The organism is Balneola sp. EhC07 (assembly GCF_001650905.1).
GTDB lineage: Bacteria > Bacteroidota > Rhodothermia > Balneolales > Balneolaceae > Balneola.
Genome location: NZ_LXYG01000004.1, coordinates 1 through 57,671 on the forward strand (window position 1 = coordinate 1; position 57,671 = coordinate 57,671).

At 38.4% G+C, this 57,671-nt stretch carries 42 protein-coding genes; 27 read left to right on the forward strand and 15 right to left on the reverse strand.

Annotation, left to right across the window (positions count from 1 at the left end):
* Nucleotides 1–79: 79 nt before the first annotated feature.
* The 11 genes from A8B79_RS02675 to A8B79_RS02725 form a co-directional block, all read right to left on the reverse strand.
* Nucleotides 80–2,806 carry a helix-turn-helix and ligand-binding sensor domain-containing protein gene (locus tag A8B79_RS02675; protein WP_066217678.1) on the reverse strand — a complete coding sequence of 909 codons (2,727 nt, stop codon included), beginning with the start codon at nucleotides 2,804–2,806 and terminating at the stop codon, nucleotides 80–82.
* A 160-nt stretch (nucleotides 2,807–2,966) separates the two neighbouring features.
* Nucleotides 2,967–6,956 carry a carbohydrate binding domain-containing protein gene (locus A8B79_RS02680; protein WP_066217679.1) on the reverse strand — a complete coding sequence of 1,330 codons (3,990 nt, stop codon included), beginning with the start codon at nucleotides 6,954–6,956 and terminating at the stop codon, nucleotides 2,967–2,969.
* Nucleotides 6,957–7,004: 48 nt separating this feature from the next.
* Nucleotides 7,005–7,973 (reverse strand): glycoside hydrolase family 17 protein, encoded by a 969-nt coding sequence (locus A8B79_RS02685; protein WP_201118445.1) that lies wholly within the window; start codon nucleotides 7,971–7,973, stop codon nucleotides 7,005–7,007.
* Between the two features lie 2 nt (nucleotides 7,974–7,975).
* Nucleotides 7,976–8,884 (reverse strand): glycoside hydrolase family 17 protein, encoded by a 909-nt coding sequence (locus tag A8B79_RS02690; RefSeq protein WP_066217680.1) that lies wholly within the window; start codon nucleotides 8,882–8,884, stop codon nucleotides 7,976–7,978.
* 24 nt (nucleotides 8,885–8,908) lie between these two features.
* Entirely contained in the window at nucleotides 8,909–10,339 is a 1,431-nt protein-coding gene (locus A8B79_RS02695) for an MFS transporter (RefSeq protein ID WP_066217682.1), read from the reverse strand.
* Between the two features lie 17 nt (nucleotides 10,340–10,356).
* Nucleotides 10,357–11,769: a glycoside hydrolase family 30 protein gene (locus A8B79_RS02700; RefSeq protein WP_235603532.1), complete on the reverse strand. Its 1,413-nt coding sequence runs from the start codon at nucleotides 11,767–11,769 to the stop codon at nucleotides 10,357–10,359.
* A gap of 81 nt (nucleotides 11,770–11,850) precedes the next feature.
* Nucleotides 11,851–13,134 (reverse strand): glycosyl hydrolase family 17, encoded by a 1,284-nt coding sequence (locus tag A8B79_RS02705; protein ID WP_066217684.1) that lies wholly within the window; start codon nucleotides 13,132–13,134, stop codon nucleotides 11,851–11,853.
* A gap of 30 nt (nucleotides 13,135–13,164) precedes the next feature.
* On the reverse strand, nucleotides 13,165–16,575 hold the full coding sequence (locus A8B79_RS02710) for a hypothetical protein (protein ID WP_066217685.1): 3,411 nt from the start codon (nucleotides 16,573–16,575) through the stop codon (nucleotides 13,165–13,167).
* Between the two features lie 51 nt (nucleotides 16,576–16,626).
* Nucleotides 16,627–17,460, reverse strand: a complete 834-nt coding sequence (locus A8B79_RS02715) for a glycoside hydrolase family 16 protein (protein WP_066217772.1) — start codon at nucleotides 17,458–17,460, stop codon at nucleotides 16,627–16,629.
* Nucleotides 17,461–17,480: 20 nt separating this feature from the next.
* Entirely contained in the window at nucleotides 17,481–18,875 is a 1,395-nt protein-coding gene (locus A8B79_RS02720; protein ID WP_082894041.1) for a hypothetical protein, read from the reverse strand.
* A 38-nt stretch (nucleotides 18,876–18,913) separates the two neighbouring features.
* Nucleotides 18,914–22,054, reverse strand: coding sequence for a glycosidase (locus A8B79_RS02725; protein WP_066217774.1), 3,141 nt, complete (start codon nucleotides 22,052–22,054; stop codon nucleotides 18,914–18,916).
* A gap of 385 nt (nucleotides 22,055–22,439) precedes the next feature.
* Between A8B79_RS02725 and A8B79_RS02730 the strand changes: the two genes are divergently transcribed.
* Entirely contained in the window at nucleotides 22,440–25,019 is a 2,580-nt protein-coding gene (locus A8B79_RS02730; protein WP_082894036.1) for a glycosyl hydrolase, read from the forward strand.
* A 55-nt stretch (nucleotides 25,020–25,074) separates the two neighbouring features.
* On the forward strand, nucleotides 25,075–26,406 hold the full coding sequence (locus A8B79_RS02735) for a sugar MFS transporter (RefSeq protein WP_066217691.1): 1,332 nt from the start codon (nucleotides 25,075–25,077) through the stop codon (nucleotides 26,404–26,406).
* On the opposite strand, the gene A8B79_RS02740 is transcribed toward A8B79_RS02735, so the two are convergent.
* Nucleotides 26,384–27,334: a glycosyltransferase family 2 protein gene (locus tag A8B79_RS02740; protein ID WP_066217692.1), complete on the reverse strand. Its 951-nt coding sequence runs from the start codon at nucleotides 27,332–27,334 to the stop codon at nucleotides 26,384–26,386. The genes A8B79_RS02735 and A8B79_RS02740 overlap by 23 nt on opposite strands.
* Nucleotides 27,335–27,411: 77 nt before the next feature.
* Here A8B79_RS02740 and A8B79_RS02745 point away from each other — a divergent pair, with 77 nt between their 5' ends.
* Nucleotides 27,412–27,741: a MerR family transcriptional regulator gene (locus tag A8B79_RS02745; RefSeq protein WP_066217694.1), complete on the forward strand. Its 330-nt coding sequence runs from the start codon at nucleotides 27,412–27,414 to the stop codon at nucleotides 27,739–27,741.
* Here A8B79_RS02745 and A8B79_RS02750 read toward each other — a convergent pair.
* Entirely contained in the window at nucleotides 27,738–28,790 is a 1,053-nt protein-coding gene (locus A8B79_RS02750; protein WP_066217776.1) for a COX15/CtaA family protein, read from the reverse strand. The genes A8B79_RS02745 and A8B79_RS02750 overlap by 4 nt on opposite strands.
* 73 nt (nucleotides 28,791–28,863) lie before the next feature.
* On the opposite strand from A8B79_RS02750, the gene cyoE reads away from it, so the two are divergent.
* On the forward strand, nucleotides 28,864–29,766 hold the full coding sequence (gene cyoE / locus A8B79_RS02755; protein WP_066217778.1) for a heme o synthase: 903 nt from the start codon (nucleotides 28,864–28,866) through the stop codon (nucleotides 29,764–29,766).
* 98 nt (nucleotides 29,767–29,864) lie between these two features.
* Here cyoE and A8B79_RS02760 read toward each other — a convergent pair whose 3' ends face one another.
* Nucleotides 29,865–30,098, reverse strand: coding sequence for a hypothetical protein (locus tag A8B79_RS02760; RefSeq protein ID WP_066217696.1), 234 nt, complete (start codon nucleotides 30,096–30,098; stop codon nucleotides 29,865–29,867).
* Between the two features lie 30 nt (nucleotides 30,099–30,128).
* On the reverse strand, nucleotides 30,129–30,875 hold the full coding sequence (locus A8B79_RS02765; protein WP_066217698.1) for an RDD family protein: 747 nt from the start codon (nucleotides 30,873–30,875) through the stop codon (nucleotides 30,129–30,131).
* A gap of 96 nt (nucleotides 30,876–30,971) precedes the next feature.
* Between A8B79_RS02765 and A8B79_RS02770 the strand changes: the two genes are divergently transcribed.
* The 23 genes from A8B79_RS02770 (at nucleotide 30,972) to A8B79_RS02880 (ending at nucleotide 57,569) form a co-directional block, all read left to right on the forward strand.
* On the forward strand, nucleotides 30,972–31,949 hold the full coding sequence (locus A8B79_RS02770) for a stage II sporulation protein M (protein WP_066217700.1): 978 nt from the start codon (nucleotides 30,972–30,974) through the stop codon (nucleotides 31,947–31,949).
* Complete coding sequence (locus A8B79_RS02775) at nucleotides 31,936–32,826, forward strand: glycerophosphoryl diester phosphodiesterase membrane domain-containing protein (RefSeq protein WP_066217702.1); 891 nt, start codon at nucleotides 31,936–31,938, stop codon at nucleotides 32,824–32,826. Before A8B79_RS02770 ends, A8B79_RS02775 begins: the two co-directional genes overlap by 14 nt.
* On the forward strand, nucleotides 32,826–33,548 hold the full coding sequence (locus A8B79_RS02780) for a DUF4129 domain-containing protein (protein ID WP_066217704.1): 723 nt from the start codon (nucleotides 32,826–32,828) through the stop codon (nucleotides 33,546–33,548). Before A8B79_RS02775 ends, A8B79_RS02780 begins: the two co-directional genes overlap by 1 nt.
* Complete coding sequence (locus A8B79_RS02785) at nucleotides 33,545–34,768, forward strand: DUF4350 domain-containing protein (RefSeq protein WP_066217705.1); 1,224 nt, start codon at nucleotides 33,545–33,547, stop codon at nucleotides 34,766–34,768. The genes A8B79_RS02780 and A8B79_RS02785 overlap by 4 nt, the downstream gene beginning before the upstream one ends.
* Complete coding sequence (locus tag A8B79_RS02790) at nucleotides 34,765–35,799, forward strand: AAA family ATPase (protein WP_082894039.1); 1,035 nt, start codon at nucleotides 34,765–34,767, stop codon at nucleotides 35,797–35,799. Before A8B79_RS02785 ends, A8B79_RS02790 begins: the two co-directional genes overlap by 4 nt.
* 86 nt (nucleotides 35,800–35,885) lie before the next feature.
* Nucleotides 35,886–37,130, forward strand: coding sequence for a DUF58 domain-containing protein (locus A8B79_RS02795; protein ID WP_235603533.1), 1,245 nt, complete (start codon nucleotides 35,886–35,888; stop codon nucleotides 37,128–37,130).
* Between the two features lie 37 nt (nucleotides 37,131–37,167).
* Nucleotides 37,168–38,136 (forward strand): DUF5683 domain-containing protein, encoded by a 969-nt coding sequence (locus A8B79_RS02800; protein ID WP_066217709.1) that lies wholly within the window; start codon nucleotides 37,168–37,170, stop codon nucleotides 38,134–38,136.
* Between the two features lie 2 nt (nucleotides 38,137–38,138).
* Nucleotides 38,139–40,310 (forward strand): hypothetical protein, encoded by a 2,172-nt coding sequence (locus A8B79_RS02805; RefSeq protein ID WP_066217711.1) that lies wholly within the window; start codon nucleotides 38,139–38,141, stop codon nucleotides 40,308–40,310.
* 58 nt (nucleotides 40,311–40,368) lie between these two features.
* Nucleotides 40,369–42,624 (forward strand): hypothetical protein, encoded by a 2,256-nt coding sequence (locus A8B79_RS02810; protein WP_066217713.1) that lies wholly within the window; start codon nucleotides 40,369–40,371, stop codon nucleotides 42,622–42,624.
* A gap of 260 nt (nucleotides 42,625–42,884) precedes the next feature.
* On the forward strand, nucleotides 42,885–43,529 hold the full coding sequence (locus A8B79_RS02815) for a cytochrome c3 family protein (protein ID WP_066217717.1): 645 nt from the start codon (nucleotides 42,885–42,887) through the stop codon (nucleotides 43,527–43,529).
* Between the two features lie 31 nt (nucleotides 43,530–43,560).
* The gene (locus A8B79_RS02820) at nucleotides 43,561–46,563 is read left to right on the forward strand and encodes a TAT-variant-translocated molybdopterin oxidoreductase (protein WP_066217718.1); all 3,003 of its coding nucleotides are present in this window, start codon (nucleotides 43,561–43,563) and stop codon (nucleotides 46,561–46,563) included.
* A gap of 26 nt (nucleotides 46,564–46,589) precedes the next feature.
* The gene (nrfD, locus tag A8B79_RS02825; protein WP_066217719.1) at nucleotides 46,590–48,014 is read left to right on the forward strand and encodes an NrfD/PsrC family molybdoenzyme membrane anchor subunit; all 1,425 of its coding nucleotides are present in this window, start codon (nucleotides 46,590–46,592) and stop codon (nucleotides 48,012–48,014) included.
* A gap of 3 nt (nucleotides 48,015–48,017) precedes the next feature.
* A complete protein-coding gene (locus A8B79_RS02830) occupies nucleotides 48,018–48,581 on the forward strand; it encodes a DUF3341 domain-containing protein (protein ID WP_082894040.1) in 564 nt (187 codons plus the stop codon).
* A complete protein-coding gene (locus A8B79_RS02835; protein ID WP_235603534.1) occupies nucleotides 48,574–49,608 on the forward strand; it encodes a c-type cytochrome in 1,035 nt (344 codons plus the stop codon). The genes A8B79_RS02830 and A8B79_RS02835 overlap by 8 nt, the downstream gene beginning before the upstream one ends.
* Before the next feature lie 22 nt (nucleotides 49,609–49,630).
* Nucleotides 49,631–50,851 (forward strand): hypothetical protein, encoded by a 1,221-nt coding sequence (locus A8B79_RS02840; RefSeq protein ID WP_066217722.1) that lies wholly within the window; start codon nucleotides 49,631–49,633, stop codon nucleotides 50,849–50,851.
* A gap of 10 nt (nucleotides 50,852–50,861) precedes the next feature.
* Nucleotides 50,862–51,401: a hypothetical protein gene (locus tag A8B79_RS02845; RefSeq protein ID WP_066217723.1), complete on the forward strand. Its 540-nt coding sequence runs from the start codon at nucleotides 50,862–50,864 to the stop codon at nucleotides 51,399–51,401.
* A 4-nt stretch (nucleotides 51,402–51,405) separates the two neighbouring features.
* The gene (locus tag A8B79_RS02850; RefSeq protein WP_066217724.1) at nucleotides 51,406–52,242 is read left to right on the forward strand and encodes an SCO family protein; all 837 of its coding nucleotides are present in this window, start codon (nucleotides 51,406–51,408) and stop codon (nucleotides 52,240–52,242) included.
* Complete coding sequence (gene coxB / locus A8B79_RS02855; RefSeq protein WP_066217727.1) at nucleotides 52,242–53,180, forward strand: cytochrome c oxidase subunit II; 939 nt, start codon at nucleotides 52,242–52,244, stop codon at nucleotides 53,178–53,180. The genes A8B79_RS02850 and coxB overlap by 1 nt, the downstream gene beginning before the upstream one ends.
* A 1-nt stretch (nucleotide 53,181) precedes the next feature.
* The gene (gene ctaD / locus A8B79_RS02860) at nucleotides 53,182–54,936 is read left to right on the forward strand and encodes a cytochrome c oxidase subunit I (RefSeq protein WP_066217729.1); all 1,755 of its coding nucleotides are present in this window, start codon (nucleotides 53,182–53,184) and stop codon (nucleotides 54,934–54,936) included.
* A gap of 37 nt (nucleotides 54,937–54,973) precedes the next feature.
* The gene (locus A8B79_RS02865) at nucleotides 54,974–55,627 is read left to right on the forward strand and encodes a cytochrome c oxidase subunit 3 family protein (protein ID WP_066217731.1); all 654 of its coding nucleotides are present in this window, start codon (nucleotides 54,974–54,976) and stop codon (nucleotides 55,625–55,627) included.
* 20 nt (nucleotides 55,628–55,647) lie between these two features.
* On the forward strand, nucleotides 55,648–55,965 hold the full coding sequence (locus A8B79_RS02870) for a cytochrome C oxidase subunit IV family protein (RefSeq protein ID WP_066217783.1): 318 nt from the start codon (nucleotides 55,648–55,650) through the stop codon (nucleotides 55,963–55,965).
* 330 nt (nucleotides 55,966–56,295) lie between these two features.
* Entirely contained in the window at nucleotides 56,296–56,712 is a 417-nt protein-coding gene (locus A8B79_RS02875; RefSeq protein ID WP_153038330.1) for a hypothetical protein, read from the forward strand.
* Complete coding sequence (locus A8B79_RS02880; protein ID WP_066217736.1) at nucleotides 56,712–57,569, forward strand: esterase/lipase family protein; 858 nt, start codon at nucleotides 56,712–56,714, stop codon at nucleotides 57,567–57,569. Before A8B79_RS02875 ends, A8B79_RS02880 begins: the two co-directional genes overlap by 1 nt.
* Nucleotides 57,570–57,671 lie beyond the last annotated feature (102 nt).

The following is a 57,671-nucleotide window of genomic DNA, read 5'->3' on the forward strand; positions in this document are numbered from 1 at the left end:
TTCACGGCGGTAGCACGGGTTCAAATCCCGTACGCGGTACACAAAGCACTAATTCGAAAGAGTTAGTGCTTTTTTTATGCTAAATAGTGTTCAAAAAACTATTCAGATCTGCATCCGAGCTCAGATTCAATTTCTTCCTTAACCGGGATCTGCTTATGTATATACTGGATGGCATTATATTTAACATATTTGCAATTTCTTTAGAATTGAATCCAAGCTTTATATATGCGCACAAACGAAGATCGTAATTTGTTAATTCAGGATAACCATTTCTCAAATTCTCAAAAAATTGTTGATGAAGTTCGTCCATTTGAATTTCAAAGGTATTGTCCTCAATGCTAAGATGAGACTCAATTATATTTTGGATCTCTTTCATCCTGCTTTTCAAAGAATTGGGATTTTGCTCTAACTTTTCGAACTTTACTTTCAACTCTTGCAAAACCTTGTTTATTTCTTCGTTTTCTTTGGCTTTTGTAGCAAGCTCAATGGTTTTATTTTTTAGCTGTGCTTTAACCTGATCAAACTCTAGTCTCAGGTTTTCATCTTCAACGCGCTTAAGCCTTCTGTTATAACGTTCTGCTTGCTCACGCAAGTTTGCTTGCTGCTTTATCAGGAGGTCCTTTTTAAGTTTTTTTAAGGATGATTGACGCCACTTGTAAAACGCATAAATAAGGAAAAACAGTGCTACCAGATACAATAACAAAGCGTATATAGTAAGGTACCAGGGCGTAGCAACACTGAATATGAATTTTTTTGATGAGATAATTACGCCATTCAACTTAGCTCTGACATTTAGTTCATGACTTCCATGACTAAGATCTACTAACTCAAATTCATTGTCAGGAGTCCATTCACTCCAAATATCTGAACCATCCAATTTAAACTGATAAAGTACCAACTCCTGATTTGGCACAATACTCTCAATTATCAGGTTATTATGTGTGTATGGAATTTCTGATCCGTTGTGAACCGAAATATGATCTTCATTATTAAACGCCTTTATACTCCTGAATACCAGCTTATAAGATGATTTACTTTTCTTGCTCCCAATTCGTAAATCTTTCAGTGCAAACCCATTGTAAACGGGATAGAATTCAAAGTTATCATTTAATTGTACAGACTGTGCATTTCTGAGTAATATACTTTCACTTTCCGGCTTAAACTCTGTGCTTGAGTCTTCTATAAATTTGTCTTCATCAGAATCGTAAGAGTAGCTTTGTGTACCTGTTTGAACTTGGATTCCATTTTCATTTTGAACCAAAAAATAATCCTCTCCCTTAAACTCTTCAGAAAAAAATGTTTTTCTTTCTTCAGGATATAAATCTTCATTTAAAACAGCTTTTATTATTCCGTAATTTGGAATATTCACCCATAAAGTATTCTCACCCTCAATTATTACTTGATTACAGGACCCGATAAAAAGATCCATTTGTTTCATAAACTGCCAATCACCATCGCTTTTATTAAATATTGAAATTCCGTTATAAGTACCTGCCAGTAAGAATTCCTTATAAGGTTGAACATCCCAATAACCAGTCTTATTACTGATACTTTTTATGCCATCGTCACTTATAACAAATAAGCCTCTATCGTGTCCCATCCAGGTTTGGTCAAAGAGAGTTTTTAATGTCCATACCTGCCCTTCAGTTCCGGGAACTAATCCAAATTCGTTAAAATCTGATCTGTTATTTAAGTCTTCCCATTTTATTTTATAAAGTCCTTGATTGCTCCCTAAATAAAATGTGTTTTTCTTAATTACTGCAGTATACCCCGTTCCAAACTCCCCACTAAAATCATAAAAAAAAGTGAAAGCACTATTTAGGTCCAGAAAAGAAACTCCATAATCCATACCCAGCCATAATCTACCTGATTCACTATAATTCAGACTTAATATAGTATTGTTCTGTATTCCTTTGTTCTTATTGATATGATGTACAATATTCCCACTCATATCAGCGATAAATAATCCATCCAGAATAGTCCCAAATGCTATATATGAGCTGTCTATTTGTTCCAGACTAAATACATTAGCAACTTTTAAATTCTCAGATAATGGTGATTGGACCTGGGTAAGTGTGTTTGAAGCAAATCTATATAATCCATTTTGATTTGTTACAATTACCAGTCCTTTTTCATCATTATAGAGTCCCGCTATTTCAAGATTTATTTTTTCATTTAAATGGAAAAGGTGTTCAGGAGAAAGATTATTTAGTTTATATAAGCCTTCTTTTTCATCTATAAAGTAAATTTCATTATCAACTTTAAAGCTATTAACTATCTGGTTTGGAGCCGGTATCTTTGTAAGATTATTATCTTTATAGACATAAATATTATCTGATGAAATAAACAATATGCTTTCATTTACAGAATGAATGTCCCAAAACTCTTCATTGAGTGTATTTAAATCTTCTTTAAATGGATAAAGAGATCTGTATTCCAAACTTTGGTATTTATCTTTGGTCCAAATTCCAAAATCAAGATCTGAACCGGTGTAAATAACCGAATCACTTGCTACATAAACAGATCTCGTAATCCCATCACTTCCTGAAAAGCTTTTCCAAGTTCTACCATCATACTCCAGTAATCCCTTGTCAGAAGCGAAGTAGACAATTCCATTTGGAGCTGTATCAATAGACCAAACTTTTCCTTTATTTTTGTATTCCGAGGGTGTAAAATTTCTGAGTGCCGGAACTCCTTTTGTTGGGATATCCTGAGCATTAGTTATTGAAATGCTTACAAAAAGAAGCGAAATATATGTAAGAGCTCTTTTCAAATAGAAATAAGTTTTATAAGTCCTGATATTCATATGTTAATTCAGATACTAATATTAAATGTTTTTATCCACATATACATTCCTCATAGAGACACTTCAAAGAAATAAATATTGAACTACTTTATACATTATCTGAACAAAAAAAAGCCGATCCCAAAAATGAGATCGGCCTTATTAATACCATCAGATGTTTTTATTTAATTAGTAACATCTTTCTTACCTGTACAGAATTTTTAGATACCAACCTGTACATATATACCCCTGAAGCTAGATTTGAAGCGTCAAAAGTAACAGTGTATGATCCTGCACTTTTCTGCTCATTTACAAGAGTAGTCACTTTCTGTCCCTGAATATTATACACTTCAAGTGAAACCTTTCCATTTTCAGGAATACTATATGAAATATTCGTTGAAGGGTTAAATGGATTAGGGTAGTTTTGATCCAAAGCAAATGTTGCAGGCACTTCATTCGGGTCTTCAATGCTTACAGTCATACCTTTATATAAATACACATTGTCAACATAAACCACATCCAGATTAGATGTAATCAAGAATTGTGCAATATCATCTCTGGTTTGAGGTGCATTTGTCCAATCCGAAATTGGCACGTCTACAGAGATCCACTTTCCGGATTCAACTGCCGGCGAAGTACCTGTGTTTAGAGGTAATTCAAATGCTGATACTTCTCCGTCAGTCCCTCCCCATTGAGAGAACTTCAGGTTAAATACTTTACCAATCAGGTCTTCTTCCGCTGTCCAGAAATCCAAATGGAAATGGGTCATTTCAGAAGCATCCTGCTTGTTACCTGAAAAATCAACTCCTACAAAATTTGTGAAATCAATTTTCAGTGTATTGTCGCCTTCTATCATAATCTGCTCAACGAAAGAGTCATCAAAAGTAGCAGACAAGGTATCTAACTCAATATCAGTATAAGCATCACTATATAAAGAGATAACGTCTTCTGCGTTTCTTTGAGGTGGCGCCGGAGCAGCGACCATTGGTGCAGGGTCTGCTGTACTTCCATCATCAACAATAAGAGAAACATTGTCGATTACAACAATACCTGTTTCCGCTCCCATGTCAAACAACACACGACTATTTGCAGAACCAAACCCGGTAGCTGTAAGTTCAAGAACAAATGTTTGAGTTGTTTCTGTAAGGTTCACCGTCTCTATTGCGGCAGTAAAATCTCCTTCATTTAATCCAATACCGGCAATTATTGAACGAGTATTTCCAGGCGAGGTTGATGCATCGAAGGTAAGAATGTAAGATTCACCTTGGGTGATCGCTACTCCGTTGCTGAGGTTTACATCAAATGCATTTCCGGCTGTGGCTACATCAGCAAAGTTGAAGCTGTTTCCACCTTCCGTTTGGATGTTGAATGCATTCCCGAACCAAGAACCATCGTCTCCCAATTCAAAATCACCATTGGTGAGAAGCTCGCCGCCTGTATCCACTTTCACATCAAGTGTTACATTATCGATTACTACTATACCCGTTTCAGCTCCCATGTCAAATAACACACGGCTATTTGCAGAACCAAACCCTGTAGCTGTAAGCTCAAGAACGAACGTTTGAATTGTTTCTGTAAGATTCACTGTCTCAGTAGCTGAAGTAAAGTCTCCCTCGTTCAGTCCAATACCTGCAAGTATAGAACGTGTATTTCCTGTGGACGTGGATGCTTCGAAAGTTAAGACGTATGTTTGTCCCTGAATGATTGGTACACCTTGACTTAGGTTTACGTCGAACGCATTTCCTGCTGTGGCTACATCAGCAAAGTTGAAGCTGTTTCCGCCTTCCGTTTGAATATTAAGAGCATTTCCAAACCATGATCCATCATCTCCCAATTCGAAATCACCATTGGTTAAGAGCCCTTCGGTAGGATTTTCATCTTTCTTTACTGTTAGAGAAACATTGTCAATTACAACAATACCCGTCTCAGCTCCCATATCAAATAACACACGGCTATTAGCAGAGCCAAATCCGGTAGCAGTTAACTCGAACATAAAAGTTTGGGTTGTTTCTGTAAGATTCACTGTTTCTGTAGCTGAAGTAAAGTCTCCTTCGTTCAGTCCAATGCCTGCAAGTATAGAGCGTGTATTTCCTGTGGAAGTAGATGCATCAAAAGTTAAGATGTACGTTTCACCTTGAGTAACTTCTACTCCCTGGCTAAGATTTACATCAAAGGTATTTCCTGCAGTAGCAACATCTGCAAAGTTAAAACTGTTGTCGCCTTCCGTTTGAATGTTAAATGCATTTCCAAACCATGAACCGTCATCTCCTGATTCAAAATCACCGTTGGTTAACAGTTCACCACCAGGCTCAACTACAGCTTCTTCTTTATACAGATAAACGTTATCAACATATACTGTATCTAAATTTGATGTAATCAAAAACTGAGCAATATCATCTCTTGTTTGAGGTGCATTTGTCCAATCCGAAATCGGAACATCTATAGAAATCCATTTACCTGATTCTATTGCCGGTGATGTTCCGGTATTGATTGGTAGTTCAAAAGCAGAAACTTCTCCGGATGTTCCACCCCATTGCGAGAATTTGGAGTTGAATACTTTTCCTGTCAAATCAGAACTGGAGCTCCAGAAATCCATATGGAAATGTGTCATAGCAGATGCATCTTGCTTATTACTTGAAAAATCAATTCCAACAAAATTTGTGAAGTCTATCTCAAGTGTTGAGTTTCCTTCAATCATAACTTCAGCAACATCTGAGTCGTCAAAACCCGCAGATAAAGCATCCAGAGCAATGTTTGAGTATACATCACTATAAATGGAAATTACATCTTCTGAATCTCTATCCGGAGGTACCGGAGCAGCTACCATCGGCTGGTTTCCAACAGAACTTCCACCCTCTTTGTATAAATAGATATTGTCTACATAAACTACATCCAAATTTGAAGTAATCAAGAACTGAGCAATGTCATCTCTGGTTTGAGGCGCGTTGGTCCAATCTGAAATAGGAACATCAATAGATACCCAGGAACCGGAAACAATAGCCGGTGAAGTTCCGGTGTTGATTGGTAACTCAAAAGCAGAAACTTCTCCTCCTGTTCCTCCCCATTGCGAGAATTTAGAATTAAATACTTTTCCAGTTAAATCATCACTTGATGTCCAGAAATCCATATGGAAGTGAGTCATTGTTGATGCATCTTGTTTGTTACTTGAAAAGTCAATTCCAATGAAGTTTGTGAAGTCTATCTCGAGCGTAGCATTTCCATCAATCATTACTTCTGACACGTCAGAATCATCGAATCCGGCTGACAAAGCATCTAATGCAATATTCGAATAAACATCACTATAAATAGATATTACATCTGCAGCATCTCTAGCAGTTGGCGCCGGGGCGGCTGAACCAGGAGAAGTGATAGCATAAGAAACAATATAAGTAGTTGAATCAGTTTCATCTTCGGAAACTACTTTTACTGTAGCATCACCGGGAATACCTGAAGCTTGTGTAATTGTGACTATGGCGTTAGCGTTTGTTGAAGTCGCTGTAGTGATCTGTGGAACTGTAGTTGTACCTGCTACTAAACCATATCTATAACTTTCTACACCAGCACTAAAGTTTTCAATAGTTTCCCCATCAACTTTCAGATCGCTTAATGTAGCGTCACTTTGAGGATTTGTTGCATTTTTCCAGAAGTAAATATTATCAACATAAATAGAATCAGTACTTCCATTTCCGCCGTCAAATTTCAATTCTTTAACCTGAGTTGGGTCACCTGTAATTCCTGAAACGGGAATATCTACACTTATCCAAGTGCGTGCCCCCGTATTTGTAATGCTATGAGCTATTTCAGCGCCAGAGCTGATTGCAAATACATTTGGATCAAAAGTGCTGTTTACCCAAATATCAACATGCATAAACTCCATTGATGAGATATCCTGAACGCTTCCTAGCACGTTTCCTTGATAATTAAAGTTTGGGTAAGCCAATACAATATTTCCGGTTCCCGGGTCAAAACTGGTATTTGCCGTAGAAAAGCCGGATTGCCCCCAGTTAGGATTATAGTTGCTTCCCGATACATCAGTATATGCACCACTGAATATTGAGATCACATTCTCTGAATCTCGAGCCGGTGGGTCTGTTGCATTATCTGTTGGTGCTTGTCCGAAACTGCTTACAGCAGCAAACAGGAAAGCGATTAAAAATGTTAGATGTTTCATAATTTTATAATTGTTGTTGAGGATTGTATCGTTTTTATATTTCTATACTTATCGTTTGTTGTTTTTTGTTTTTGTAACCATATCTGATTGTAGGTTCTTGTTTTGCAAAGCGAGCTTAGAAGTTCTGTCTATTTTAAAAAGCCCCCAGTGTTTTTCAGGTTCCAGCGGATCAGGCGAACCCTTCCAAGACTCGTCGAAAGCCTCGAAATAAAACGTCAAAATATTTTCCTGAGTCGTCCATTCATTTAGCTTTTCGAAATACATTTTTTGGAACATCTCATTTACGTTCGAAGGATCTATCCCATTTCCATTCGACTGAGTTGTCCATCCTGCTTCGGTAATTACAACAGGTTTATTCGGATATTTTTTGGCTACGGAATAGTAGTTCTCTTTAGTAAATTCGAGCGCTTCATAAATATTCTTGTATTCCCAAACCGGATAGGTATGAATCGAAATGAAATCGACCGAATTACCCAACTCTTCTAGATTTGATAACCAGGGAGCATAGTTTTCACAAAAAGTTACTGGTTGAGATGTGCGTTCCTGAACTTGTTTTACATAGTTAAGAACTTTGTCTTCAGGGACGTAGTGATCGGTCCAATCTACACACGCTTCATTTCCTACTGATAGAGCACAAATTATTTCCGGGAATTGATTTCCTAATTCTATCAGCTTTTCAATTTTCTTTTGATTACTGATCTTATTTTTTTCTAACTGTGGCTTTGGATAAACACCGCCATCCCAAGGGCAGTTAAAATTGTTTTTCTCAGCCACTATATAAGCACCCAGCATTACCTGAAAATCAAAGCCTTCGTTTTTAATTACTTCTAAAACTGTTTTTGCATGTTGATCACAATCATACAATCGAAGGTATTTCCAGTGACCCTCTAGTAGAGTTAAGTCTTCTTTAATCTCTTCATAACTTGGGAATGCCTTTCCAGGTTGTTGTCCATCTCTGAATCCGGAATAACAAATAGCTTGTCCCGGCTTAATACCTATTCTATGAAATGTGTTCATATTCAAAATTTCAGCTCTCCGTTTTTATCCCAAACACCCCAATAAGCTCCAACTTCACCTTCGTCACTCACTTTCCATGATTCATCGAATGATGAGAAGTAAAAAATTTCGATATCTTCATCATGACACCATAGATTGGCATTAATGAAATACTTCATAGCATGTTCTTTTCCGGGTAACGCCCCACCTAAACCTTCACCTTGACTTGGCCAACCGGTTTCAGTGATAATGATTCTCTTATCATCTCCGGCTGCTTCTTTAGCCTGATAGTACATTTGCCTCATATGCTGGAAAGAGTCTTGAAAACTGGTTCCTTCCCAGTATGGATAGCAGTTGCATAATATCACATCGCACAGATCGGTAATAGCCGGCCTTTCCACGAACTCGTAATATGCGTCTACATAACCAACGGGTATGTCTTTCAGCTCACTTTTGACATATTGAATATATTCTATAAGCTCTTCTTCACTCAGATCGTCTCTGTAAAGCACTTCATTTCCTACTGCTGCTATATCTACATAGCCCTCTTTCGCAAGCTTGATCAGACCATCGATCTCTTCTTTATTCTTCTCCTTATCACTGCCCAGCCAAGCACCAACTAAAGTAGTCATCCCTAATTCTTTAGCCACAACAGGAACAAGCTCATTTCCTTCGGTACATGAAAAAGACCGAACTCCTTGTGTATGCGGTTCCAGCTTAAGCATTCTTCTGTGGATCTGATCTTTTGATATGATATCTCCCGGCTTTTGCCCCTCTTCATACATACTGAAGCAAAATCCATTTATTCCATCATTTAAAACTTCATGGAATAGGTGTACAGTCTCGTCACCGGTAAGCTCATCGATATAAGCCAGTTTAGCTACACTATCTGATTCTTTATATTTGAGATATTTTTCTTTTCTGAATGACATGTTTCTATTACTCTAAATTAATTTTTACAGCTCGCCGCGTCTTTCTACTAACCTGTTCTGAATTTCCCTTGCTCGTTCTTCTGTCAGGTCATAAGTATGCATAACCCAAATTGCTAAACCAGCAGTTATTGCAGGGATGGCTATATCAGCGATTCTTAAATTTGTTAATGTTGCAACTGTTTGAGTTGCAGAATTCTGATCGAAACCAACCAGTTCTAATACCAGACCGCCCAGAACCAATGCCAATGCCTGACCTAGCTTTACCATCCACCAATAAATGGCACCAAAAGTGCCTTCTTTTCTCGGCATTCCATTTTCAAGTTCATCTAAGTCACATACATCTGCAGTCATACTCATCATGAGTGTGAAAAGCCCACCAAGACCAAAAGCCATAAATGGAATAGGCATAAAAATTAACCATGGATTTTCGGGGCTGAATCCCCACCATTTCAAAATGTAACCTACAATAGATAATGCTGTAGAGATCGTGAAGGCTTTACGTTTTCCAATTTTATTTGAAATCCAGGAAACTATAGGAATAACCAGGAAGGCTGTAGTAACTGCGGTTATAGTAGAGAACCAAGCCGGCCAGTTCCCTGCCAACCCATAATCCCCATTAAACATGTAAAACACGATTATGAAATAACTGAATGAAGCTACTAGCTGAAACCCATTAAATACCAGAAATGTTGCTGCACAAAGCTTTACAAAAGGTTTGTTCTTCGATACTTCTACAATACTTACAAAAAGATCTTTAAGATTAGAAAGCGCCGACTTAAAGTTGATGTCCTTTCGATTCTCCATATTCGAGGCATCAATTCCCTTACAAAAAATTGCAGGTAATAACCCCATAAGAAGACAGATGACTCCTACAACTACCGATAATTGTCTGACTCCTACTGCCTGACTTTCAAATAAATCTGGATCAGCAATTAATACCCAAAACCATGGGACGATCATCCATGCTATTTGTCCAACCGTTTGAGAAAAAGCCATTAGTCGAGTTCGCTCGTTATAGTCAGATGTCATTTCATAACCTAGTCCAATCAATGGTGTTGCGAACATGGTATTCCCGACTAAAAATACCATCGACATGATGAGGAAGTACCAAAAATTGTAGGTTTGAGAATTGGTTTCATCCAACTGCCAGAGCAAGATGAAAAACAGACCACTAAGTATTGCACCAACAAAAATGTAGGGTCTTCTACGTCCCCAATTAGATTTAGTGTTATCAGAAATAAACCCCATTATCGGGTCTGTAAGAGCATCAAAAATTCTAGGAAGCCCACCTAACAAACCAGCCAAGAAAGGATTCATTCCAAATGCTGTCAGCAAGAAAAACATAAATACTCCCAATGCTCCGGGAAGTAAATTGAGAACCAAATGACCTGCACCAAATGCAGATTTTTGTAAAAGAGGTACTTTTCCTCTTGCTGATGCTTGTTGATTAGCCATTAACTTTTGCTCATTTTTTAATTGATCACTACCGTTTGTACAGCATTAGCACTTATTGCGAATTCTGCTTTCTTTCCTTTCAACTCTAATTGGAGGCTCTTTGCTTCATTGCTCTGGTTTAGAATTACTACTACAATTGATTTGTCCGGGTTTTGAACTGCTGTCAATAAAATCTCTTCATCGTCGTGAGAATGACCTATTCTCATCGCGCCGGGTCTTATGTATCTGCTGAAGTGAGACATGGTGTAATACAAAGGCGTGAAGTAAACCTCATCCTGTTCCGGATCGACAATAACCGGAGCTAAACACCAGTTCTTTGCCCAGTTTGGTCCACCTTGTCTGTCCAGAACCATATTCCAGTCAACCCAACCATCTACCCAATTATTCAAAGTGCCGATCATATCTCTTGCGTATCGGTAAACAGGCACATATTTCGGGTGTAAATATTTCTTGTCTTCAGGAGCCCAGTCCCAACCCCAATCTGTTGCTTCTTTGCTCCAGTACCATTTATCATCTTTCCATACCGGAACTTCAGCGTCAGCAGTTGCTTCGGTTTGGATCAGGTATTTATCCGGTGCGGCATTGTGTGCATATTGAAGAGCTTCCGGGAATACCTCATAAGTACTTCCATACCAATGCACGGCTGCTCCATCATAATATTTCTTCGCTTCTTCATCTCCGTACATAGCATCGATCCACTCGATCATTTCGGAATCACGGTTTTGATCGTATCCCAACAGAACAACGTCTTGCGCATCTTTTTCTAACTGTGGCCCCAAATGGTTGATAACAAACTCATTCATTTCCTCTGGAGAAAAATGCATGCTTTCCCAGTTGCTGTCGTTGCCAAGCGGTTCATTTTCCACGGTAATTCCCCAGATGTCAATACCTTCTTGTTTGTAAGCATCTAAGTATTTTGAGAAGAATAGCGCCCATGTATCATAATATTCAGGAAGAAGTTTCCCGCCTTTCCAGTCGTTGTTGTCTTTCATCCATGGTGGAGCAGTCCATGGCGATGAAATGATCTTAAATCCATCTTTTGAAACTTCCATTGCATCTTTGATCATCGGGATAATATCATCCCGGTCTTCTTCAATAGAGAAATTCTCAAGCTTCAAATCATTCTTTACAGGCGCATAAGAATAATTACCCAAAGAGAAATCACTTGAGTTCATATGAGTTCGGGTAAGCGAATATTTTGCACCCGATTCTCCGAAATAAGCTTCAATGATCTTATCTCGATTTTCCTGACTTAATTCATTCAATAAGTAAGCAGAAGCTTCTGTGAAAGAACCTCCGAAGCCGGTGATCTTCTGAAATGTTTCTTCAGGATTGATCGAAATGTTCACAACTTTATCTGCTTCAGGAAAACTATCCAGTTTGGTTAAGCTGTTCCCTTCTTTCGATGTTTCATATACTTCAATATCCATAGTTTCAGTATTTGAGCAACTTAAAGTGAGCATTAAAAAAAGCAGGAATATGTAATGTGTTATTTCTTTCATATTTCAGTTCTACTGATTTTTCTTAGCTTGAATTTCTGCATTTGTCGGTGGCACTTTTACTGTTTTCATCAACTCTTCGACATCCCCACCGAATGTTTTTGTGATCGGCTTTCCGTCTCTGGTTAAACCTTGAAATACTCCTGCATCCACCATTTCCCAAAGTGGATATTTTGCTTCCGATTGGAGGTTTATTAATCCAAAATGATTTTCTGATCCTAATTGATTCTGAGCGTCTTTCCATTTCTCATCAAAAGCCTCGAAATAGAACACAGAAACTTTATTCTCATCTGACCATGCTCGAATCAGGTCGTGATAGCGACCCATTTTAAATTCGTCTGTAGCTTTTGATCCGTTATCTCCATAAAAACCATTCGATATGGTAGCCCATCCTGTTTCTCCAATATGTACCGGTTTGTTGACTCCGATACTTTTCATGTAATCGACTACGCTTTGATACTGAGATGTGGCATAGTTCAATGATCGTTGCATTGCGGCTTCGATCTTTTCTTCGTCAGAAAGATCAATCTGATTTTTTCTCACTCCCCAAAAATCCGGATTGTAATGAGTGTCGTGCATCGGGTACGTGTGCATAGAAATGTAATCTACCGATCTGATCAGCTCATTCAGGTCTTCTTTATGGTATTCTTCACCGCCACCGCCCCATGAAGCGAAATTATCTGAACTTGTGATCCACAGATCTTTCGGAAGTTTTCCTTCTTTCTTTAAATTTTGAAGGTGATTTACCCAATGCAAAATAATTCCCGGTTCAACCCAGTACTCTTCCTGCCAATGAACCATTGCTTCATTTCCAACTGCTATGATCTTTACGATGTCAGGATATTTAACAGCTAAATTAACGGCTCTTTCAATTTCTTTGGTGTTTCTCGGGCTATCTTCATCACGAATTCTATCAGGCTTTTCAGTCCATGCATTTTTTGCATCGATCCAGGCTCCCATCATCACATACATCTCAAATTCGGGATCTTCTTTTTTCAGCTCAGAAATTGCCTCCAACAATCTTGGAACAGCTTCGAGATATACGTTATAAGTTCTAACTATCTTGATGCCCATTGCTTCCAGCAAAAGCATGTCTTCTTTTAGTTCCTCTATGGTTGGAACTACATCTCTGGAAAGTTCTCGGTAGCCACTGTATGAAATTGCCTGGTATTCCGGATTTCCCAGAATCTCTTTTGCTGAAATATCTTTTGAACTCATTTTTTTATCCGTTCTATTACCGCAAGCCATCAAAAGCGTAGAAGCCAGAAGTGTAATTACAGTTAATAGTTTTGTCATTTGTTTACGGTTATTATTTCTGAGTGTGGTTTATCGAAGATCTTTTTCTTGTATTGAAACAGTGATCTGTTTTACTCTTCCTGATCTTTCAAATACTTCGCCCGACAAATTTTCATCTAATTCCGATGTTTTAAAGCTTTTCGAAGATCCATCGCTTAGCTCTACATCTAATCCACTTTTGTCTGAAATCCGGTAGATCACTGGAACCTGGCAGCAAGTAAATCCTAGGGCGTTTTCAGGTAATTCGATCTTATATTCGTTCTGATCTACTGATACCAGATCGAATGATTTCTTTTCTGTTGAGAACTCTTCTTTTTTCAGAAATGAAGGATCAAAACTTAGTTTTCCATCTTTGATCTGAATTCCCAGTTCTCCGATTCTTACCAGAATATCTTCCTTAACCTGACCCGTCATTCCCGGTTGCTGAGCTCCACGATGTGCAGGTGTATGCGAGTATGGATCAGTAGGAAAAGCTCCGTATAATTCCGGAGATTTGTGAACACCAATGCCCTCTCCTATTTCATCGAAGTGTTTCGCAAGTTTCTTTGCAACATCTTTATCAACATTGGCTTCATCAGCTCTCTCACATACTTCATAGACTGCGAGGTGTAGTTTAGAAACCATGTGCCAATAAATAGACCCAAGTCCTTCATATCCGAAGAAAGTACCTGATCTGCCGGTAAATGATTTGTGATCAAATACGTTCTCAAAAACCTGAAGGATCAGCTTTTCTTCTTTTTCTACTAGTGATTTGTATTTATCTGATAAGTCAGATAATCCCTTTTTGAGATCACGGGCATTCCTGAAATTTCCATTAAAATGGTACTCACCATTAACATCTTTTGTTATGATTCGATGATTACCATCCGCTTCAAGCTTTTTAAGAAGCTCTGACTTACTTATTTCTTCTTTGGGAATAGTATTTTTATCGAGAAAACCAGGTAATTCTTTATTTGGATATAGTATGTAACTCTGTTGATCATCACGATACAACGCACTAGCACGGAGTGCATCCAGAACTTTAAGCTCGTCTTCTGAGCTTAGATAACCTGAACTAAGCACTGCAACCTGACCTTCCAGCATTTCATCCAAATGAGAAATAGAAATTCCATCATCATCTATGCTCATCAGGTTATAGGCATGATACAGATCGTCTTCTCTTTGGTTAGCTTCTATAGAATGCTCCAAAAATTCCAGCGCTGTACTTACAAAACCCTTGATCTGATCTAATTCGATTTTAACCGACTCACCACCAAAACCGTGATCATAAATTTGATTTCTGAATTCGCTACCGACAAGTCCAAGTTTGTCAGTAATCTTTTTTCGTTCTGAATCACTGATAGAGCTGTTTAATAATGTCTGATTGTTCACCAGTACATCATTAATGGAGTTAAATAATTTTGCTAACTCTTCAGAAACTGAATATGAATTGGATTCCACATCATCCAGAACAGGTTCTAAGAACTTCAAAAATCTTCTCAGGTAATAAAGCGTAACCATTGATACGCCATTACCCACTAAGGCGTTGTTTGCATCATTCCACTCAGGACGCTGAGTGTTCATCCAGATGCCTGCTTCGGGAATAAAGTTGGAAACTTTCGCCAATACAGTAACAAGGATCTTCTCTATAAAATTAACGTGGTGAATTTCCTCTTTTTCGCTGCTAAGTACAGCTCCGTCCGCTCCTCTTTCTGCTACTTTTTGACGAATTGATTTGTCTGACTCTTCATCGAACTCAATTGTGTCTTTTGGATCACTTACAATATCCTGATAAGACTTAATTCGATAAGGAACATTTGCATATACAAAGCTTTCTTCTCCGAATAATGTCCTTAAAGCTTTGGGATCATATTTCTCGTAGAACTCAAGGAACTTCAACAAGTAGATGATCTGATGATCACCCCAATAACCAATGTAAGACCAAGGATCATCCGGTTCTATGGTTTCCCAATCAAAACCATCTTTAGTAACCCGATAAGGATTGTAGCCGTCAAAAGTGGTCGCGTTTAAAAACTTGAAGATCATCCCTTCTAAAAAATCCGGGTATGAATAAACCAGTGCTTCCCAATTTTGGAAAATGTCTCTCCAGTTTCCTTCGTAGTCTAAGATCTTTGATCCATCAATTTCACTATGCGTATTGATAGAAAACTGATTCCACGGTCTGCTCGGATCACCATGTCGTCTACTGAACTTTAGTGGCAAATATTCTTTGGAAAGCCTTATCAGATCTACATCTGAAATATTTTCCAACCATTGATTTAACTCATTTTTATCAAAAGAATCTTTTAATTCATTTATAAAGTCGGAATTCCTTTCAACTACTTGCTTACTGGCTTTTCTTAAATACGCAACAAAGTCATTTTTTTCGATCTTATAATTCTCATCAAAAGTTCCGCCTCGCATTATATTGAACAATACATTCGAATAATGACGTGTATCGTTTAGGACATCACTGGTAAGTTGAAGCCCGTCAGCACCGGCTACTAGTTGCTTTAATTTTTGAGTACCTCGTTCTATATCCTCATCTATCACTTTGGTTAAACCTGAATCATTTGTGATTTCGTGATTCAACCTTACCACATGAGCTTGATCCAGATTTACATTTGCAACAAAAGACCATTTCTTCTCAGAATTTCCGGACAGATCGATCTCAGATTCAATAAAATAAGCGCCTTTCTCGCCTTTTATATCTGTTTCTTGCTGAATTCTTTTGCCGGTTCTGAATTCATCTAATTGCTTTGAAGAAAGCAGGTATTTGGCGTTTTCTAATCCATATGACCAAACCGCATTTGCTTTCAGAGCTTCACTTGGCTCTGCTTTATCAACTATAATTGCACTCAAGGCAAAAATCCCCAAACCCGAGCCTTGTACCAGTTCACTTCTTTTGTAAGCATTTACCAAATTACTGGCCCTTGTTTGCAGATCGGCGCTAACGCCATATGGCATTATATTTTGCAAGCCATCTAAAACAGTAACTTTTCTGTTTTTTGAACCGGAATTGATCAAAGTAGATTTTTTCACAAAACCGTACAGGTTACTGGTATTCCATTGATATCTGAAAGTTAAATCCAGGTCATGGTTGATCTCCTCAAACATGATCTTATTGCCAAATCGATTCTTATATAAATTTCTGGTCGTTTTAAACTTGCTCTCATTTCTAACTGAAAAAGGCTCCCAGATCTTAACATCATCTTCAATAGCAACCTGAAAAATAGTTTTGTTCCCTGTAATGTCTTCTAGGTCAGTGATCTTATCATCGGTATAGTATGGAAACAATGCGTATTCGGAGTTCTTTCGTCCTGCTGTAAGTCCTCCATTACTTGAAATAAACATCCAATGGTTAGAATCACTCACTATGCTCATAAAAAATGGACGCATCGAATCATAGTCTGTTATTTTAAACCAGGATTCATTGCTAAGATTTTCAAGGGAAATGGACACGGGAAATATTTAAATTTATTTAACTTATAATGTTTACTTAATTGACTCCGATCACTCTGAGTATATTCTTACATAATCGATAGTCATACTTTGAGGAAATCTGGTTGACTGATTTGGCGAACCTACATAATTGCCCCCAACAGCTACATTCAGTATCACAAAGAAGGGATCATTGTAGACCCATTCATTTCCTGCGTTTTCAATCTGTTCTTTTGTAACTGTATGATGAAGAAAGCCATCTACATAAAAGTCGATTTTATCTGTAAACCACTCGGCTGCAAAAACATGAAACTCAGTATCAAAACGACTATTTGTTAGATTATAATCGCCGGAGATACCGTTTCCTGCTGAATATCCCGGACCATGAACCGTACTGGCAATTTTGGTTGGCTGTTGTCCGCGGAGTTCCATAACATCGATCTCACCTATTTGTGGCCATATCTCTCCACTATTAGATGTTCCCAGTAACCAAAAAGCAGGCCACAAACCTTGTCCAAAAGGTGTTTTAATACGCGCTTCAATACGCCCGTATGTTATCTCCAGTTTATCCTGAGTAGTTATTCTTGATGATGTATAATTTGCTCCCTCAAAACTTTCTTCCCGAGCCGTAATCACAAGATTACCTTCACCATCTAAAGCGGCATTCTCTGTTCGGTCAGTATAGTATTGAAGCTCATTGTTTCCCCAGCCATTCTGCCCTCTGCCAATTTCAAAATTCCATTTTGATTGATCCAGAGAAGCGCCTGTAGCACCATCAAATTCATCACTCCAAATCAACTGCCAGTCAGTTCCTTCATTCGAAGAGGAACAGTTCAAAATAAAGGTCAAAGGTAATACTACCGCTATTAACGCTTTAAATTTTATTTGTGATCGCATTGATTTCATAATTATCTGATTACCCAATCTTAATTTTTGAAGAAGTAAATGTTGTCTACAAAAATGTTTGAAACTGTATTGTCGGAAACGAAGAAAATCAATCCGATCTCAGAACGGTCACTGAGTCCGGTAAAGCTGCTAAGCGGTATGTCTAATCCTAACCATGAATCTTGTAGCAATATGCTTGAGCTTATTGTAAATGAACCTGAGGTCTCACCATCTCCAACTGAATTAAGTAAGAGCAGTCTGATAAAATCACCTGATTGCACAGCTTCATTAACCTTTATGTCTACATGAAAATGAGTCATTTCGGTTGCGTCAATGCTTGGGACGCTATCGAACATTCCGATGCCTACAAAATTTAGTTGTGTATAGTTTATTACACCATTTCCGTCTACGATAAGATCTGCACCGCCTGTCCCTGTACCACCTTGAGTAGTTTGTCCATCGCCATTAAAGAACCCATTGTAATAATCTACATCTACATTATCGTATGCATCACTAAAAACAGAAATTACATTTGCGGCATCTCTTGTTGGAGTGGGGGCTGAAATAAAAGTCCCACGAGATTCTACAGTCAATGATCCATCTGCATCTATCCCTCCAACAGAAGCCGTAATTACAGCTGATCCCTGAGCTCCTACTAATATATTTCCCAACGCATCAACTTCAGCGGTTGAAGTATTACTAGATGTAAACTCAAAGTAAGCTGCTGCTGAACTAACAGATTGATCTGTACCATCAGCCAGATTATAGATCGAGTTTAACCCCGATAACGAAGTTGTAACACCTGTAAAAGTATTTGTAGTTTGATCTTCCCCATTTAGCATTTCAAAGCGTGGTTGACCAATTGTACCAAGAAATTCAAATTTTACTTCGTCAATCCAAACTGTATATCCTTTACCATCTATAGGACCAAAAGAGTAGAAAAACATTCCTTTTTCTGATGTTAGTTTAGAAGCATCAGGAATTGGGATAATGTATTTCTTCCAGTTTGTGTTAGCTCTGAAATCAGTAACCTCAGCAGTAAATTTATTCTGATCCAGATCATTCCCAAAGCCAATAACCCCTAGAGGTACTGATTCGGTTGCTTTTGCATAGAAGGTTAATGCATTATACTCTGATAGATCTCTTGGTGTCGTAGTAAAAAATGTACCGCCGGCATAAGAGCCTGTTGGATCGTTTACATCGGGAACTGCAAATCTCATAGAAGAACCTGTTCCATCAGATGTAACTTCGGTATCTACTTGAAAAGCATTAAGAACAGCTCCTTGAAAAACTGCGTATTCTAATCCTCCACTAAATCCGTCAACAAAAACATTAGGATTGTTTGACAGGTCTGCTTCTTCTAGACCATCCACTGATCGTTCGCAACCTGTTGTAATTAAAATTAGCAATAAGCCTGAAAAAATAACCTTTGTCATAATTTTTGTAGTAATTGTATTCATCTTTTTGCCTCTCATTAATTTCTTATGTCGATTTGGATATAAGTACTGATTTGCCACTCAGTTCCATTATCAAAGCCTGGTGCAGTTGGCTCCGGAACACGTTCCCCAGCATCATTTCTAGTGTAGGTTGGAGCATAGCGAGGTGAAAAATCATTAAGCGTTCTGAAAGTCCCTCTTACACCTAATCGAGTTTGCGGAACATTGAACCAATCCGGTTTACCTAAACTCATTGACAGATCTGCCATCAGCTGAAGTGGATATGTTAGGTTGAAATCTCTATGATAATCGTATGGACCCCAATCATTAACTTTTACCGAACTATTCAGCATCAGCTTTTTTCTTATCATTCGCACATCAGCGCCAAATCTTTCCAACATTCTTGGATCACTTCCATTTGCTTGTGCATTCCCACCATATAAAAGAGCAATTATTCCCGTTTCTCTGTTAAGTTTTGATACGATTCGGGCATTCACTTCAATAAGGTCTCTTGCAGGCGGAGCTCCATCAAACGGGAACAATGTCCTTCCATCAGGCAGAATACCTATTGCAGCATCCTGTGTAGTTGGCAGGTGACGATATACAAAACCAAGACTTGCAGAAAACTTTGATTCTTCCATCATATCGTTATTCCATTCATAGAAGAATGAGCCCGGAGTTTGATCATAGGTAAACAGGATCTCTCCGCCTATTTGCTCTCGGTTTGACCTTACAATAAAAGGATCTGCCAAAATATTTCGTGGACGCCCGGGAGCACCAACATCACTAGGAATTGGTCCTTCGATAGGTTTTTGCCACAAAAAATTAGGAGCTATCTGAAGGTTTCCAATTGAATAAGTAAAACCTGTCAGGAAATTATATTGGTTACCACTTCCACTGTCTTTCAACCTCCAGCCTGTGTATGTAATTGTTGGATCTGTACCACCGTTAGCAACTAAACCCATGATTGCTGATTGAGCATACCAATTAAAAGTACCTCCGGTATAAGTAAATTTTAACTTTCCACCGAAATTATCCATTGGCTTGATCTCATCCTGATACACACGAGTGGTATCGCCTTCTTCTCTTATGAGTTGAAATTCACGTCCGTTTAGCGGTTGACCTGCCCATAAACCTCCAACTTCCACGCCCACTTTTCCAAATTCTCTATCCGCATATAATGAAAGTCTACGAGTTTTAGGCTGAGGAATAGCAAAAGAACTATTCACATCCGTTCCCTGCTGCTCAAGATCTTCATGGAAAATTCCTGTAAAATCTGTCTTTCCTAATGTTTTTGAATACTTCAGTAAGAAAGCAGGATTGGCTCCCCACCAAAGTTCCGGTCCAAATGCTAACTTCAATCCATCAAACTGTTTCTTTCCTTCTACTTCTACTCCGGCCGGAGCTGCCCCGTTATATATATCTATATTAGGTCCGTAATTAGCTTCAGGATACAAACCAAAGAAATCACCTTCGTAAGCCCAGTGATAATGACCTGTTCTGTAAAACCCGGTAAGATTGAAATACTCCTGATCCCAGTTAAAACTTGAGCTGTAGATAGCAAGCCTATTCATGGACTCATCTGTAATTAGCCCGTCTCTGCCTTCAAGTTGAACCGGCCGACCTCTGTTTTCATAAAAAATCTCGTCAATCGGATTCAGAGGAACATTTCCTAATACATTGAAGTCTACATTAGCTCTAACGTTAGGCGCAGGATTGGCTTCTATTCCGAAGTAAATAGACTGCATATGGTCAAAACCCTGCTCGTTTGGATACACTTGTTCTGTGGCATCTGGATCTTTCGGAGTGGTGATCAAAGTTCCACCTGTATTGTATGTTTCGAAATCAGCTGTAAATCTACTTAGCTTTATAGCACCGCCTGACTTTCCCTCCAAAGCTGCTTTATCTGCTCTGGCTTTCAGTTGTGCATCTCCCAGTGAAATATCACCGAAATATTGATTTAACCTGTTTTGGGTTACTCCTTCTTGAAAAGGATCGAACTGATGAACCTCTTTTAAAACGTAATAAGCTGCTCTTGGAAACAGTTCGTAAAACCCTTGTGAGTTGGTAGGACCTTTTGCTGTAATTCCAAACCATTCCTCATTCATATTGTTTTCACCTTCCTGGAAATCAAACTGATATCCGCCATTTGCCCAGGAAGCATTTACATCATGAATGCTCAAATTTACTGTTTGTCCGTATTTCCACCATCCATCACTGAACTGAAAGGTATATCCACCTAGCGAGTTGTCTGCGCCACCAAGTCCCGCAACATTTTCGTAAATAGCTTTCCAGTTATTAAGCTGATATCGAGCCTGAGCCGCTTGATCTTCCTGTACCGTTCTTGCATTAAAGGCATCAGATCCAAACTCAGTAAGTAAAACGGGTTTTCCATATTCATCAGCTACTCTGTCAAACAGATCGGTAAAAGTTAACCCTCTGTAAACGTTCGTACCAAAGATATCAGCATCAGGTACTTCTTCGGCAATAATATCCATGAATAATAAATCACCGTTACAAATTGCTATCGGGTGACCTGTATCAATCTTCTTCATCTCTACAATTGCATCGTTGAACAATTTGTACATTGCTCGTGCTCTTACTGTAGATCTGCGATCTTCTATCGGAATATCTTCTGTTTCAGCTCCATCCCAGAAAAGTCCGTAGTTATTTTCATTTCCTAAAAGAAATAACAGTAAGCCCGGTGTATCTTTATATTCCTGAACTAATTCTGTAACCTCATCAATTAAAAGCGCTTTCACACGTGGATCAGAATAATCTGTATTGGGTTGCCAAACTCCATCAATGGTTAATCCATATCTACCAAAAGAATGGTTAAGCATGGTATAGATACCATAAGTTTCATAGATGTAAGTGATCCATTCTTTAGGAATGCCCGTGTATACACGAATAGAATTTACACCCATATTTTGAAGCAAAGCCATCTCATCATCAAGTGCTTGCTTGATAAACTCAGGAGTTTGATTCCATAAACTATAGTTAAAGTTTGTGCCTATTGGAAAATAATCCCAATTCATTCCATTTATTACCTTCGGTTCGCCATTTACGTGTAGCTCCCAACCCTCATTTGTATTTTGGACAACCACCTGTTCAGCTTGACCAATTACCGAAGTAGCAACACCTAGCAAAATTGTTAAAATCAAGATGGGTTTTTTCATATTCATAACTGTTTGGATTTAGCGCTTACGTTTTAGCAGTTCCTGATTTTTTACGACAACTATTTCATTTATTTATTGGAGTGTAAAATCAGCAGAACAGATTTCCAATATTTACAATGTATATACAGCTATTAGAAAAGCGCTTTTCTGATGTTTAAAATGGGTTTTATTCTTAATAGGAGTGGATTTATTAAATCAAGTTTATTTTAAAGCTCTCTCCATTTTAAACTGCTTGTATATACTTTATAAAGGTAAGTGCACAAATATTTAGCTTATTTATTAGAGACCTTAACAATCAAAGACAGAATTTTATCTCTTTAGTATTACCACAGAAGTCATGAAGTTTTAAGAGGTAGAAAGTCACTTAATTATTGGATAAAAATTTATGAAGTCTTCTTTCTATTCACATCCCACTTCCCGGTTTAAGCTTTTTAAAAACTCACGATTTGCTACTGTAATTTTCCTACTCTCCTTTTCCATTATAAACTCAATGGTAAATGCTCAATCAGTAAACATCGGCGAAGGAAGTTACAGCACTGCGTTACCTGCCGCAGCAGTGGGACCACAAAATGTCCATGGACAAAATCTTTCGCCAAAAGTAAGCTCTGATTTTACTAAACCTATTCAGACAAACGATTTTTGGAGCAGCCTGATATTTCCATTTTTTGATGACGCCCACTCCGGCGTTCTGTATGCACATCCTTTAAATGCAAAGGCTATCAGCTCGGGACTTCAGATTGGATATACAACAAACTCTTTCTTAGCCGGTGGGGATTACATTTACCCATTTTCACCTCAGCTCAGAGTTGGCGTTGACGGACTAGCCGTTTCCGAAACAAAAACATCTGACTATGACGACTGGACCGTTACAGCTCGCTGGGAAAATGACTCGAAATCCATGGAAGCGACTCTGGGGCATGGTTTACCTTTTGTGTTTTTTAAAATAACCGGCGGGGATGCGGTCGTTGCTTCTCAACAAACTCCTTTCATATGGTACAGACAAAATGAAGTTTTAGGTTTGACTATAGATGGCAAACACTATGGAATTTTTGCTCCATCGGGCTCTACTTGGTCAGGCTCATCAACTTTTCAGTCTTCTCTGAATGGCAAAGATTATCTAACTGTCGCTCTACTACCCGATTCCCAAACGGCAACAATAGAATTTTTCCAAAAACATGCATACGCTCATGTCACTAATAGTGTGATAGAATGGAATTATGATGAAATTTCTTCCGAATTAACCAGCACATATACTTATGAGTCAGAACTTGTGGACAGCGCTGATGGTAACGTTAACGAAACTCTTACCGCCCTATACCGCCACCAATGGAAGCATTCTAACGATGAACTAACCAGCTATTCTTACACTTCTCCAAGAGGTGAAATGAAGCTTAAGCAAGGAAATGTATTTTCGACCGAACTTAAGTTTTCCGGGATTTTACCCGCACTTCCTGATCAGGGAGATTATGACCGATCTCAATTACTTACTTATGTAAAACAAGTGGCCAATGAATCTTTGCCGGTAGGCCCAACTTATGAAAATGGAAAAGCTATGGGACGTTTTTCTCACCTTGTTCATATAGCTGATCAACTGGGAGCAACAATCGAAAGAGATCATTTTATAGACCAATTGAAATTCAGATTAGAAGATTGGTTTACATCCGGGGGATCTCAGGAATATTCTTACAACGCCGAATGGGATGTGCTAACTGGATATCCATCCGGTTTTGGAGCAGACAATCAAATTAATGATCATCATTTTCATGCAAGTTATGCAGTTATGAGCGCTGCAACTATTGCTCAATATGACAGCAGCTGGGCAGCTCAGGAAAATTGGGGAGGCATGGTAAATCTTCTTATCAAGGATGCCAACAACTGGGACAGAACTGATACGCAATTCCCTTTTTTAAGATCTCATGATATTTATGCAGGTCATTCCTGGGCTTCAGGCCATGGAGCCTTTGGAGATGGCAACAATCAGGAATCCAGTTCTGAATCTATGAATTTTGCTGCTGCAGCTTTCCTTTGGGGACAAGCTACCGGTCAGCCAGAGATTCGCGATCTAGGAATTTTTCTTTATTCTACCGAGGCAACTGCCATCGATCAATACTGGTTTGATGTTGAAGATGAAGTGTTTCCTCAGAATTATCCCCACAAAGCATTAGGAATTGTTTGGGGAAGCAAAGGAGTTCACGGAACATGGTTTGGCGGTGAACCTGAATTTATTCACGGAATAAATATCCTTCCAATAACCAGCGCTTCCATGTATTTGGGAAGAAACTCTGACTATGTAGTAGAAAACTATAATGAGGTTGTAGCTGAACGAGGTGGCCAACCTACCATCTGGAAAGATGTGTTCTGGGAATATCTGGCACTTGCTGATCCCGATCTTGCATTGAGCTATTATTTAGCTGATCCTAATTATCAACCCTTTGATGGAGAATCCAGAGCGCACACTTTGCATTGGCTTTACAATTTGAAAAAGATGGGAACTCCGGTAATGAATGTATTTGCTGACACACCATCTTACTCTGTCTTTAAGGATGAAAAAGGGTTCCTCACCTATGTTGCTTACAATCCATCTACATCAGAACAACTGGTTACTTTTTCTGACGGCTTTTCAATGAGAGTCCAGCCAAAATCGATGAACACTGCAACCGGTGATACTCCTGTTTCAATAGATGATTTTGATGAAAAACCACAGGATTTTAGTTTATCTCAGAATTATCCAAATCCATTCAATCCTGAAACAACCATTTCTTATTCACTTCCAAAAGCCGGAAATGTGACCCTTGAGGTTTATTCTTTATTGGGACAAAAATTAAGCTCTTTAGTCAGTAAGAGACAATCAGCAGGAACACATTCAATTCAGTTTAATGCTTCTTCCCTATCAAGTGGAATATATTTTTACAGATTGAAATTTGATGGTCGGGTTATGATCAAAAAGATGACTTTGTTGAAATAACTTTAGTGAGTACTTTCTGGAACTTGAAAATCCTGAAATAAGAACTTATTCCCTGATGAGTACAACCAACAATACCAATCGCTCCGCATTTATCATTGTTACTACCCTCTTTTTTATGTGGGGATTTATCACTGTTTTAGTTGATGCTCTTATTCCCAGATTAAAAGAAGTTTTTGAGCTTAGCTATTTTGAAGCAGGGCTGGTTCAGTTCGCTTTCTTTACGGCCTACGCTGTTTTTTCGATTCCGGGAGGGAAGATCATTTCCAAAATTGGATACAAAAAAGGAGTAGTGATCGGACTACTTACAATGGGATTGGGTTGTTTTTTGTTTTACCCCGCTGCTGATTTCAGAATTTTCGGCATTTTTCTTTTAGCAATGTTTGTACTGGCGGGTGGCATTACCATTTTACAGGTTGCGGCTAATCCTTACGTAGCAGCTCTGGGGCCCGAAAGTTCTGCTTCCAGCCGATTAAATTTATCGCAAGCTTTTAATTCTCTCGGAACATTTATAGCACCGTTGGTTAGTGCCGCTTTTATATTGAGCAGCAGTGTTTTGAGTTCCAAGGAAGTTTCAAATCTATCTTCATCAGAACAGGAAGCTTATTATGTAGCAGAAGCTGCCGCTGTACAAAGCCCATTTCTGATTCTTGCCGGAGTGATCATATTGTTAGCCATAATTTTCGCAATTATAAAACTCCCGAAAATCCTTGAAGGTGATGAAGACAAAAACGGCAGTTACAAGATTGCTTTAAAAACCCGCCATTTGATGCTCGGCGCTGTTGGTATATTTGTTTATGTAGGCGCTGAAGTAACTATTGGTAGCTATATGGTGAACTATTTCCTGACGCTCGATATAGTTGAATTAATTCGGAACAGCGGATTTATGCCCGGACTTGCAGAGCTGCTTTCCGGAACAGGAATCGATCAGGCAACACCGGCTCAACTTGCAGGTTCTTTTGTTGCACTTTACTGGGGTGGAGCTATGGTTGGTCGATTTATAGGCTCGGGTTTACAACTGATTATCAAACCATCAAAACTTCTAGCATTGTATGGCTTAATTAATGTTGGATTATTGATAGTTACAATGAACTCATCAGGATTATTTGCTGTCTGGACTGTTCTTTGTATCGGGCTTTTTAACTCCATCATGTTTCCAACCATCTTCACTCTTGCAATTAGAAAACTTGGAAAACATACCGCTCAGGGATCCGGTATTCTTTGTACAGCAATAGTCGGTGGAGCTTTTATTCCACCTTTATTTGGCTTTTTTGCTGATACTTGGACGTTACAAGCCGCATTTATCGTTCCGATCCTTTGCTATCTGTACATTAGCTGGTATGCGAAATTTGGTTCTGAAGCGCCTGTTATACCATCTCCCGAATCTTAGGCTTCTGCTTTTTCACATGATTGATGTTGATTAATTCTCCGATCAATCCGGTGGATAGTAATTGAATACCAAGTACCATCAACAGAATACCCAAGAATAGTAATGGTCGGTCGCCGATTCCTTTGTTAAGAAATAACCTAAGTACTGCCAAGTATGCATTGATTCCGGTTCCTACGAGCAAGAGTACTATTCCGAATGTACCGAAGAAGTGCATCGGCTTTTGGAAATAGCGTTGTACAAAAAGAATAGTTATAAGGTCTAAAAAGCCATTTATAAAACGAGACAATCCGAATTTAGTAGTACCATACTTTCTTGGATGATGCTTTACGATCTTTTCACCGATTCGTGCAAACCCCTCCTTCTTTGCCAACATGGGAATATATCGATGAAGCTCTCCGTACAAGTAAATATTGTCGATAACCTCACGCTTGTAAGCTTTTAATCCACAATTAAAATCATGCAGATGTATACCTGCAGCTTTCCGTGTCACATAATTGAAAAACTTTGAGGGAACTGTTTTTGAAATTGGATCAAAGCGTTCTTTTTTCCACCCACTCACCATATCCAAACCGCCCTTTAGCATCTGGATCATATCAGGGACTTCATTGGGGTCATCCTGAAGATCTGCATCCATGGTAACAACATACTTCCCTCTCACTTCCTCGAAACCGGCCTGTAGCGCTACACTTTTCCCATAATTATGACCAAAACTTATACCTCTTACTTCCTCGTGTTTTGCACCAAGATCTTTGATCACTTGAAACGAACTATCGGTTGAGCCGTCATCCACAAAAATGACTTCGTAAGAATATGTTTCTGAAATGGATTCCTCAATGGCCTGAATTAATTCGGCTAAAGATTCCTCCTCATTAAACAATGGAACTACTATGCTGATATCAACTTCAGGGCTTTCTTTTGATTTTTCCAAAATGCTTTCTTTTAAAATAGTTCAGAAATGATTTTCTTTGGTGAATTAAAGATGACAAAATACACTTTATACCCACTATGAAAAAATTGTATTACTCGATGGGCGAAGTTAGTAAGCTTACCGGACTTGCTCCACATGTTTTAAGAAGTTGGGAAAAAAATTACAACGAACTTAATCCCAAGAAAAACAGCGCCGGAAACAGAGCTTATAAAGAAGAAGAAGTAGAACTCATATTCAAGATCAAGGAGTTGCTTGAGGAGAAAAAATATACTTCTGCCGGTGTAAAGAAAGTTCTTAAAAAAGAAAAAGAACCGGAATCTGTTTCTTCAACGGAGATACCATCCGACGTAAGAAAAGATCTGAATGAAGTAAAAGTATTCCTAAACGATCTGTTAGAGAAGCTTTAGTCTTCTTTGGTATTACTTTTACGAGTCATCAGGATCATCAAAAACTGACAACAGATCATTAATGCAATTCCCACAAGATGAAGAACCTGCAGAACTTTAGGTACATCCAGATAGGCTAACCCAATCCCGATCAAAATCTGTGCAAAGATCAAAGCCACATTAGTAATTCCCACTTTTTTAAGTTGACCGGTCATCTCTTCTTTCCACAAAACAAATCCCAGATAACCACCCGAAATTGCAAGCAACCATGAAAAGGTTCGGTGTATTTCAAAGATCTGACCAAGTGAATTGATCCAAATTGAACGAGGCGGCACTGTATCTGTCAGGCTGTTTTTTATGACATCAATTTCTTCCCTTACCTGAGTTCCGAGTATCATTTGTAACACTGAAAGCACCAAAATGATCAACGTAGTAACGTAGAGCTTTTTTCGTAGCGAATTATCTATACTAATTTTGACAAGATCTTCGCTTGTTTTATAAGCACAGTACAGCAGTAGAGTTACTATCACCATGGCTAGCACCATATGCAGAGAGATCATACCCGGCAATAAGTTTGTACTTACAACAATAGATCCTAACCATCCCTGAAATCCTGTTAATAAAACTGCGGAAGCAGATAAAAAAGTTATGGATCTCTTCGTGCGCCAATAACTAAGAGAGCGTAAAAATGTTAGGAAGACCAGAATTCCGATTACCGCACCTACTAGTCTATTTAAATATTCGATCCAGGTTTTGGTAGCATTGAATGCTTCTTCTTTTTTAATGTTAGGATCATTTTCGATCTGATGAGCGATTTCATTAAATCCTAAAGCTTCAAGATAGCTTACAATTTTTTCGTTCTTTTCTACTCGTTGCTCTACGAATACTTCTCTGTAGTTGCTTGGAAGTTCATCCACTGAAGTGGGTGGAATCCAGCTTCCAAAACATTTTGGCCAATCCGGACATCCCATTCCTGAACCGGTGCTTCTTACTATTCCTCCGACAAGTATCAGAAACAGTGTTGCAAATACGGTAGTTATGGCTGTTTTTTGATAGGAATTTAATTTCATACTTAAAGGTAACAATACTCCTTGAAAATGATTAACTTTGCGTGCTAAAAATTTCAAGATTTTCTGTTTTTCTATGAGTTCTATTGAAGAAAAAATTCAGATCGAACGTTCGTTCACAGATGTAATTTCTGATTATCACCAACTTACCAAACCCGGTATTACACTGGCGGTTTTGGCTAGTATGTTGGTAGGCTTTGTGTTAGGCAGTGGCAGTTCGTTCAATTTCATATTGATGATCCACGCGATCATCGGTACATATATGATCGCTGCCGGAACCGGAGCGTACAACCAATTTATGGAGCGCCGACTGGATGGTTTGATGAAACGAACGGCAAAACGACCACTTCCCGACCATAGAATAGCTGCTTCTTCCGGAATGTTTTTCTCTTTGATCTTAATTTTTTCGGGGCTCGTTTACCTGTTCATATTGGTTAATCCATTAGCCGGAGCCATTTCTTTTGCAACCACTTTTATTTATTTGATCGCCTATACACCTATGAAGCAGGTTTCTGCTTTCAATATTGTGATCGGTGCAGTTCCCGGTGCATTACCTCCGGTTGGCGGTTGGGCTGCAGCATCCGGAACTATCGAAAGCCCCGGAATGTGGCTTTTATTTGGAATCGTTTTTCTATGGCAGGTACCGCACGTTATGGCAATCGCCTGGAGTTTAAAAGACGATTACTTTGGCGCCGGATTTAAAATGCTTCCAAAAAATGATGAGACCGGGCGTAAAACTTCTCTTTGGTCTTTGATTTGTACCATTCTTCTTTATCCCGTTTCAATTGCTATGTTTGTGATGGGAATTTCGGGAATGATCTTTCTGGTTCTAAGTTTAATTCTTGCGACCGGATTTCTTTACTACAGCATTAAATTCCTGAATGAAAGAACAAAAGAAAATTCCCGTAAACTGATGTTTGCCTCCATCGCTTACCTACCTCTTGTTTGGGTAGCGGTATTTATAGATAGATTGGTTTAAGTACAATATCGAATATCCAATAGTGAATGTTCAATGCTGAAGTGCAGTATTATGAATTATTCCTACCACGTCATTTAAACATTGACCTGAAGCAACATTTATTTAACGAATTCCTTTGAAATTTCTCTTTTGAAGTATTCAATACTTTCTTCTACTAGTTTTAAAGGCAGGGCTTCCTCAAAAAGAGTGATAGTAAAGTCTGCATTTTCATCATCTCTGAATATCTCAATCAATATTTTTTCCTTTGACCATACTTCAATTCCCATTCCATCTCTTTCAGAGATATCACTTACGACTGTAACTTGTAACTCTTTCAGAAGGTTGGTTTCCATAACTGATACTATTAAACGGGGTCTTTAACCCTAAACCTTATCATCATAAAGCCGGTTATAATCTTCGATAATGGCTGATAAATATTCGTGAGATTTCATTTCCGGTTTAACAACTCCGGTCTTTTCTTCAATGGCTTTTCTGGTTTTGGTGACCATTACAAACCAAGTATTGTAATCGTAGGTTTTGCGAGCGTTCAGAACTTCTTTAATGATGCCTACATCTTTGTCAGACAGATCAATTTCTGAACTGAAATTAGCTTCTGTGTCGTCTTCAATTTCTGCAAAAATAGTGTCGGACAGTTTTGTTTTTGATTTGTCTTTAACTACTGCTGTTTTAGCAACAATGTCTCCAAGCCTTTGTCCTTTACCGTTCAAAAGAATAGTTATAATGGCAACACTTCCTGCCATTAAAGTCACTTCAAATAATCTGAAAAACCATCGAACCAGATAATCTCCTAATCCCGGCCTGCTGCCATCAACTTTAACTACACGGATTCCTACTAGTTTTTTTCCCACGGTGTAGCCTTTCCAAAGTGTTTCGATAACCAAATAGTATAAGAACACAGGAATTGTAACCAATAAGAACATCACCCAGCCATATTCACTTTTCCATGCAAAATCCTGAGGAGTAACTCCGTCCCAAATAAAATTCACCACAAAGGTGTAGGCAAGCAGAATAATACCATCAACCAAAAAAGCCAGTAACCGTTGAAAGATATCGGCCGGCTCATAGTTAATGAGTACATGCTGGGATGTTTCTAAACTAATTTTGTCCATGGGTTTTAATTTATACTTAAATCAACTACTATTCCTTTTTAAAATAAGCGTTTAAAATAGCGCCTAAAGCAGTAATTCCAAAAGCAAAATATAGCATTGCGAGAAGTAGTTTTTTTAAGAAAAAATGCCGGGAAATGGAAACACTATGAAGAAATTCTGAAAAAGAACTCTTCTTTTGATCCTGATAAACTTGCTGAATTATATATAGAGCTTACCAACGATCTGGCATATGCTCAAAGCCAATATCCCGGCACAAAAACAGAGTTATATCTCAACGAACTTTCAGTTAAGATCCATGATTCCATTCATAAAACTAAGAAAGAGAATTACAGCCGGATCATAACTTTCTGGTCCCGGGAATTACCTGCTCTCTATGCTTCTAAACAGAAAGAACTTCTCTATGCGTTTGCACTATTTGTTGTTGCCGTTACAATAGGTTGGTTGTCTCAGAGCTTTGATCCTGATTTTGCCAGAGTTATTGTCGGGGATGAATATGTAAATATGACCATGACCAACATTGAGAAAGGCGATCCACTAGCAGTGTATAAAGATGCCAAGCAAATGAATATGTTTTTTGGCATTACTTATAACAATGTCCGGGTTTCTTTTAACGCTTTTCTGTTCGGCTTACTCACTGTTTTCGGCACCGGTTATTTTATGCTTGCAAACGGAGTGATGTTTGGCTGTTTTATGAATCTCTTCAGCAATGAAGGATTATTATATGAGGCCATCAGAGTTGTCATGATCCATGGAACTATAGAACTTTCGGCAATTGTAATAGCCGGAGCTGCTGGTTTCGTACTGGGGAATAGTTTTATATTTCCAGGCACTTTATCCAGAACTAAAAGTTTTGTTAAAGCAGCTAAAGAAGGGCTAAAAATGATCATTGGACTAGTTCCTTTATTCATTGCCGCAGGTTTTTTAGAATCATTTGTTACTCGCTTAACAGAAATGCCGCACTGGCTAAGTTGGACTATTATACTTTTATCGGCCGGTTATATACTTTTTTACTTTGTGCTGTTCCCGCAATATCTAAACAAAACTAACAAAACAAAGCTTTATGCAAACTCTTAAACTAGACAAGCCAAGAGATATTGGCCAAATTATTAGTGATACTTTTGCCTACATAAGGGTGCATCATAAGACATTGCTTAAACCATTTGCAGTATATGTATTGCCGGCACTGCTTCTTTCCGTTGCACTTCTGGGTGGTGGTTTTGGAAGCATGTTTGCAGATATCACTCAAAATTCCACTCTTGTTGAAAGTGATCCCTCCATGTTAATTGGCTCAGGAGCGGCTCTTTTCTTAGGCTTTCTTTTTGTGATCTTAACAAGCTGGCTTTTTCTTTCTGTTGTGCATCAACACTTAAAGTTTGCTGCTGAAGGAGAAATCCCAACACATCTGGGAGAGTTCAGCAAAGGTATGTTTGTAAAAGGCTTGGTTTTAGTTGCCACTTATATTGGCCTGATGGTACCTATTTACATTGCTATTTTTATTCTGGCAATGATCCTACAAGACCTGTTCTTTATTGCTATGTTGGTATTAATACCTCTGTTCTTTTATGTGATGGTTAAGTTGATGTTATTTCCTGCTGCATACTTTATTGAAGGAGGTTCTCCAACTGATGCAATTAAAAGATCCTGGAGTTTAACAGACGATAATTTTTGGGTTACCTTTGGTGTTTACTTTGTGGTAGCCCTGATTTTTGGAATGCTATCATATCTGATAATAATTCCCGTCATGATCATACTTGTAATAGTCATAAATGTGGGTGATGCAGCCTTTGAGCAAAATATTGGCATATTGATGGGAGTATTTTACGGAGTAATGTATTTCTTTCAACTGATTTTCTCATCAGCTCAGTTTATTTCTCTGGGACTTCATTTCTTCAACTTAAAAGAAAGAAAAGACGGAACTGCGTTAAGAGATCAAATCGATCAGCTTGGATAATGTCATTAGCTAAGAAATCTTTCTTTTTTTTATTTCTGCTGTCACTTTATGGCTCGCAAACTACTTTAGGTTTTCAGATTTCTGCAGATACTTCTTCGGTAGTTGAGGTCAGAGTTCCTGGCGAAGACTCGATTGAAGCTTACCAAAATGATGAGGATTTCAATTATGAAGTCGATCCTGAGGAGTCTCAATCCTGGATGTTGCTTTTTCTGGTTTGGATACTTGATCTCTTTGGAAAGGTATTTGGCAATACATACGGCGATATCTCATTAAAATTTATTCTCATTCTCTTTTTCGTGATTGCATTGGCACTACTGATCAATGCTCTGTTTAAAGGAAATATGGGAAGTGCATTTACCGGACAATCAGCCTCCAAGAAACTTAAAGTTGATCTTCATAATGAGCATATCGACTCTGTTGATCTGGACGCTTTGATGAAAGATGCGATCCAAAACAAAGATTTCAGACTAGCTGCCCGCTACCTTTATTTGAAGGCTCTTCAGAATTTAAATGAAGCTAACCTGATCGTTTGGGCGGTAGATAAAACTAACTCCGAGTATCTGAACGAAATACAAAACCATCCCGGTAGAGAAGCTTTCAGCAAACTTACGTTAATTCATGATTATACCGAATATGGAGATTTTGAGATAGATGATTCCGGATTCAGTAACATGAAAAGACATTATGAAAATTTGTTAGCAAAACTTGGAAGTCGCTCATGAATAGAAAAGAGATTATATATCTTTCTGTTATGGGAGTGGCAATTGTGCTCTATTTGGGATTACAAATATTCGGCCCAAAGCCAATTGATTGGTCAGAAAGTTATTCTTCCTTAGATAAGATCCCTTATGGCGGATATATATTAAAACAGGAACTACCTGTTCTATCCCCTTCGGATCAGGTTGAGATCAACCATAAACCTCTTTTCCAATCTTTGAATGATGAATTCAGCGGTTTAGAAGCTGAGCTGAATTGGATCTTTATAAATTCCCGGATCGGCTTTGACCCTTTTGAAACTGATCTGCTTTTACAAAGAGTGAATGAAGGAGATCAGGTTTTTATAGCAGCTTCAGAATTTTCTTCAAAGTTCGCGGACACTCTGAATCTGGAAACAGATTATGAATATTCTCCCTGGGATTCGAGCATTACTAATTTTAATGTACAATCACCGGAAGATTTTTCCCTTAGCTTTTCAAATCCCGCATTGGATTCTACCAAAAAATGGACATACCCTAAGCTATTAAGAAGGTATTTCAGTTCTTTCGATTCTACATCCACAACTATACTCGGAACAGATAATGCCTCTGCCGTTAACTTTATTAAAGTCAGCTTTGGTGATGGAGCCTTTTTTCTGCATTCGAACCCTGCCGTATTCACTAATTACTTTCTGAGGGATGTGGAATACGCCGACTATGCTTTTAAGGCTTTGTCGTACCTGCCACCTGAAAACCGAATTGTTTGGGATGAGCACTACAAGGTTGGAAGAAGATATGAGACTTCACCGATCAAATATGTGCTGGCAAATGCCGATCTTAAAATGGGATGGTATCTTGCAATCGTGGGAATTATACTATTTATGATCTTCCGCGGAAAAAGAAAACAAAGGATCATTCCAATTATAAAACCTCCGGTTAATTCCAGTATTGAATTCGCAAAAACTATCGGAGATCTGTATTTAGAAAAAGGAAATCACCATACAATTGCCATAAAAAGAATAGATTTTTTCCTGGAGTATATTCGGTCAAACCTAGGACTGGAAACCTATAAAGTTGACGATCAATTTATTTCGGATGTTTCTCGGCGATCAGGAATTAAAGAGTCAGAAATAGATAAACTCTTTTCGTTAATTGCTGATATTCGACAAAATGACAAAATAGACACGTCCAGCCTAAAACTTTTAACAAACAGAATCGACTGGTTCTATAATCAAAGTAAAAGATGAGTTCACAAGATAACACACAAGATCAAAACCCTACTGATGCTAACAATGAAGATCAAAAGATTCCGGAATTTACTTCCAGAATAGATCTTTCGGGAGTAAAAAAATTAGCTGATTCTATTCGTAAAGAGATCGGCAAAGTGATCATTGGACAGCATGAAATGATCGATCAGCTCATCACAGCATTACTAGCTGATGGACATGTATTGATCGAGGGTGTGCCCGGAGTTGCCAAAACGTTGACTACCAAATTGCTTGCACGAACCATCCATTCTGATTTTTCAAGAATTCAGTTTACCCCGGATCTTATGCCCGCTGATGTTATCGGAACCTCCATCTTTAATACAAAAGTAAGTGACTTCGAATTTAAAAAAGGTCCTGTTTTCTCAAACATTGTTTTAATTGATGAGATCAACCGTTCCCCGGCTAAAACGCAGGCTGCTTTATTTGAAGTAATGGAAGAGCGACAAATAACCGTAGATGGAAAAACCTATCTTATGGATAAACCATTTATGGTAATTGCTACACAAAACCCTATCGAGCATGAAGGAACATACAGATTACCAGAAGCTCAGCTGGATCGATTCATCTTTAAAATTGAAGTTCCATATCCAAGTCTTGAAGAAGAAATAAGTATTCTAAATGGTAGTTTTGATCGAGGAAATGTGTTGGACATTTCAACCCTCGAGCAAGTAGTTTCAGCGGAGGACATTGCAAAACAAAGAGCTGTGATCAATAAAGTTCATGTTGAGCCTGAATTGATGAAATATATTGCTCAGATCATTCAGAATACGAGAAACAGCAGTTCCATTTCTATCGGGGCTTCTCCAAGAGCAGCTGTTTTCGTAATGAGAGCTTCACAAGCTTCTGCTGCAATGAAAGGAAGAGATTTTATAACTCCGGAAGACGTAAAAACCGTTATCAAGCCAATTCTAAGACATAGGATCACTCTAACTCCTGAAAAAGAGATGGAAGGAATAAATCCGGATCAAGTGATAACTATGCTGTTGGAAAAAGTAGAGGTGCCACGATAGTACGTTTGTTCAAATCATTGCATTTAAGCACCCGTTTCTTTCAGGTGCTTTTTTCAGTTGCGATCTTATTCGTAATAGGATTTTTAGTGCCTGTTATCTCCGCTTTAGCTCAGATAGCGTTGGCGGCTTTTGTAGCGCTTACTATTTTCGAGTTTATAATGCTGTTTCGAATTCGGGATGGAATTACCGTTGACCGTTTGGTCCCGAACAGGCTTTCGAATGGTGATGAAAATGTAATTACTCTTTCCATCTTTAATAACTACGCATTCAACTGCAGGCTGGAGATCATAGATGAGTTACCTCCTCAATTTCAGATCCGCGATTTTAGCATTCGGCTTGGAATCGTCTCCGGGAAAGCCATAAAAAAGAATTATACACTCCGACCTACTGAGCGGGGCGTGTACAATTTCGGATTCACCATCTGCTATGCATCAACAACAATTGGCTTAGTATTAAAAAAGTATGAGCTGAATGAAGAAACTGAAGTCAAAGTGTATCCTTCTTTTATTCAGATGAGAAAATTTGAGCTGTATGCGATTTCAAACCGTCTTACTGATATTGGTATCAAAAAGATCAGAAGGATCGGACATACCATGGAGTTCGATCAGATCCGGGATTATGTTCGGGGTGATGATGTTCGCTCTATTAATTGGAAAGCCACTGCCCGTGCTAACTCACTGATGATCAATCAGTATCAGGACGAAAAATCTCAACAAGTCGTGAATGTCATCGATATGGGTCGGGTCATGAAAATGCCTTTTGATGGTTTACACTTGCTGGACTATGCTATCAATACCAGTCTGGTCATTTCAAATATCGCTCTTCTAAAGGAAGACAAAGCCGGATTAGTTACTTTTTCTAATAATAAATCAGTAGTCGTTAAACCGGAGAAGAAGAGAACTCACATTCAGCGAATCCAGGAAACATTGTATAATCTTGAAACAGATTTTCTGGAGTCGGATTATGAAAAACTGCTGATCTCACTCAGAGCTCATGTCAGACAAAGAAGCTTGGTTTTGTTATACACCAATTTCGAGAACTACTCGTCTATGGAAAGGCAACTTCCTTTTTTACAACGTATCGCAAAAGACCATCTCTTGGTAACCGTATTTTTTGAGAATACAGAGTTGAGCACTTTACTGGAAATGTCGCCTTCCAAAGTTGGAGATATATATACCAAAACTATTGCTGAACAATTCAACTATGAAAAAAAGCAGATCGTAAAAGCTCTCAATCAAAGAGGCATTCATACTATCCTCACTCCTCCCAAGGAGTTATCCGTGAACGCGATCAATAAGTACTTAGAGTTGAAAGCCAGAGGCTTGATTTAGTTAAACATATAATAATTTTTATCTGTAGATTTTCACAATGATACGACTACTTTTACCTGTTTTATTTTTATTGATATCCGCCACAACCCTGATTGCGCAGTCCGACTCTGCCTTTGTGAAGATTGAACTGCAAGGTGAGGACAATTTTTTAGTTATCAATAACGACTTTAATAATTGCATCCCGTTTAACAGCTCAGATTCAATAGCAGTTAGTAAGGGAATTCATTCATTGAAAATTATTTCCAAATTTTATCAGGATATAAATACCAGTGTTCAGATCGAAGAAAATGAGACCAAAGAACTCAAACTGTACCCCATCTTTCTAGAAACGGATTCTGAACGGGAAACAAGGAGTTCTTATGCTCGGTGTTTTTGGGGTTCTAATGTTTTTATCATCTCGGATCATGATTCCGATCTATACTTTCAAGATCAAAAAATTGGTATCGAGAACAGCAGACTTATGCTTCCTGATGGTTCATATAAGATGACTGCTGCTTTAGGGGATATATCTTCGTCAAAAAAAATTACAGTCTCTGATAATTTTCAAGTAGTTGAAAATTATATCCGACCTAAAAAATCTACTATCTACCTTCGCAGTTTGCTTCCCGGTTATGCCCAATTTTCTAAAAGAGAACAATTAAAAGGCGGCTTGTTTGCTACCTTAAGTTCCGGTCTGGTTTTCAGTGCTATATTTAATGAGCATAGAGTAAAGCAGAAAAGTTCTGACTATGAGCAACTCAGACTTCAATATATTACAACACATGACCCTGACAGAATTCTGGAGATCATTGAAGAATCTGAGCAAACCCTGGATGACATTGACCGGTATAAAAAAATTAGAAACTATTCTATAATTGGGCTGGGAGTTACCTACGTATTAAATTTGATTGATGGAACAAGAGCTCCCGAATTCGGTTTCCGGCCAAATACCAGAATAAAAATAAATCCCTATATAGATTTTGATAAAACCCTGTTACCGAACGCAAATGTGAAAATTGACTTTTAAAGATGCAAAGATCACTTCTTTATATTTTTTGCGGATTGTTAATGATCCCGGCTTGTTCAGATGCTCCAACTAAAATTGAAAGAGATAATCCGGGTGATCCTGAGGTATTTGGTTTTGTATTGAATCCCGTTCAAGATATTTCCACGAGTATCTTAGAGGATAAAGTGATCGAAGTAGAATGGACAGATTCCTCACTAGTTCCAACTAGCTATGTTTTAAAGAAAAAAATTCGTGCTTCTGATAATTACATAGCTCTAGATACTTTAGATAAAGATACCAGAGAATTTATTGATGAGAGCGGTGAAATCACTAAAGACACCAAGTATGAAATTATTAGTCTCCGAAAACAACAAAGTGGTGAAGAAGTATTTTCAGAAGGAATTAATTCCGGAATAGACTTTGGCGATTTAATCTCTTCATCTCACACCTACAATGCTGATACAACAGCTATTCAGATTAACTGGGAACTTGAAACTAAGTGGTCTTTTATTGCCGTCTTAAGCACAATCGATGTCGATGTTAGAGAAGATATTGATACAGTTATTAATTCAAATACTATTACTACTCCTGCTTTTGAAAAAGATTTTTCTGAACGTATATATCAAGTTAGACTTTTTATTTCTGAAGTAGACTTAGAAAACAACAATACTTTTAAAATCGTTGACGGCGGTTATTACCTAGGAATGAAATTCGCACCTGAAATAACAAATGTTGAGGTTATTAACGAAGGTAAAGTAATAATAAATTGGGAAGACAACTCAAGCTTTGAGGATGGGTTTAGAGTTCTCCGAAGCAAAGGGTTTAACAGAAATAGTGCAAGCGAAAGTGAAGTGATTGCTGAATTGGGTCCAAATGTTACTTCTTATACGGATACACTGAATCCTATAACTGGGTATACGAGAAATGAATTTGGTGGTGAGACCAACATCAAAACGTACTATGGAATACTAGCTTATAAAAACGATACACAAACAGGTACATTTGGAGCAGAAGTACAATTCACTCCACCGGAGGTTTCTTTTGAAATCGAAAGTCTTTCGGAAAATTCTTTATCTCTTTCTTGGTCTACTTCAAATAGAGATAAAACCGACACATTCATACTTCAGAAAAGTACCAATGGTACAACTTTCAGTGATTATAAATACTTTCCAAAAAATTCTACGGGGTATGTCGAGAATGATCTTGATAAATCATTGACTCATTACTTCAGAATCAAGACTCACACTTCTAAAGTTTCAAGCGAAAAAATTGTAAAACATTCAAATTATTTGATTGAAAAACATCGATTTGATTTTTTGGATGGCCGGAATTTAAGATTTAGTGATTCAGGTGATTTAATAATTACTTCGAAAGGTTTTTTCGGTAATGATACTAACGCAGAAGAAATAGGAATTTTTAACCTCAGAACAAATAATACAATATATAACAAAGCGCCAACCGGAAATGCTATTGTTGGAATAGATATAGACGAGCAAAACAATTTAATGGTACTCGCATCTCATGCAAATCAATCATTTACCCTATACGATTATAATGCCGATACTGTAGTTTATCAAAAAAATTCTGTAAATGTATTTGATGTTGAGTTCGGGTCAGAAAACAAATTTGCTTATACAAATTCTTCACGAGATGAGCTCTATAAATTTGATCTTGTAAATGAATCAATACTGTTTAACAAATCACCGTTTAGTGTTACAAGTACTCTTAGAAGTATCTCAATTAGCCCAACCGGTGATTCAATTGCTTATAATACCGACGGTTTATTTGAGCTTTATTCTTCGTCCGGAAACCAAATCAATTTTTCACATGTACTAGACTACGGAAGTACTGCTCAAAAAGTAGATTTCTCAAAAAGTGGCAAATACATCTCAAATATAAGTGATTTTAATAAAGCAGAAATTCACTTTACGAATCCTGCGAGTAGACATCTTCTTACAGGCGCAGAACATATTTCCATTAGTTTTGACGATAAACTCTATATGACAGCTAAAGGTTCACTATTAAGGTTATTTGAACTAAGTTCAAAAAAACAATTATTGAGCCACTCTTTTTCGGGTAAAATTTTTGATCTAAGATTTTCACCATCAGAAGAATTAGTTGCTATTGGATCTGCAAATGGAATATTTTTGTATAGTATTTCGGAAGACAAAAAATGGAGTTTATTTGAAAACTAGTACAGTATTTTCTTCAGATAAAATTGTTTTCTTTGACTTTGAAAATTGACTTTTAACGATGCTTAGACCTCTTCTTTATATTTTTTGTGGATTGTTAATGATCCCGGCTTGTTCAGATGCTCCAACTAAAATTGAGAGAGATAATCCGGATGATCCTGAAGCACCCACTTTTTCTTTAGAATCTTCTGATAATATTTCTACTGAAATCCTTGATAATAAAGTCATCAGAATTAGCTGGGAAGATTCTGTTAAATTTGCTGACTATTATATCCTGAGCAAATCCCTTAATAATTCTGGAAATTATACAATATTAGATACTATTGATATTCAGACAAAAGAGTATGAAGATGCGAGCGGTGAAATAAATCTACGAACACAGTATTTAGTTTATAATGAACGTGTTCAGGAAAACGGAGCAATAATTTCATCCGATAGTATATATACTGGAATAAATTTTGGTAACATTTCTTACCCGGATACATCTTCCTATTCATCGCTAAATTCAGATACAACTGCTATAAATTTCACTTGGGATTTCGAAACGAATTGGCCTTTTATTTCACTCGTATATTATTCGGATTTGATAAATAATGAACCCATCATAATTGATACTCTTTATAATGGTACTACTAGTTATCTCACACCGTTATTTGAAAAAGACTTCAATGACAGAAACTACTTCATACGTACATATGTTAGTGAAAATGATATTTCTAATGACATCTTCATTGATGAAATGGCAGCTGGTTACTTTCCATCACAGTTATATAATATTTCTGTAGACCCGATTGAAACCATTAATGAAAATAAAACTATTATTCGCTGGAATGATAATATAGATATTGAAACAGGGTTTGAAATCTATAGAAGTTATAATAGTGCGAATAATATGACTCTCATTGCAACACTAGATTCAAACTCTAAAAACTATACAGATACTAATACACCTTACCAACCTGAGTCTAACTCTTATACTGCAAGTAATGTCAATTATGAATCTTACTACTTAGTTAAAGCAATAAAAAGAGAAACCTCATTAAGTTCTGAATATAAAAAATCACAAGTTACGATATCAGCGCCTACTCTAAACTATTCTAGTTCGAATGAAACTGAAATTCAACTTTCTTGGGAGCACCCAAAACCCTATACAGTTTCTAGTTTCATTCTTCAAAGGAGCATAAATAATGACGAGTCGTTTGAAGATTATAAAACATTCCCAAATACTATTTTTGAGTTTACTGATGATAGTTTAAATGTTAATGAAAACTATTATTACAAATTAAGAACCCTGGTTAAAAAACCAGTCCAATCTCCGCTATTTTTTTCTTATGGATTTGACTCAAATGTTATTGACTCTTTTAGTTATCAAAATGCTACTTCACTAGCTGTTAGTAAAAATGACAAGTATTTAGTTGCTGCTTCTGGAAAAAATAGCCCCCTTTCGTCAAATAGAAATGAAGTAGTTATTTATGATCTGGATTCAAGAACTGAGCTATATAGGAAAAATATATTCAATACACCGATAGATGGAATTGATATCAATGAGGATAACAATCTGCTAGCCGTAGCTTCTGCCTCTTCAAAATCAATTCGAATCATAGACTTTCTTTCCGATACGTTAGTATTTGAAATGAACAACCTAGAAGTTCACGATATAAAGATGAGCCCAGATCTATCTTTTTTATATTCAGTTGATGAAAAAAGTAATTTGAGCAAATTCGATATAAATAGTAATGAAATCTTGTTTTCTAAAGAAAGCACCGGTGCATTTACAAATTTTACTGCTCCAAGAAGAATTAGTATAAGTCCATCTGGTGACTCTGTTGCTATAAATTATAATAACACTATTCGTTTATTTGATAGTTCTGGCAATGTTATTCCATTCGATTATAAAACAGTAGGTGGAAATACATCTGAGTGGGTTAAAATCTCAAATAATGGAAAATATATATCCTCAACTATTGATTACGCAAATATTACTAGAACTTATGTTCAAAGTTTATCAGATGGGGATGTTAAATTTTATGTCCAAGGTAACGAGTCTTCAGTCGACTTTGATAGCAGAAATCAATATGCAATTATCATAAGTAGAGACTCTTATTATCTAATTGATATCGAAAATAGCATTACAAGAACAAGCGGACTAATTTCCGAAGCTTCAGACATGGATAAATGGTTGCTCTCAGCTGCGTCTTCAAATATTGGCCAAACATTTTTTGTATCTAACTCGGAATTTATAAAAATGATTGAATTTCTAGATAACAAAAAATGGGTCAAATCGCCTCGTCAATTTACATTAAATCCCCGTTTTTGATTTTTTATCAATAAGTGTTTCTCATATTTCAGTAATCTAAATTTTTCCATTTTCTTCAGGAAACTTTACCAAATGTATAGTATCTTTTGATGCTTTGATAAAGCTACGGTTTGAATCGGCGCTCTTTTTATTTAGAACAGTTTTAAATAGAAGGTTCTATCCATTCCTGACTTCATATAGATGGAAAATATCGGTAGATTTGCGGCGCTTCAATTAAAGGTAATTAAGCAATGTTCCGCTAACTAAATTAAGCAATCTTTATGGCGCAGATTTTCCCCAAGTGGACAAATCAAGTTCCTCGAAAAATTTTGATCGGTCTTATCGTTGTTGCAAACGCTCTGATCTTTTCAGTATGGTACTTTTTCTCTCCAAGCTACACCGATGTAGGATACGCTCCTGAACAGCCGGTTCCTTATAGTCACAAATTACACGTTGATAAACTCGGCCTGGATTGCCAATACTGCCACACCAATGTGTTTGACTCTAAGCAGGCAAATATTCCCGCAACTCAAACTTGTATGAATTGCCACAATCAGGTTAAAACCGACAGCGAAAAACTCGCTCCCATCAGAGAAAGCTGGGAAAGCGGACAACCTGTTGAATGGGTTCGTGTTCATAACTTAGCGGATTACGCGTATTTCAATCACGCCGCACACGTAAACGTTGGCGTTGGCTGTGAAAGTTGCCACGGACGAGTTGATAAAATGGAAGTTGTATATCAGGCAGAGCCTTTAAGTATGGGATGGTGTTTAGATTGCCACCGTGAACCTGAAAAAGTATTAAGACCTGTAGAAGAAGTTACGACTATGGGATACAAAGCTGAGAACCAAGCTGAACTAGGCGCAGAGTTGGTGAAGAAAAATAACGTAAGTCCTCCTCAATATTGTCAGGGCTGCCACTACTAATTACGGATTTTAGAACTTTATACATCATCTAATGAGCGAAGTTAAACAAAACACTTACTGGAAAAGCTTAAACGAACTAGCTAAGAACCAGGAATATCAAAAATTTGTTGAACGTGAGTTCCCTGAAAATGCTTCAGAGTTGTCAGATGGATTTTCACGTCGTGGATTTCTTGCAATTATGGGTTCTGCTGTATTACTGGCAAGCTGTGATTTTGCTCGCCGTCCTGTTCAAAAAATATTACCGTATTCTAAACAACCGGAAGACATCGTACCCGGCGTACCATTGTTTTATGCTTCCGCAATGCCGTTTCAGGGAAGTTTAACCGGACTTGTAGTTGAGAACCATGAAGGTCGCCCTACAAAAGTTGAAGGAAATGACATGCATCCCGGTAGCCACGGAGGAACAAGTATCTTCCATCAGGCTTCTGTTTTAGGAATGTATGATCCGGACAGATCAAAGAAAGTTTTAAGAAAAGGCACTGATTCTACTGTAAACGATTTTGTTGATTTTGCTAAGAAGCATTTCGCTGATACAAGTAAGAATATCGCCTTTATTTCAGAAGCCAGCTCCTCTCCTACTTTATCAGGACTAAAAGCTCAGGCTTTAAATAAATTCAGTAATGCTGATTGGGTCACTTATGAACCATTCGGCGAATCAAATGCTCTGGAAGGAACTCAAAAGGCATTTGGCAGAAGACTTCGTGCTCATTTCGATTTCTCTAAAGCAAACGTTTTTGTTTCTCTTGATGATGATGTACTAAATGGTACACATCCAAACAGTGTGGAATACGGAAAGCAGATCAGTGCTGCTCGTAAAGTTACCAGCACTAATGATTCCATGAGTAGAATCTACGCTGTTGAGAACGGATATTCTTTAACCGGTTCTTATGCAGATCACCGCCTGAGATTAAAAGCCAGTGAAATTGATGCTTTTGCTCATGCACTTGCAGCAGCGCTTTCAGGCAGAGTATCAGGATTGAATGCTTTTAGTGGTTATTCGAATCAATTCAGCGATCATGAGTGGATCTCTGCTCTTGCTGATGAATTGATTGCTAACCGTGGCGAATCTGTTGTTTCTGTTGGAAACAATCACTCTGCTAACGCACACGCTGTTGTAGCAGCGATCAATAAAGCATTAGGTAACGACGGAAATACTGTAAACTACCTTGAAGTTCCTCATCTGGATGAAGAGTCCACTTCAGCTTTCAACGCTACTGTTGAAAAAATGAAAAATGGTGGTTACGATACGGTAGTAATGCTAGGAACGAATCCGGTATTCTCTGCGCAAAACAAAGATTTTGAAAATGCACTAAGCAACGTTGAGGAAGTGATTCATCTTTCTGATTATGTAGATGAAACTTCGAAAAAGGCTTCATGGCATATTAATAAGGCTTTTTATCTGGAATCATGGAGCGACGGTCATTCTTATGGTGGTGTTCGCTCAGTAATTCAGCCTCAGATCCAGCCTTTATATAACGGTCTTAGTGACATCGAGACTTTGAACATTATTGTGAACGGAGAAATGACATCCGGATACGATCTTGTTCAAAATACTTGGAAAAATATTTACAGCTCAGGTTTTAAATCTAAGTGGGCTCAACTCCTGCATGATGGCGTTGACACTAATTCAGGATTTAACAAAGCTAACGTTCGCATTTCAAACAGTTTCAGACCTGATACAGGCAAAGACAATGCGATCTCAGGAATTGAAATTACAGTAAGAGCTGATTCTACTTTATATGATGGTCGTTTTGCAAACATCGCATGGTTGCAGGAACTTCCTGACCCAATGACTAAGATCACTTGGGATAACGTAGCGGCGATGAGTCCTGCTACAGCTAAGCAATTAGATGTGGAAAATGAAGATGTGGTAGAGATCACATCAAACGGACAGACTATTAAGATCGCAGCCTGGATCCAACCCGGTCATGCTGATAACAGTATTTCACTAACCGTTGGTTATGGACGTGACGGAATTGGACGTGTTGCCAATCGTTACATCGACTACACAACCGGTGGAGTTGATACTTATCCTTTAATTGGAAATCATTTTGTATCTGAAGGTTCTGTTAGTAAAACAAGCGACACTTATGAAATCGCTTGTGTTCAGGATCACCACAGCCTTGAAGGTCGTGATCTTTACAGAATGGCTACTTTAGAAGAATATAAATCGAACCCAGACTACGCTTCTTTCAAAAGCTACCATACTTATGAAGTACCTGGTATGAAAGAAGCTGCTGAAAAAGGCGAAGATGTGCCGATTTCACTGTTTGATGAGCAAACATATCCGGATTCTGAACCACAATGGGGAATGGCTATTGACCTTAACTCCTGTTTTGGTTGTGGTGTTTGTGTGATTGCTTGCCAATCCGAAAACAATATCCCGGTAATCGGGAAAAAAGAAGTGAATCGCGGTCGCGAGATGCACTGGATTCGTACCGACAGATATTATGTAGGCGAAGATGCTGATGCTCCAATGACAGCTCATCAGCCTGTTCCGTGTATGCATTGCGAAATGGCTCCTTGTGAGCAAGTTTGTCCTGTTGCGGCAACTACGCACAGTGAAGACGGAATGAACCAGATGACCTACAACCGTTGTATTGGTACTCGTTATTGTGCAAATAACTGTCCTTACAAAGTTCGTAGATTCAACTTCTTCAACTTCCCTAAAGAGTTTTTAACAACCGGAGCAGAACCAGATATTATCCAAATGGCGATGAATCCGGAAGTAACTGTACGTTTCCGTGGAGTTATGGAGAAATGTACATACTGTGTTCAAAGAGTTAACAGAGCTAAAATAGACGCTAAGATCGAAACAGGTTCTCCAAAACCTGCTGAAGGTGCTGTTAAAACGGCTTGTCAGCAAGCTTGTCCTGCAGATGCGATCTACTTTGGTGATTTGACCAACGAAAATAGTGAAGTCGCTAAAATGAAGAGAAATGAGCGTAATTATCAGATGCTTGAAGAACTGAATACACGCCCAAGAACTTCATATATAGCTAAATTAAGAAACCCAAACCCAGTTTTGGCATAAGAATTTAATCAGGAATAATTCCAAACATGAGTAAATACGATTACGTACCGGAACCCGCTCTTGTGAAAGGCGATCATGATTTTGCCAGCCTCACACGATTGGTTACTGATATAAACTTAAGACCAACTCCAAAAGGTTGGTATCTGGCAATGATTGGAGCAAATGCTTTGCTCGCCGTACTTGGAATTGCAGTAGGATACCTAATCTGGGAAGGAACCGGAGTCTGGGGACTAAACAATCCTGTAGGTTGGGGTTGGGCAATCATCAACTTTGTTTGGTGGGTTGGTATCGGTCACGCAGGAACCTTGATTTCTGCTGTATTATTCCTTTTCAGACAGGATTGGCGTACTGCCATTAACCGTTTCTCTGAAGCAATGACTATTTTCGCCGTAATGTGTGCCGGGGTTTTTCCTGCCATTCACGTTGGGCGTATTTGGGTTATTTACTGGGTATTCCCGGTTCCTAACCAAATGGCAATGTGGCCAAACTTTAACTCTCCCCTTCTTTGGGATGTGTTTGCTGTTTCTACCTACTTCACAGTTTCCTTCTTATTCTGGTATGTTGGTTTAGTACCTGATCTGGCTACGATCAGAGATAGAGCTACTGATAAAATCAGAAAATACGCTTACGGAATCTTTTCTTTAGGCTGGACAGGAAGTAACCGTCACTGGTGGAATTATGAAAAAGCGTATATGATCCTGGCCGGATTAGCAACGCCTCTTGTACTTTCTGTACACACAATTGTATCCTTTGACTTCGCCGTTTCACTTATTCCGGGATGGCACACCACTATTTTCCCTCCTTACTTCGTTGCCGGTGCAATTTTCTCCGGTTTCGCAATGGTATTAACCCTGATGATCGTTGCCAGAAAGATCTACGGCATGAAAGACATCATGACAGACGACCACATGGAGAAAATGAACATTGTAATTATGGTTACGGGTTCAATGGTTGGTTTTGCATACATGATGGAGTTCTTTATTGCATGGTATAGTGGCGTTGAGTACGAAAAAGCAATTTTCTTATTGAGAGCAACCGGACCTTATGCATGGGCATACTGGGCAATGATGACTTGTAACGTGTTATCTCCTCAATTCTTCTGGTTCAAGAAGCTAAGAAGAAGCGTTGGGTTTACTTTCTTCATCTCGATTGTAGTAAACATCGGTATGTGGTTCGAGCGATTTGTAATTACGGTTACTTCACTCGCAAATGATTATCTACCTTCTTCTTGGGATTATTACTCCCCGACAATTTGGGATATTCTCACTTATGTAGGAACCTTTGGATTATTCTTTACGATGTTCCTGTTATTCTTAAGATTTTTACCGATGATCGCTCTTGCAGAAGTTAAGATGGTAATTCCGCAGGCCGATCCGCACAATTATGATGAGAATCATGACTATCAAGCTCCTAAAGTTGAAATTCCAACTCCTAAAGCTGTGGAGGCATAAATAATGAGTGCACCAGCTAAAAAGAAAATCGAAGAGCAACCAAAGTTGCATGGCATTCTGGGCGAGTTCCGGAATCCGAAAGCTCTATATGATGTAGCTGCTTTAACAGTGAAATCAGGTTACAATAAATTTGATACTTACAGCCCTTTTCCTATTCACGGAATTGATAAGGCAATGAACCTGAAGAAATCTAAACTGGGCTGGATCGTAATTGGTCATGGTCTTGTAGGATTTTGTGGAGCGCTGACCATGATGTATTTCATGGCTGTAATGGATTATCCGATGAATATCAGTGGTAAACCTTTTTTCAATGCGCCTGCATGGGTTCCGATCACGTTCGAATTAACAGTATTACTTTCAGCATTTGGTGCTGTATTTGGAATGTTCTTCCTAAATGGACTTCCGAAATTGAATAACCCTCTTTTTAACGTTGACCGATTTAAAAAAGCTACTGACGACGGCTTCTTCATTTGTATTGAAGCTGAAGACTCTCTTTTCGAAACAGAAAAAGTGAAAGAATTGCTTAAAGAAGCCGGAGCAACACATATAGAGGAAGTATATGACTAACAAGAATGAAATAACTTCTTTAATGACCGCTAAGAATATCCTTAAAATGGCTTGTTTAAGTGGAGCTGCTTTGGTTTTCGCTTCATGCCGTGGGCAGATTTCTGAAAAACCTCCTGTTCATCCTAACATGAACATGGATCAGCAACCCAGAATGGAAGCTCAGGAAGTAAACAAGTTTTTTGAAGACAAGCGCTCTATGCGTCAACCTGTGGAAGGAACCATAGCTCGGGGATTATTGAAATCTGATGTTGCTTACTACGAAGGTACTGACGCAAACGGAGAATGGATCGCCGACATCCCTGTAGAAGTTACTAAAGAATTGCTTTACAGAGGACAAGAGCGTTACGATGTATATTGTTCAGTATGTCACGGCGGAACCGGTGCAGGTGATGGAATTATCATGACCGGAAATTACGGTTATGTTCCGGCTCCTACTTACCATCAGGACCGTTTAAGAGAAGCTCCGGATGGAGAAATTTATTCTGCTATCTATAATGGTGTTAGAACGATGCCTTCTTACGCAACTCAAATTAAAGTTGAAGATCGATGGGCAATTGTAGCCTACATCAGAGCGCTTCAGGCTAGTCAAAATGTTAGTGAAGATGAGATCAACGACTATGATGTTGATGTAAATGAGCTACAAAATGAATATAAAGCTGAACAAGAGCGTTTAGCAGCTCTTGCTGAAGCTCGCAAACCTGAAAAGGAAACTGAAGCTTCTGTACAAATGGGTGAACAATTGGTTGGACAGTATGCATGTGGAACTTGCCACAATGAAGATGGTGCTGAAGGCGGAATTGGACCAACTTGGAAAGGATTATTTGGAAGTACAGCTCAGGGTATTGATGCAGAAGGAAATACGATCTCTATCACAAAAGATGAGACATACATTCGTGAATCCATTGTAGCTCCCGGAGCAAAAAAGACACAAGGTTATGAACAAGGAGTTATGGCCCCTTACGATTACTTGTCTGACACAGAAATTGAATCACTAGTTCTATACATAAAATCACTGAGTGATAACTAAGAAAATAGCTTAATACATTACAATGAGTCATAAGCCAACTATTACAGATTCTCTCGAATTCCCGCAAAACAGCATGATACCACGTGCTGCTTTTGGACTTGGATTTGCAGGATTGATCGCCAGTTTTATCGGTTATTTCTTACAACCTGATCAGTTTTTCTTTTCTTATATCGTAAGTTTTACCTTTTTTGCAGGCATTTCCCTTTCAGCATTGATCACAGTAATGTTGCACCATATTACTAAAGCCAGTTGGGGAACCGTTTTTAAACGCTTTTTTGAAGTATTTTCTTCCAACATCTGGGTTTGGGCTATTTTCTTTATTCCGGTTCTTTTAGGAATGCACAATCTTTACCACTGGACTCATCCTGAACTTTTTGACAAAGCAAGTGCTGAGTTTGATAAGATTCTTTACGGTAAATCAGCTTATTTAAACCAAACTTTCTTCATTGTTCGTCAGGTTATTTACTTTGCGATCTGGGGATGGTTAGGTCACAAACTGTACAAAGCTTCTGTTGAAATGGACAAAACCAGCGATTGGGGCATGACTACGCTAATGAGAAAGATCAGTGCTCCCGGTATTCCGTTGTTCGCGCTTTCTGTTGCATTTGCGGGTTTTGATTGGTTGATGTCCCTTGATCCACACTGGTTCTCAACAATGTTTGGTGTGTATTTCTTTGCGATCAACTTCCAGGCTTTCTGGCCGGTAATGATCTTGTTGGTATTCTTCCTTCAGAGACAAGGAATTTTGAAAGACACCATCAAGCAAGTACATATTTATGATCTTGGCGCATGGTTCTTTGCATTCACTGTATTTTACGCATACATCGCTTTTAGTCAGTTCTTACTGATCTATTACGCTAACCTTCCGGAAGAAACTCTTTGGTTCTATAACAGATTGGAAGGCGGATTTGAATACATCGCTTACGGATTATTGATCTTCCGTTTTGCTCTACCATTTTTACTTCTCATCAACAGAGAAGCTAAGCGCAGCCGTTTCATGTTAGGGTTAGTATCCGTAATTGTTCTGGTTATGCACTTTTTAGAAATTTACTGGATCTCAATGCCGGCTAACCATGCAGGAGATGCTCATGGTCTTCATTTCAGCTGGATTGATATCGCTACCTTTTTAGGATTAGGTGGAATGTTCTTTGGTTTGTTCTTTAACAAGTTCAAAAAAGAAAGCATGATCCCGCAAAACGATCCTAAAATGGACGAATGTTTATCAAAATCTTATCATCATTAATTGTTGATCTATGTCGACTAAGCACAACGCAAAATTTAAAGCACAAGTAGCTATTGAAGCCTTAAATCTCTCTGCAGGGGATCTTGAAGAATTTGCTAAAGTAAAAGGGGTATCAACAGACCAAGTTTTAGATTGGGTATCTCAGCTAAAAGAAAATTCAGCAACAATTTTTGAAGAAGGTCAAGACGCTCATAGTGGTCACCATCACGCATCCGGAGAAAATGTAAATCTTGAAACAGAAGATGAGCTCCTTATAGCTGCGGTTTCTCACGGAGTTAACGATGATAACCTGAATTATAATAAGCTTTTCTTCTGGACCACTTTTGGAACAGGTCTGGTAGTTGTAATTATTTATGGATTGATACAGTTTGCTCAGGCCAGCTGGTTTGATGCACAAAACGAAGCTGCTGTAAATAGTCAGTTTTCCGAAATAAAAGAATTGAAAGCTAAGGATGCGGAAACGCTGAATAGCTATGGTGTTGTTGATCTGGAAAACGGAACATACAGAATACCAATTGATCAGGCTATTAATAAGATAGCTGAAAATTAATTTTATGAGACGCTTTGCACTGTTAGCATTTATTTTGTTTGCAGTGCTTCAACTTCCATTTCGAAGTTTTGCCCAGAGTAGTAATACGGGTACTTCGCAAGCGCTGCAAGACGTAGGCATCGAGGAGAAACTCGGAGATATTATTCCTCTTGATGCAAAATTTTCCACCGTTGAAGGTGATAGCATCCGTTTAGGCGATTTACTCGAAGAAGGAAAGCCTGTAATTCTGAATCCTCTCTATTATGAATGCCCGATGCTTTGTGGTTTAGTTGTTGATGGTGTAATTGATGTTGTTGATGAACTGGCATGGAAGCCCGGAAAAGATTATCTGGTTATATCGTTCAGCATTGACCCACTGGAAGACCACAACATGGCAAAAGAATATCGTAGTAAGTACATCAACAAACTTACTAATACAAATGCTGAAGAAGGCTGGTACTTTTTAACCGGTAAACAACCTCAGATTGACAAAGTAATTGATGCTGTGGGCTTCAAATACAACGAAGTTCAGGGAACCGGAGAATATGCGCACAGTGCAGCTATTATTATGCTGAGCCCTGAAGGAAAGATCACTCGCTATCTTTACGGCATTAAATACAACGAATTTGATACAAGAAATGCTTTGTTCGAATCCGCCGATGGTAAAATTGGCAGTACTGTTGATAAAATTCTAATGTACTGCTATCAATACGATCCTGATTCTAACAGCTATGTGCCGGTTGCCATGAATATTATGAAGATTGGGGGCTTGGCTACTCTAATAATTCTCGGTATATTTCTCACCCTTTTTTGGGTACGGGAAAGACGTAAAAAACAATCACAAAACTTCGACTATAACTAATGGACAGACTGTTCGAATTCATGCTTCCTGAGGCGAAATCGCCTACAGCCGACAGCACCGATGCCTTGTTTCATTTTATCAATGAAGTGAGTCTCGTTCTTTTGATCGGGATCACTATCGCTCTCATTTATTTTGCGATCAAATATCGCAGAAGATCTGAAGATGATGAAACTCCGGTAATTACTCATAACAATACTCTGGAAATTACATGGTCAGTGGTTCCACTCCTGATTTGTTTTGTGATTTTTGGATGGGGATACACCGGTTGGTTAAACCTTAAATCTGTTCCTGATAATGCGTATGAAATTCAGGTTAACGGTTTTAAATGGGGCTGGAATGTAAAATATGACAATGGTGCTCAAACCCTTAATGAAATTCATGTACCTGAAGGCAGACCGGTAAAGATCGTTCTTCAATCTTCAGATGTACTTCACTCTTTCTTTGTACCTGATTATCGTGTAAAGCATGATGTTGTTCCCGGGCGCTACACTTACGTTTGGTTTGAAGCTGAAGAAGCCGGAGAATCCATTGTATTCTGTACGGAATATTGCGGAACCGGGCACTCTGATATGCTTGCAAAAGTAATCGTACATACTGAAGAAGACTTCCAAACCTGGCTTGAAAAGAATGGCGGCGGAGTTTCAGGAACACCTGTTGAACAAGGAGAGCAATTGGTTCAGCTTCAGGGTTGTACTACATGCCACTCTGACGACGGTTCAAGACTGATCGGACCTTCTTTCAAAGGACTTTGGGAAAGCGAAGAAACTCTTTCAGATGGTTCTACCGTAACCGTAGATGAAAACTATCTGCGCGAATCAATTTTAAATCCCGGTGCTAAGATCGTAGAAAGCTACGATAACGTGATGACTCCTTATGAAGGAAGAATCTCTGACGAAGAAATCACCAATATCATCGAATATCTAAAAACGCTTAAGTGATATGGCAACTGCTGAAGTATCAAATAAAAAAACTCTAAAAGTTCAGCGCTTTAAACCATCTGATAATCCTTCCAATACCTATCTCACAGATGAAAAAGGTGTTTGGGCATGGATGACTACTGTAGATCATAAGAAGATCGGGATCATGTATTTGGTTGCCGTTGCTATCTTTTTTGCAGTTGGTGGAGCATTAGCGCTTCTACTTAGAACTGAATTGATGACCCCTGCTAAAACTTTTATTGAGGCAGATACATACAATCAGTTATTTACCCTGCACGGAGCCATTATGGTATTTTTCGTGCTGGTTCCTTCAATTCCTGCAGCATTAGGTAACTTCATTATGCCGATGCAACTCGGGGCAAAGGACGTAGCCTTCCCAAAACTGAACCTTGCCAGTTTTTACATCTATGTAGCCGGTGCAATTTTTACTTTTATTGCGTTAGCTCAACATGGTTTAGACACGGGTTGGACCTTTTACACTCCGTATAGTACAGAATCTTCCAGTAGTGTGATTTGGGTAACCATGGGGGTATTTATACTTGGATTCTCCTCTATCCTGACGGGAACTAACTTTATTACTACCATCCATAAAATGAGAGCTCCGGGAATTACCTGGGGAAAACTTCCTTTGAATGTATGGGCACTGTATGCTACTTCCATTATTCAGGTATTGGCAACTCCGGTACTTGCAATCACCGTTCTTCTGTTAACAATGGAAAGATGGTTAGGTTTTGGAATCTTTGATCCTGCTCTTGGTGGTGATCCGGTTCTGTTCCAGCATTTCTTCTGGTTCTACTCCCACCCTGCTGTATATATCATGATCGTACCGGGATTCGGAATTATTTCAGAAGTGATCTCAACATTCTCTAAGAAAACAGTATTCGGTTACTGGGCGATTGCACTTTCTTCTTTAGCGATTGCATTCATCGGTTTCCTTGTGTGGGGACACCACATGTTTACTTCAGGACAATCTGCAGTAGCAACTACCGTATTCTCATTCCTGACTTTCTTGGTAGGTATCCCGACAGGTATTAAGATCTTTAACTGGATCGCGACCTTATATAAAGGCTCCATTAAAATGGATACGCCTATGATCTATGTATTTATATTCCTGTTCTTATTCTCCATTGGTGGATTTACAGGAATTATGCTTGGTGCGCTTTCAGTAGATATTCACTTGCATGATACATACTACGTAGTTGCTCACTTCCACTATGTTATGATGGGTGGAACACTGATCGCACTGCTTGCAGGATTACATTTCTGGTGGCCAAAAATGACCGGAAAATTGTACAATGAAAAGCTTGCTAAAATAGCTTCTGTATTCATTTTTGTTGGATTCAACGTGACCTTCCTACCGCAGTTTGTGATGGGAGCACAAGGAATGCCGAGAAGATATTACAACTATGTAGATCAGTTCACAGCTTTCCACCAAACTTCAACAATTGGTTCTTACTTGTTGGGCGTTGGATTCCTAATCATCCTCTACTACCTGATGCACTCTCTGTTCAAAGGAGCAAAATCTCCGGCAAACCCTTGGGGAAGTCGCGGATTGGAATGGCAGGCAACATCACCACCTGACTTCCACAACTTTGATCACACTCCAGTAGTAATTCATGGTCCTTACGACTACCACCAGCCGATGGAAGAATTCCAGTTAGGGTTAGCGGTAGACACCAACGGTCATGATTCCGAAACAGCCAAAGAAGTTGTTGATAAGGAACGTGAGCAGTGGAAAAACTACAGTTTAGGCTAAAAAGAAATTAATTAATAAAACACACACGGAAATCTAAATGTCAAATCATTCACAGGCACATCCTGCTCATCTTCAGCACCACTTCGTGGACTCTGATCAGCAGTTTGATGCAGCAAAAATGGGGATGTGGGTATTTATCGTTAATGAGATCTTATTCTTTGGCGGTTTATTTTGTGCTTACATCGTATTCAGAGCATGGCACCCGGATCTATTTACACAAGCAGCAACAGAGTTAAACACTGTTTGGGGAGCAGTTAACACACTGGTTCTTATCGGTAGTAGTTTAACGGTTGCGATGGCTATTCGGTCTGCTCAAAAAAATCAAATCAAAGGATTGCAAATCAATCTTTTGATCACTATTGCATTAGCTTGTGTTTTCTTGCTGATTAAGTATTTCGAGTATTCTCATAAATTACATATTGGGATCTGGCCGGGTGCAGAATTGTATACTTACGAAGGAATCGATCACCCGTTAGCTCACGTATTCTTTAGCATTTACTATGTAATGACAGGAATTCACGCCATTCACATTATTGTTGGTATTGGCTTGATGATCTGGATATACATCCGCGCTAAGAAAAATGAATTTGGCAGCGAGTATTACACTCCGGTTGAAATGGTTGGTCTGTATTGGCACTTGGTTGATGTGATCTGGATCTTCCTATTCCCGCTACTTTACTTAATTGAATGATATTATCTGAGGACAAAACAATGAGCGAACACAATCATCACGAACATCACGTTTCATCTGCCGGCCAACTTTGGGCGATCGGTATAGCATTAACACTCCTCACCATCTTAACAGTTGGACTTTCTTATGTAGAAATTCCGGCTCCTTTTGATGTTGTTGTAGCACTTACAGTTGCATTCGGAAAAGCATTCTTAGTTTGCGCTTTCTTCATGAACCTGTACTGGGATACTAAATTTAATACCATGCTTCTTATTGGAGCATTTGCATTCTTTATTCTGATGGTAGCCGTAACACTACTTGATACACTGTATCGAAATGATGTAGTGCCATCTTTTTAAAGAATAATTATTCTTTTTCTCAAAGCCCGATTTATTAAGTTGAGTCGGGCTTTTTTATTGTTAATAGATTTTATTGTAATCTCAGAAAAAGCTTCCAACTACACCGACCTTTAGAATTATTGGCGGAGCAAGAACGTAATAAAATCGACGGCTCCGTAGGAGCAATCATTACACTTATGGCTGATTTTATGATTTGATTGATTTACCCTGAATAGATCTCCATCAGCGTAAATCAACAAACTGACATCGTCAGTTACTAAAATCAGCGCAATCAGTGATTCCTATTTCACCTAAACTTCCTTAGCTTCTACACAACAAATCATCTTAGCTTTGAAACGACGACCATTAATTACCATTCTTCTCGCACTATCCTGTATAGTAAGCTCAGTGATGTTAGTGGCTACTCCTTCACATAAAGCTATAGATTACAGTGCATCTGAAAACTTAGATTCATTGATCGCTTCGGCACTGAGCCAGGAACCATCCATTGGCGCAAACTTCAGAAGATACGATATTGAAGTCGACTCCAATTTTACCCGAACGGTATACAGAGTTCCTGTTCATCCTGCTTTTTCAAAAACGATGTTTCATTATTCTTTGCATCAAACGCTTTCAAAGCTTAAGATCGAATCACCGGCTAAAGTCCTTTTTCCTGAAAGGGATATGAATATCTATATTTATGATAACGGGACGATAAGAAGCACGATCAGATTGATCACCACCGAACCTAAACAAGAAAGTGAGTAATGGGAAAGAGTAATCCTCCGGCATTGATAAAAAGGCTACAGCTAAAGGAATTTACGCAACCTGATATCATTCAGACAAAGTATCCTATGTTTTTGTGTCATGGTTTCGGAGCTTTGGGTTCGTTGATGAAACCCTCTCCCCTTCACGATCCTGCTATGTTGATGAGAGAGCACGGAGTAATTGCCTTTGCACCAAATGTAGTTCCGTATGCTTCTATTGAAACCAGAGCCAAGAATTGGGTTCGATTGATCAACAAAGTGTGCGACGATCATGGATTTGAAAAAGTAAACGTATTGGCACACAGCATGGGTGGACTTGATATGCGTTATGCTTTAACTCACCTCGGAATTGCTGATAAAGTTGCTTCGTTAACAACCTTAGCAACCCCTCATCGTGGTACTTTTCTTGCAGATCTGATTCTGAAGACACCCGAAATCATCACAGAAAAACTAAGCGGTTTAGTAGATTGGTTTGGTGATAATGTGTATCCGAGCGAAAAAAGTCAGGTACTTAGTTCTGTTGAACAATTGTGTCGATCATACATTCAGGAAAAATTCAATCCCAAAACTCCTGATGTGGAAGGATTTCCGTATTTCTCGTACAGCGCAGCCGTCGGTAAAGGAACTGATTTTTCCCTCAACCCGGTATTCATGTTTCAGAACAATCAGATCTTTGCAAAAGAAGAAGCAAATGATTCCTTTGTATCTGTAAAAAGTGCCCAATGGGGAGAACACCTTGGAACGGTTCCGTTATCGCACATGCACCAGATCAATGTCCAGGTAAGCAAAGAATTCAAACCCATTTATAATGACTTCTGGGTGGAAGTGCTGAAAATGTTGAAAGAGAAAGGATTTTAGTGAATATTGAATAATGAATATTCAATGATGAATTAATTCTAAACCTCGTTCCGAACGTCTCGTTCGGAATGCAATTCGGAAGCTCCTGCTTCCTCTTTTAAA

Coding starts and splice junctions, on each gene's coding strand:
- A8B79_RS02775 (WP_066217702.1), top strand. CDS start 31,936: ATGCAAACTCTTAAACTAGACAAGCCAAGAGATATTGGCCAAATTATT.
- A8B79_RS02785 (WP_066217705.1), top strand. CDS start 33,545: ATGAATAGAAAAGAGATTATATATCTTTCTGTTATGGGAGTGGCAATT.
- coxB (WP_066217727.1), top strand. CDS start 52,242: ATGGACAGACTGTTCGAATTCATGCTTCCTGAGGCGAAATCGCCTACA.
- A8B79_RS02765 (WP_066217698.1), bottom strand. CDS start 30,875: ATGGACAAAATTAGTTTAGAAACATCCCAGCATGTACTCATTAACTAT.
- A8B79_RS02850 (WP_066217724.1), top strand. CDS start 51,406: ATGAGACGCTTTGCACTGTTAGCATTTATTTTGTTTGCAGTGCTTCAA.
- A8B79_RS02690 (WP_066217680.1), bottom strand. CDS start 8,884: ATGTCATTCAGAAAAGAAAAATATCTCAAATATAAAGAATCAGATAGT.
- A8B79_RS02800 (WP_066217709.1), top strand. CDS start 37,168: ATGATACGACTACTTTTACCTGTTTTATTTTTATTGATATCCGCCACA.
- A8B79_RS02760 (WP_066217696.1), bottom strand. CDS start 30,098: ATGGAAACCAACCTTCTGAAAGAGTTACAAGTTACAGTCGTAAGTGAT.
- A8B79_RS02750 (WP_066217776.1), bottom strand. CDS start 28,790: ATGAAATTAAATTCCTATCAAAAAACAGCCATAACTACCGTATTTGCA.
- A8B79_RS02865 (WP_066217731.1), top strand. CDS start 54,974: ATGTCAAATCATTCACAGGCACATCCTGCTCATCTTCAGCACCACTTC.
- A8B79_RS02745 (WP_066217694.1), top strand. CDS start 27,412: ATGAAAAAATTGTATTACTCGATGGGCGAAGTTAGTAAGCTTACCGGA.
- A8B79_RS02780 (WP_066217704.1), top strand. CDS start 32,826: ATGTCATTAGCTAAGAAATCTTTCTTTTTTTTATTTCTGCTGTCACTT.
- A8B79_RS02815 (WP_066217717.1), top strand. CDS start 42,885: ATGGCGCAGATTTTCCCCAAGTGGACAAATCAAGTTCCTCGAAAAATT.
- A8B79_RS02715 (WP_066217772.1), bottom strand. CDS start 17,460: ATGAAATCAATGCGATCACAAATAAAATTTAAAGCGTTAATAGCGGTA.
- A8B79_RS02880 (WP_066217736.1), top strand. CDS start 56,712: ATGGGAAAGAGTAATCCTCCGGCATTGATAAAAAGGCTACAGCTAAAG.
- A8B79_RS02680 (WP_066217679.1), bottom strand. CDS start 6,956: ATGAAACATCTAACATTTTTAATCGCTTTCCTGTTTGCTGCTGTAAGC.
- A8B79_RS02835 (WP_235603534.1), top strand. CDS start 48,574: ATGACTAACAAGAATGAAATAACTTCTTTAATGACCGCTAAGAATATC.
- A8B79_RS02695 (WP_066217682.1), bottom strand. CDS start 10,339: ATGGCTAATCAACAAGCATCAGCAAGAGGAAAAGTACCTCTTTTACAA.
- A8B79_RS02685 (WP_201118445.1), bottom strand. CDS start 7,973: ATGAACACATTTCATAGAATAGGTATTAAGCCGGGACAAGCTATTTGT.
- A8B79_RS02845 (WP_066217723.1), top strand. CDS start 50,862: ATGTCGACTAAGCACAACGCAAAATTTAAAGCACAAGTAGCTATTGAA.
- A8B79_RS02840 (WP_066217722.1), top strand. CDS start 49,631: ATGAGTCATAAGCCAACTATTACAGATTCTCTCGAATTCCCGCAAAAC.
- ctaD (WP_066217729.1), top strand. CDS start 53,182: ATGGCAACTGCTGAAGTATCAAATAAAAAAACTCTAAAAGTTCAGCGC.
- A8B79_RS02675 (WP_066217678.1), bottom strand. CDS start 2,806: ATGAATATCAGGACTTATAAAACTTATTTCTATTTGAAAAGAGCTCTT.
- A8B79_RS02810 (WP_066217713.1), top strand. CDS start 40,369: ATGCTTAGACCTCTTCTTTATATTTTTTGTGGATTGTTAATGATCCCG.
- nrfD (WP_066217719.1), top strand. CDS start 46,590: ATGAGTAAATACGATTACGTACCGGAACCCGCTCTTGTGAAAGGCGAT.
- A8B79_RS02730 (WP_082894036.1), top strand. CDS start 22,440: ATGAAGTCTTCTTTCTATTCACATCCCACTTCCCGGTTTAAGCTTTTT.
- A8B79_RS02805 (WP_066217711.1), top strand. CDS start 38,139: ATGCAAAGATCACTTCTTTATATTTTTTGCGGATTGTTAATGATCCCG.
- A8B79_RS02790 (WP_082894039.1), top strand. CDS start 34,765: ATGAGTTCACAAGATAACACACAAGATCAAAACCCTACTGATGCTAAC.
- A8B79_RS02830 (WP_082894040.1), top strand. CDS start 48,018: ATGAGTGCACCAGCTAAAAAGAAAATCGAAGAGCAACCAAAGTTGCAT.
- A8B79_RS02735 (WP_066217691.1), top strand. CDS start 25,075: ATGAGTACAACCAACAATACCAATCGCTCCGCATTTATCATTGTTACT.
- A8B79_RS02700 (WP_235603532.1), bottom strand. CDS start 11,769: ATGGATATTGAAGTATATGAAACATCGAAAGAAGGGAACAGCTTAACC.
- A8B79_RS02870 (WP_066217783.1), top strand. CDS start 55,648: ATGAGCGAACACAATCATCACGAACATCACGTTTCATCTGCCGGCCAA.
- A8B79_RS02720 (WP_082894041.1), bottom strand. CDS start 18,875: ATGACAAAGGTTATTTTTTCAGGCTTATTGCTAATTTTAATTACAACA.
- A8B79_RS02705 (WP_066217684.1), bottom strand. CDS start 13,134: ATGACAAAACTATTAACTGTAATTACACTTCTGGCTTCTACGCTTTTG.
- A8B79_RS02820 (WP_066217718.1), top strand. CDS start 43,561: ATGAGCGAAGTTAAACAAAACACTTACTGGAAAAGCTTAAACGAACTA.
- cyoE (WP_066217778.1), top strand. CDS start 28,864: ATGAGTTCTATTGAAGAAAAAATTCAGATCGAACGTTCGTTCACAGAT.
- A8B79_RS02725 (WP_066217774.1), bottom strand. CDS start 22,054: ATGAAAAAACCCATCTTGATTTTAACAATTTTGCTAGGTGTTGCTACT.